Raw genomic sequence first — 57,671 nt, forward strand, 5'->3', positions numbered from 1 at the left:
TGAAGGAATTACAAGAGCAAAACAGGACAAATATTTCCCTAACGATTTCTCAAAAGTATTACCAATCGCCGTTCACGGAGATGCCGCAATTGCAGGACAAGGTTTGCTTTATGAAATCATTCAGATGGCACAATTAGACGGTTACAAAACCGGAGGTACCATCCATATTGTAATCAACAATCAGGTTGGATTTACAACAAACTATTTAGATGCCCGTTCATCAACTTATTGTACAGACGTTGCAAAAGTGACACTTTCGCCGGTATTGCACGTAAATGCTGATGATGCTGAAGCTGTTGTACACGCTGTATCTTTTGCATTAGATTACAGAATGCAATTTGGACGTGACGTATTTATCGATTTATTAGGATACAGAAAATACGGTCACAACGAAGGTGACGAACCTCGTTTTACGCAGCCGGTTTTATATAAAATCATTGCAAAACATAAAAATCCAAGAGACATTTACGCAGAAAAATTATTGTCTGAAGGCGTAATTGATGCAAGTTATGTAAATGCTTTAGAAAAACAATACAAAACAGATTTAGAAGAAAACTTAGAAGCTTCACGCAAAAAGGCGTTGACAATCATCACCCCATTCATGCAAAATGAGTGGAAAGGATTCCAGCAGGTTTCTGACGATGTAATGTTGAAAAAAGTGGATACGACTTTCCCTAAAGAAGGACTGGATTCTATTATCAATACAATTTCTACCTTACCTTCTGATAAAAAATTCATCAATAAAATCAATAAAATTGTATCTGACAGAAAGGTTGGATATGATAACAATACTTTGGACTGGGGAACAGCAGAAGCTTTGGCTTATGGTTCTCTTTTAACAGAAGGATTTGATGTGCGAATTTCGGGTCAGGATGTGGAGCGCGGAACTTTCTCTCACCGTCATGCGGTAGTTAAGGTTGAAGATTCTGAAGAAGAAGTAATCTTACTGAACAGTATCGAAAACAAAAAAGGGAACTTTGGCGTATTCAACTCACTTTTATCAGAATACGGAGTTTTAGGATTTGATTATGGTTATGCTTTGGCAAATCCAAATGCACTAACAATCTGGGAAGCACAATTTGGAGATTTCTCAAACGGAGCCCAAATTATGATTGACCAGTACATTTCTTGTGGCGAAGACAAATGGAACAACCAAAACGGTATTGTTTTATTATTACCACACGGATACGAAGGTCAGGGAGCTGAGCACTCTTCTGCAAGAATGGAGCGTTACTTACAGCTTTGCGCAAGACATAATATGTATGTTGCCGATTGTACAACGCCAGCAAACTTCTTCCACTTATTAAGAAGACAAATGAAAACGGATTTCCGTAAACCTTTAGTAGTTTTCTCTCCAAAAAGTTTATTGCGTGATCCAAGATGTGTTTCTTCAGTTGAAGAATTAGCAACAGGAAGCTTCCAGGAAACTATTGATGACAATACTGTAGATAAAAAGAAAGTTAAAACTTTAGTTTTCTGTACAGGTAAATTCTACTATGACATTGTTGCTGAAAGAGAAAACAACGGAAGAAATAACGTTGCTGTTGTTCGTATTGAGCAATTATTCCCTTTCCCGGCTGAGCAAATCAAAGAAATCATCTCCAGGTATCCAAAAGCAGATGATTACGTTTGGGCACAGGAAGAGCCTAAAAACATGGGAGCTTACAGCTTTATGTTAATGAACTTTGATCTTGTAAAATGGAGACTGGCTTCATTAAAAGCATATTCTGCTCCGGCTGCAGGAAGCTACACACGTGCAAAACGTCGTCATGCAGATGCAATCAGAATGGTATTCGATAAAAATTTATTCAGATAATTAAAAATAATTGTTTCAAGTTTAAAGTTTCAGGTTATTCCAAAACCTGAAACTTTAAACAAATTAAACTTAAAACAAAAACAAGATGATTTTAGAAATGAAAGTCCCATCACCAGGGGAATCAATAAAAGAAGTTGAAATTGCAACTTGGTTAGTAAAAGACGGAGATTATGTAGAAAAAGATCAGGCAATTGCTGAAGTTGATTCAGACAAAGCTACTCTTGAATTGCCTGCTGAAATGAGCGGTGTAATTACACTAAAAGCGGAAGAAGGTGATACAGTAGCAGTAGGTGCTGTAGTTTGTTTAATTGATACTGATGCAGCAAAACCAGCAGGTTCAGCAGCTGCACCAGCGGCAGAGGCTCCTAAGGCTGAAGCTCCAAAAGCAGAAGTAAAAGCTGAGGCTCCAAAAGCGGCTCCGGTTCAGGCTCCTGCAGCAACAAGTTATGCAGCCGGAACTCCATCTCCTGCAGCAAGAAAAATTTTAGACGAGAAAAATATTGCTCCGGCAACTGTTTCCGGAACTGGAAAAGGCGGAAGAATCACTAAAGATGATGCTGTAAATGCAGTGCCTTCTATGGGAACCCCAACTGGTGGAAGCCGTGGAACTGAGCGTACAAAATTATCAATGTTACGTCGTAAAGTAGCAGAAAGACTGGTTTCAGCTAAAAATGAAACGGCTATGCTGACTACTTTCAACGAAGTAAACATGACGCCAATCAACCAGATTCGTAACGAATACAAAGATGCCTTCAAAGCAAAACATGGTGGCCTTGGTTTAGGATTTATGTCATTCTTTACAAAAGCAGTTACAAGAGCTTTACAATTATATCCTGATGTTAACTCTATGATGGACGGTGATTACAAAATTGCTTATGATTTTGCTGACATCTCAATCGCAGTTTCAGGACCAAAAGGATTAATGGTTCCTGTTGTTCGTAATGCTGAACTTTTAACTTTCCGTGGAATCGAAGCTGAAATCAAAAGATTGGCTTTAAGAGCCCGTGACGGTCAGATTACAGTTGACGATATGACTGGAGGAACTTTTACAATTACAAACGGTGGTGTTTTCGGAAGTATGTTATCAACGCCAATCATCAACCCTCCTCAGTCAGGAATCTTAGGAATGCACAACATTATCGAGCGTCCAATCGCTGTAAACGGTAAAGTGGAGATTCACCCAATGATGTATGTAGCACTTTCTTACGACCACAGAATTATCGACGGACGTGAGTCAGTTGGTTTCTTAGTAGCGGTTAAAGAAGCTTTAGAAAACCCGGTAGAATTATTGATGAACGGAGATGCTAAAAGAGCATTAGAGCTGTAATCAATAGTCCTTTCAATTATAAAAACCCCAAACGATTTTCATCATTTGGGGTTTTCTTTTTATAACACATTTTACATTTGCGGAGGCGGGAGCTGTATCCGAAAGATGTCCTAAATCACTTAAGTCTAAAACTTTTGGGAGATATTTTAACTTGTCATTTAATTTTTCTAATGAATTCAGGAATGTTTTGAGCTGTTTAGGAAATTTATTTCCATATAAATAAATCCTTTGCTTATCTCCTATACAAATCCCTAAACATAATCGTAATCTCAAAATCAAACAATTTTTAAGTTTAATTCGTGTGGGTTTATCTTTCAGAACGACTGGATTCCGCAAATAGGGTTAACATTTTTAAAAACATCTTATTTCATTCTTATTTCATAATTATCCTCTATATTTTTTATTTCCTCTTCTGTCAAAATAGACGCTTTCTATAAAAAACGAACGCTTTTATATCTGTAATTATTTTGCGAATATTTTCTAGAAGCACAAAATCCGTTTTCAAAACACAATTAGTCCCGCTATCCATTTTATCTTTTGTGGCGAACCCCGCCACAAAAGGATATCATTTCTATCGGGGCTGGATTAGGGGTTTTTGGGCTTTTCAAGAAATAAAAAACTCCGTAATCTCTAATATTGAAATTACGGAGTTTTATCTCGCAGAAAGGAAGGGATTCGATTAAATCCTTGGTAAACCCAACTCGTCTAAAAATTTATTATGCTCATTTGTAAATTTTTCAATTTCTAAATTTATAGCTTTCAATTTTAAATTAACCTGTCGTAAATCAATTTTTTCTTCTTCCAGAGAAGTATTTACATAACGGGAAATATTTAAATTATATCCTTGCTTTTCAATTTCTTCCATCGATACCCTGCGAGAATATCGTGGGAGTTCGTTTCTGTATTTATAGGTATCAATAATTTTTTCGAAATGACTTTCACTTAATGTATTTTGTCGTTTACCTTTTTCAAAATGTTCGCTCGCATTGATAAAAAGAACATCATCTTCTTTTTTACATTTTTTAAGTATGATGATACAAACAGGAATTCCTGTCGAATAAAACAAATTAGAAGGCAAACCAATAACCGTATCGATATTGTTATCTTTTAATAATTTGGTTCTAATTCTTTCTTCTGCTCCGCCACGGAATAATACACCATGAGGCAAAATAATAGCCATCGTTCCGTTTTGGCTTAAGAAATGAAAACCATGCAATAAAAAGGCAAAATCTGCTGCTGATTTAGGTGCTAAGCCATAACTTTTAAAACGAAAATCTTCTGCCATAGCTTCGTTTGGCTCCCAACGCAAACTAAACGGCGGATTGGCCACAATCGCATCGAACTCAACCTTTTTAGCCGGATTCATTTCGTTTAACTCGTCCCATTGATTGAGCAAAGTATCGCCGTGAAATATTTCAAACTCGGTATCTTTCATGCCATGCAAAAGCATGTTCATACGAGCTAAGTTATAAGTCGTAATGTTTTTTTCCTGACCGTATATTTTGCCAACGCTTCCTCCATTTTCTTTGATACGCTTTCTGACATTAAGCAACAACGAACCCGAACCACTTGCAAAATCCAATACTTTTTCAAGTTTTGGCTTTAATCCCGTTGTTGGATCCTGACTGTCTAAAGTAACAATTTCCGAAAGTATAGAAGATATTTGTTGTGGCGTATAAAATTCTCCAGCTTTTTTACCAGAACCAGCTGCAAATTGCCCAATCAAATATTCATAAGCATCTCCCCAAAGTATCGGAGTCTGTGCTAAAATCCTTAATTTCCTCTGATATTTTCTGAATAATAACACAAAGTTTATCATTTCTATCTTTATGAGTTTTTCCTAATTTTTCAGAATTCAAATTAATTTCAGAAAACAAACCCTGAAAAGCACTTTCAAACGATTCGTTTTCAATGTATTTAAAACCTTCCTGAAGTGTTTCTAACAAATCATTATTTTGAGTGCGGGCCATTTCAGCAATACTATTCCACAGATGTTGTGGTTTGATAACATAATGCACTTTTCTTCGCATTTGTTTTTCAAAAAAATCGACATCGGTAGAATTTTCTTTGTACCAAATTTCTAAAGGTGTATTGACCTTTAATTTAGACATTACGTCTTTTGGAGTATTATCAGGATAATCTTTCCCTAATTCTTTTTGTGCAGATGCTTCATAATTAGAAGATAAATATCTAAGAAAAAGAAATGACAGCATATAATCCCGAAAATCATCGGCATTCATCGCACCTCGCAAATTATCTGCTATATCCCAAAGGGTTTTACCCAATTATTGTTGTTCTTTTTGTGTCATTATTACACGCTGAATTATAATTCTTTTGTTTGATTTTCTCTTGCTACAGCAATTGCTTTGTGTAACTTTTCGCTTAATAGCTTTTTATCAGGTAGCTGTGTAAAATACTGGGCTACTTTTATATCACTTTCTTCCAGCATTAAATATTCTATATGCTCCGTATTGCCTTCACTGCAAAGAATTAAACCTATCGGTGATTCTTCTCCTGCTTTTCTTTCGTTTTTATTCAGATAGCGCAGGTAGAGCAGCATTTGTCCTTCATGTTCGGGTTTAAACTTACCCAGCTTTAAGTCAATTGCCACCAAACGTCTTAAACCACGATGAAAAAACAATAAATCGATCCGATAATCAACTGCGTCAACTGTAATTCGCTTTTGACGGTCTAAAAATGCAAAATCGTTTCCCATCTCTTTGATGAATGACTGTAAATTCAATAAAATGGCATCTTCCAGATCTTTTTCGGAATAGGTATCAGCTAATCCCAGTACATCCAGAAAATAACTGCTCCTAAAAACTGCGTCCGGAGTTAGTGAATTGGTGGATTGTATTTGTTTTAATTCTTCTTTGATCAATTCTTCAGGCTTGCGGCTCAAAGCAGTTCGTTCATAAAACAAACTTTCTATTTTTTGGTCAAGAGTTCGGGTATCCCAATGTTCAAGGCGAACCATTTCCAGATAAAATGAGCGTTTTAACTCATCATCTATGCTCATTAGAGAGCGAAGATGCGTCCAGGTCAATTGTGTACGCACTGCGTATACAATTTGGTCTTCGGTAAAAGTGTACGCACTGCGTACACAATGTTGAAGCTTATAAAAACTCCAGCCTTTACCATATTTTTCGGTAAGCAACACAGACAAATTTTTGACTATTTCTTTGCCATATTCTGCCCGTTGATTATACAAAACATCTTCCTTAATGCGTTTGCCAATATGCCAGTTCATCCAGCATACTTCGGCATTTACAGTAGTTGCAATACGAGTGCGTGTACCGTCTATAATCTGGCAAACATCTTCATATAATACAGGAATATTTTTATCTAAATCGCTCATGTTTTTACGCTTTACTTATATAGGCATTCATCGCACCTCGCAAATTATCTGCTATCTCCCAAAGGATTTTACTCAATTTTTTTTGTTATTTTTATTTTATTTCAATTAAAATTTGAAATTATATTTAGCGATTAAACCGTCGAACACCTCATTGAATAATGTTTCTTCATTATCGTTCATTTCACTAAATTGATAACGATAAGATTGTTGATGTGACAAGGAATTTATTTCATCTGTTTTTTTATCAACATCCTCTATACCAATATCGGTTAATATTCTTCCTATTTTTTTAGATCCGACAAATGAGTTGATATTTTCAAGTACTTGTCTTAATAAAACCATATGATATTTGTAAAGCTGAATTTTTTTAGCTTCTTGTAGCGTTTGTAAAAGATGTAAATGATACAAAAAAACATCACTAGTTGTTCCTTTAAAGCTAAGTTCTCCTTCTTTATTTTTTAGTATAATCAGTTTTGTTAGATTACCAACGCCACCTTTGCTGTCATCATTTTTCAACCAGGTTGCAAGAATTGAAAACAAACCAATGTGATGAGTAGAAATTATTATTTTTTCTTTCTTTAAATAATTCTTTTTTACTAATTCTAAAATAGACCTTGTTGTAATGAATATATTATGATCATCTAAACTTGAGACAGGATCATCAATCAAAATATGTGCATTTTGTTGATCTGCCCAACCATCAACTTCAAATAAAGCTAAAAAGAAACACCACACAAAAATTCGTTCTTCTCCTCTTGAAATTTTAATCGGTGTTTCATTTTCTTCATCTACAAAAAATGTTATAGATTCAATTCCATCTTCAATATTTTTATGTTGGTTAAGTTTGAATTTGTATTAGGAAAATATGGCTCCAACTTTTCTTTAATAATTTCATCATTTTCAGTAAGATTACTATGAAATTGATTAAGATTACTTCGCATTACAGTTAATTTTAATCCAGCATTGCTATTTACAATGAAAAATGATTCATTTATAAACTTGTTATTCAAAAGTAGTTAAATATTTTTTTAACCGATAAAGATCGTCAAAGGATTAAAGCAATTATTAGAAGTAAAAAAACCCAATCTTACATTTTTAACTGTAAAATTGGGCATCAATATTTTAAAATCTTTAATGAAGATTTCTCGCAGAAAGGAAGGGATTCGAACCCTCGATACAGTTACCCATATACTAGCTTTCCAGGCTAGCTCCTTCAACCACTCGGACACCTTTCTATTTTGGTTTGCAAATAACATGAAAAAAAATGAGTTAGAAAAGTAATTTTCGAAAATCCTTTCAATACTTGCTGTTATTTATTTTGCTAAAGCGAAATTTCGCCACGCAAAGCCGTTTCAAAAATGGTTTTAAATTCATTTTGCGGAATCGTAACGATGTGACCCAATAAATACATCAATTTGGTAATAGCTGCTTCAGTCGTAATATCTTTGCCGGAAATCACGCCCAGAGATTTTAAAGCTGTACTGGTTTCATATTGCCCCATATTGACACTTCCACCTGAACATTGTGTTACATTCACGATATGCAAGCCATTTTGAATCGCTTTTTCAATCAAATTTAAAAACCAGTCTTCGGTAGGGGCATTTCCGGAGCCGTAGGTTTCCAGAACGATTCCTTTTAAATCTTTAGTTGCCAGAATCGAAGCCAGAACATTTTCACTCATTCCCGGAAACATTTTTATAATGGCTACATTATTGTTCAGGTTTTTATGTACAATCAGTTTTGCATCGGTTTTTACCGGAAGAAATAAATGCCGGTTTAGTTTAAGATGAACACCCGATTCTATCAATTCAGGATAGTTTGGTGCCGTGAAAGCCCTGAAATGCTCGGCATTTACTTTTGAAGTCCGGTTTCCGCGGTATAATTTATATTCGAAATAGAGGCAAACTTCGGTTATAACAGGTTTTCCATCTTCCTGAAGCGACGCAATCTGAATGGCTGTAATCAGGTTTTCTTTGGCATCGGTACGCAAATCTCCAATTGGCAATTGCGAGCCCGTAAACACAACCGGTTTGGCTAAATTTTCAAGCATAAAACTCAATGCCGAAGCCGAATACGACATCGTATCTGAGCCGTGAAGCACTACAAATCCGTCAAAAATATTGTAATTTTCCTCGATAATGGTCGCAATTCTCGCCCACATTTGAGGATTCATATTCGAAGAATCAATTGGATTTTCAAATGAAACGGTTTCGGTTTCACAATCCAGCTGTTTTATTTCGGGGATGTTTTTAAGCAGTTTTCCAAAATCAAAAGCTTTAAGCGCCCCTGTTTCAAAATCCTTACTCATGCCGATGGTTCCACCGGTGTAGATTAAGAGTATCTTAGATTTAGAAGGCATTCTGATATTTTAATTTATTCACCACAGGATTGGCATACATGGCTAAAAATCCTTGTCTTGCAACACCATTGTCAGTTCCTATTCTCTTTTCTAAACGACGCTCAAAAAGCTGTTTCTCGCTTTCTTTGTACAAATGAGCGTATTGACTGGTTCCGTTTAAAATATCGTAGGCGATAAAATTGGTTGGCCACAACTGGTAATTCTGTAAAATCGAATCATCAATAGTTTGCGCCAGTGCCTGAATCTGTTTGTTCGAATTATCGTTTTCGGCAACAATCTGATCTATTTCAGTATCCAGAACATCTCCTACCGAAATATGTATTCTTTTTTTTGTCCCCATGATACCGCTTAAAATGGTCATGAAATCCTCATTTTTATCTTTTACATACACCTCATTATTGGCTTCAGCCATTAATTGCGGCATTTTCAAAACATCTGTCGGATCATATTCGTATGAAATGGCGACTGGAACTATCTTTAATTTTTTGAAATAATCCATCGGGTTCGCTTCATCTGAGCCCATTGCTATCATTTTTAAAACACCCGGATTGGTTTCGTCATTTCCGTCTTTCGTACGCCCTTCTCTTTGTGCAATCCAAACCGAACGGTTTTCACGAAGCAGTAACTGCCCCATATATTCTGCCAGCAATTTCGAACTTTGCAGCATTTCTCTTGGAGTTAATCCTCTTAAAACCAAAAAATTACGGTTTAGTTTTGCGAGTGTGCTCAAAAATGCTTTTTTAACTAAATTATCACCAATTGCAGAGGCTGTCATAACCAAACCATGTTCAAAAAGACAAACATTCAGTAAAGTCGTATCCAGCAAAATATCGCGGTGATTGGATATAAATAAATAAGGAGTATTTTTTTCTAATTTTTCAAAACCCGAAGTTGTAAGTCCTTCAGAACTTTTATCGAGTACTTTTTGAATCGTCTGATATATAAAATTGCACTGAAAATCACGTATGGAGTGTGTTTTCTTCAATTGCTCTTTCCAGACTTCATCATTTAATTCCGGAAAAGTAAAATTCATCATGGTCTTCATCATCGGATGATTGGCAACTCCATGAAGTGCTTCATTTACTTCAGAATCATAAAATGGTCGAATAGCGTCAAATTTCTGCATTATAAATATCAATTTAGGTGGGCAAAAGAACAAAAAAAAAATCAAAGTATGGTAATCGGGGTATTAAATCCCGAAAACGTCTTTAGAGTTTTGCGTTGTTGCTTCTGCAATTTGTATATCTGAAAGTTCGTAAATTTCAGCCAGTTTTGCAATTACATTTTTTAAATAACTGCTTTCGTTGCGTTTACCTCTGTATGGAATGGGTGCCAGGTAAGGCGAATCGGTTTCTAAAACTATATTTTTTAAATCAATTTGGTGTAAGAATTGGTCGATTTTTCCGTTTTTAAAAGTCACTACGCCCCCGATTCCGAGTTTCATATTGTACGAAATCGCCTGAAGTGCCTGTTCGTAAGTCCCGGTAAAACAATGAAAAATTCCGAACAAATCAGGTGACTTTTCTTCTTCCAGAATTTCAAAAATCTCATCAAAAGCTTCTCGGCAATGAATTACGATGGGCAGTTTGTATTGCTTTGCAAGCTGGATTTGTCTCCTAAAAGCGATTTGCTGTTCCTTCAAGTGCGTTTTATCCCAGTACAAATCTATTCCGATTTCGCCAACTGCATAAAATTTTCTTTTTGAAAGTTCTGTTTCAACATGTTTCAGCTCGTCCAGATAATTATCTTTCACGTAAGTGGGATGCAGCCCCATCATCAGGAAAACATAGTCCGGATAATTTTGTTCCAGATCATACATAGATTGTGTTGCAGCGGCATCAATAGCTGGAATAAAAAAGCGTTTTACGCCTGCATTTATCGCTCTTTGTATCATTTCGTCACGATCCTGATCAAACTCTTCAGAATATAAATGCGTGTGGGTATCGGTGATTATTGTAGTCGAATCCAATTGTTTGTTTTTTAAAGTTGTCAAAATTACGACAATATTAAAAGAATAGCAATTGCGTGTGATTGGGACGCGGATTTGACGGGTTCACTTTCGTGGAAACGCGGATTAATGCGGGTTTTTACACAATCTTGTCATTTCGACGAAAGGAGAAATCACACTCGTAAAGCGACAAAGATTGTCAAATTTCTTTGCGGAATTTCTTGTGTGATTTCTCCTTTCGTCGAAATGACAAATAATACTACTTCCCAGTTTCAATAAAGTTAAAGCTATATGGTTTGAAGTTAGCATAATAAAAAAAAGCGAATTTAGAATTTTATATCTAAATCCGATTTATTTTTGAGAAAAAAGCGACAAATATTACAGCTGCAACAATAAAGCTTCTTAATTGTTTTAAAATTAATCCAAAGCATCCAAAAGTTCCTGAACTTCATCATAATCTTCATAATCCTGCGAAATGGTTTGCAGGATTTGTTTACTGGCTTTATAATCTTTTTGTTTTAATTTGGATAAGGCCAGATACCAGAGTGCTTTTTCCCTATAGACTGAAGTTCCTGATTTCAATTCATTAAATACAGCTTCGGATTTTGAAAACTGATTCTCTTCCAACAAGGCAATTCCGTAATAATATTGAATCTCAGGTGTTTTATTTTCTTTCAGAATAATTTCAAAAAGCGGAATAGCTGCTTTGTATTTTTTAGAATTAAATGCCTCTTCGGCTTGTTTTAATTCATCCTGAACATTTCCCCTTTCAGTCAAATAGGCGTGTTCCTGTTGATTATAATCTGCAAAATCAGGTTTTGTATTTTGATTAAAAAAGAACAATCCGAATAAAATAATTACAGATGCCGCCGCCGCATAATACCACGGACGCATTAATACCAATTTTGGTTTGTTTTTATTGAAATGTTTATCTGAAATATCAGATAGATTTGCTTTAAACGCCTCTCTTTCCTGCTCATGCCCGAATTTGTTTTCCAGTTGTTCCAGAACTTCTTTGAAGGTTTTGAAATCAGCGGCAAATTCCGGATTTTCTGAGACCTCTTTTTCAAAGCTGTTTCTTTGCTCAACACTCAGTTCACCCTGCAGATACTGATCAAATAATATATAGCGTTCTTCGTTCATGGCTAATTATTTTTAAGAGAATTAAAATTTTTTGCTTCCTGAATCCACTGTGTCAGCTGTCCAATACATAACGATTTTTTTTTACGGACATAACCGTAACTTACGTTTAGCTTTTCGGCAACCTCCTCCATCGATTTAATGGCGAAACTCAGTTTTAGCAGCTCCTGGCATTTGTCTCCTAATTTCTGGAACATCGTATCAAAAAGCTGCTGTTTTTCATCAAATTGTCCGGTTTGTTCAGCCAATTCGAGAGCAGATTCATTGATAGATGCAAAATCTTCATTAATTGTTACCCCTTTATTCGAAGTTTTTTTCAATTCGTTAAGCCATTTCCTTTTACACAACAAAAAAAAGTAGGCGTCAAAAGGGCAAGTCAGCAGTAAGGTATTGGCTTTGGCCTGATTAAAAAGCAAAATCATGATTTCCTGAACCACATCCTGCGCCTGATCCTTATCGCCGGAATTATTCATGATATAGAAAACCACTTTGGGAACGCAATTTTTATAAATCGACCGGATTATTGCCGAATCATTTGCGCCAATTCCTTCGATATATTTTTGGTCGGGATGAATTTTACTTTTTTCCATAATGAAAATTATTAGCTAAAGTAAAAAAAAGAATCTGAAAAAATTTACAGAACAAGAGGTAACAATCCTAAAAACAAATTGATATAGGGCAATAGAAGGTTATTTAGAATTAAAAATCACATCAAAATGGGAAGTTATCAATTTACAACCGAGAAAGATTTTGCCAAGTTCCAGCAAATACTGTCGAACAAAATTCGCAACGGATTTATCGTAATTGAAAAAAATGATAAACTTCCTTATGTGGTTTTATCGAGAGAAAAAAAACAAATCGATTCTACTCTTCAGCTGACTTTGGTTTTTGCCACACTCGGGCTTTGGTCAATAGTCTGGTTGTATTTAATTATTCGTCTTTCAAAGAAAAAAGAAATCCTGGTTGCACTCGATGAAGACGGAAATGTTTTTGAAGAAAAATGCCTCTCTAAATAAATTTTCAAAAAAAAATAAAAAACAGGGGTAACAATTTTCAAGGCCAGTTGATATAGTGGTATAAAACAAATGAAAAATAAATTTCAAAAACCAGGGTAACAATATCAAACCCGAATTGATATAAGGATATAAAATTTAAAATTAACAACCGAAATCTGAAAACCAACTGATAACGATCAGCTCAGATTTATAAAAATTAGAAATCATGAACACAAATTTTAGAAAAATCGGATTATTGTTTTTAGCATTCGCAACTTTTGCAAGTTGTGACAACACTGACGGAGATGATGTAAAAATTACACCTCCTTCAGCATCAGAATTTGCAGCCGTAAGAGAGGATGCTCTGGCAGGAAGAACACAGCATTTTACAGCAACTGCAGGTACAGGCAATATTGTGCTAACCTCAGCAAAAGGAGTAAAGATCAACCTGAATGGCGATTGTCTTAAAAAAGCAGGAGTGGCCGTAACCGGAACAATTGACATCGAATACGTAGAGCTTTTTGACAAAGGAGATATGCTGGTAACAAACAAGCCAACCATGGGTTTAATGCCTGACGGAAAGAAAAATTTATTAATTTCAGGGGGTGAATTTTATATCAAAGCCACACAAAACGGACAGGATTTAACTACTTCATGCGGCATGTATCTTATTGTACCAACAGGTCTGACAGGTGGTTTTGATAATCAGATGACTTTATGGTTTGGAAATATCGACGAAGAAGATAATTTAGTTTGGAGAGAAGCTAAAGACGGTGCTGGAGGAAAAGGCGGCGTTCAGGGCGAAGCAAACAGCTATTACGTTACTTTTGGAAATTTTGGATGGGCAAATGTCGATCGTTTTTACAGTGATACAAGACCTAAAACTACGATATTAGTTGATGCACCTGAAGGTTTCGACAACACCAATTCTGCCGTATATCTTTCTTATGATGGAGAAGGAACAAATGCGCTTGCACAATTAGACACTTACACAGCAGCAGGTCTATTCAGCGAACACTACGGTCAGATTCCGGTTGGTTTAGCTTGCCACATTATTTTCGCCACAGAAGAAAATGGTCAATGGCGTTATGCTATAAAAGGAGTAACAACGACAGCAAATGCAGTTTACAGCTTTACACTTGCCGAAACAAAAGTAGGTTCTGAAGCGCAATTGGTAGCAGCGATCAATGCTATTCAATAACTTACAAAAATACTTTTTAAGAAAAAGTGGTGATTTGCTCATCACTTTTTTTTACATTTAAACCTGTTTTAAACTAATTTCTGATGATTTTCAGAAGCTATTCCTGCTGTACGCTGTATCTTTTATGCCGAACCCCGGCACAAAAGGATGCCGCTCCTATCAGGGCTAAAAACCTCCTCGACCATGAAAAAACTTTTATGCTGTTTCATTTTTCTTTCATCAGCAATGGTGTTTGCGCAGACCAAAGTAAAAGACACCATCACCCGAAGAGCAAATATCAGCTACATCCAGAAAGGCAATTCGGTCACTTTTAAACCCGAAACGCCGCCGTTAATTCCAATTGCGGGTGCTCCAAAACCCAGCTACTCCTACTTATGGGAGCTTGGTGACGGACATTACAGCAAACAGGCAGAACCAAAACATACCTATAAAAACAAAGGCACTTATACCGCACGACTTGCTGTAACCAACAATTACGACAACGGAAAACCTCCTGCGACACGACCAAAAAAAGTGGCGGTTAACGAAATAGGAGACGACCCGTATCAGGACATCGCCTCCATTGCCGATCAAAACGGATTTACAATCATAAAAAACTGTGACCCAATTCCGGAACAGGAAATGGTAGTCGTAGTAAGTTATCAAAATCTGGAAAATTATGTTGCCAATGGCAAGCTCTATCTTTTTTATAACGAAAAGCAATTCAAAAACAATAATTTCGAATTGTCCGATTTCAGGACCTATGCCGGCGAACGTGAAGTAAAAGAAAATACAGTGGCTTCAGTTGACGATTTGGATGATACAAAAAACTATCTGGCCTCCACAGAAAACACTATAAAATTCAAAAAATATAAAAATACGACAACCGAAGAAGATTTAGACGCAAGTTTAAAAGAAGCACATACGATCTATCATAATGTTTCGATTCTGGAATTTGACGATGCCAATCCAAATGAAACGCGAAATGTTTTTTACACTTTCAAAACCACTCCCGAAATGATCAAGGATACCAGCGCAACGGTTACCATGCGCGGGATTTTTGTACCCAACCGCAGTTTTAAAAACCATAAAGTAAAAAACCTCGAAATGGAAATCGTAACCTCTCACGACCCCAACAAAATGGGTTCGAACGGGAGTTTTATGAATTACAGACTCGTTCGGTTTAAAAGAGTGAAATTCAAAACCCGTTTTCAAAACAACGGCGAAGGCCCGGCAAGAAAAATTCGCTTAGAAACCGATATCCCGGATATGTTCGACAAAAAAACGTTCCAGATTGAAGGCATGTATCCCGAATGCCCTATTTGTCCGAAAGACGAAGAACCAACCGTAAGCTGTCTCGATACCATCATTACAAAAAAACAAATCATTTTTACGTTTAAAAACATTTACCTTCCGGGAACCGAACAAAAAAACGTTAAGGAAAAAGACAGCACCAAAGGTTTTGTACGTTATTCGATGAAGTTTGGTGAAGACTTTCATAAAGTGAAAACCAAAAGCCGTACGTCTATTATTTTTGATAAAAACGAACCTATCATAACCAACTACGCCACTACACGATTTTTACCGGGAATTTCGATTGGCGCAAAAGCCGGATATAATTTTTATCCGGATCTTGACAGATCGACGAGTTATTTTGTCGGCGCTACTATTTCGCCTTTTAAAGCCTATCGTTTTTACTGGCAGGCAGAATGGGTAAACGCTTTAAACCAATACAACAGCGCAGTCAATGTTACAACCCAATTTGGCACCAATGCAAACGGAACCCGACAGTTAATACGGACCACAACAACAGCCGAAAACAAGAATGTCAATTGGGAAATCCCGGTTTTGATTCGGTACAACATTAATAATTATATAGGTGTCGGAGCCGGAATTCAGGCCAATATCAATGTTGCATCAGAACAGAGTCAGGATATTAAAACAGAAACTTTTGAAGGCGACAAAGAAAATATTTTAATAGATACAAAAACGACAAACAATACGGTTAAAAACTCATTTACGGATTTAAAAACCGGTCTTTTATTTGACTTAACAGCAGGTTTCGCCAGAATCGGACCGAGTTTAGGAGCGCGTTATGTGATCAACTTTGAACAGGATTTTAATTATTTTCAGGTGTATGGGATTTGGAGGTTTTAAATTATTTTCATCATATAAGTGATATAAGTAAATTTAAGTTTTAAAATTCAAGTGTCATCCTGAGCGGAGTCGAAGGCTCGAAACAAAAAAAGTCTTCGACTCCGCTCAGACGGACACTTTAAAATACTATCCAGCAAAATGAACTTATATCACTTATATGGTTTAATCTTTCTTTTTGTTAACCTGAATGTTCTGGGGCAAAACTCCGAAGACAAAATTTACAATGCAATCGATACTTTTGTTGCGAACCCTTCCGCGAAAGCGTTACAAAATTTAACCAATACTGAAACAGCTTTCTGGAAAAACTCAAAACCAAAAACCAAAGACGAGTTATTAGCTGTTGTGGTTTTAAACTGCAACAAGGCCTATTATCAGAATCAGTTTGGACAGACACACAATGCGGTTTTGGGTTATGAAAAAGCCTGGCAATTGTACCAAAAACACAAACTCAATAATTACGATATTATTGAATACTGCCTGAAACCTCTCGGCAATTTATACACCGTTTTGGGAGATTATGACAGCGCCGAAAATACCATCAAACAGTATTATTTTATTGCAGAAACAGAGAAAAACCAATCCCAAAAAATAGCGGCAATTCTGAATTTATCGAATGTTTATCAGAGTTCAGGAAAGATTTCGCTGGCAATTGAACTTTTGGAAAATACTTTAAAAACAGAAAAATTATCGAATTCACAAAAAGGGATTTTGCTGAATAATTTAGGAAACAATTACTGGCTGGGTTCAAAACAACTATTATCGATTAAAAATTCGAATGACAAAGCCGAAAAATCCTTTCAATCTTCTGTAAAGTATCTTAAAAACGAAAAGGAGCAATCAGAAACTTTATCGAATTCTTATCGAAATCTGGCTTCAATGAACAGGCAACGGCAACGATTTGATGTTGCTGATTTTTATATGCAAAAGGCTGAAAAGCTATTTTTAGAATCCAAAAACCAGCAGCCCCGAAAATTGGCAAAATTATATTATGAAAAAGCTTTGCTGCTTTTTGATGAAAGAAGATATGAGGAAAGTTCAAAGCAGATTTCGGCTGTTTTTAAAGTTTTAATTCCGAATTATAATTCCAAAAACCTGCTGCCCAATCAAAACCAATTATATGCAGAAACAGTTTTGATAGATGCAATCGATCTGGAGGCAGAAATTTTACAGCTGAACCATCCCAAAAAAGCATTAAAAGCTTTTGAACTTTCCTTTTACATCGAAGATTTATTGATGAATTCATTGATTTACGAAAACTCAAAAATCATATCACAATTACGATCCCGAAACCGAACTGAAAAGTGTCTTTCGATTTATAAAAGCCTTCATGAAAAGGAGGGAAAAACTGAATATCTCAATGCAGCTTTTCAGTTGTCTGAAAGAACTAAATCGGGAATTTTAAAAAATTATCGTTCGAAAATTAAAAACGCTTCCGCAGAAGAAAAACAGCTTTTGCAGGATTTTCAAAACTTTAATAACACTATTTTGAAAGAACAGCAAAAGGGAGATGCTGCAGATATTTCGAAAATCAATAATCTTATCAAAAAGCAAAATGAACTGACGCTTTCACTAAAAAAAATCCAGGCTGAAAATCCAGATTATATTCCGGAAAATTGTGATTTAAAAGCATTGTTTAAGAAGCTGGAGAATGACAAAGCCGTGATGGTGTATTATTTCATCGGCGCTGAAAAATTGTATTATTTCACTTTGCAAGAGAACAAAATTGAACTAAATTATATCTGGGTCGATCATTTGGCAATTCCTAAAATTATACAGTTTGTAGATTATTTTAACGACGCAAATTCTATTACAAATGATATTTCAGGTTATAACAAATATGGAAAAGTTGTTTATGATTTACTGAAACTTCCAAACAATTCAGTGTATCAAAACCTCATCATTGTACCTGATGGTATTTTAAATTTTCTTCCGTTTGAAGCATTGATTACACAAGAATCTAAAACATCCAATTTTGCCAAAATGCATTATTTACTAAATGATTTCAGGATTGCGTATAATAGTTCTGCGAATTTTTATCTGAATTCCAAACCGGTTTCTAATTCAGAAAAAAACGTTTTAGGCGTGTTTCCGGTTTTCGAAAAAACAGCTTTTGAACTGAGTTATTCGAAGAAAGAATTAGAATTTATCCGCACTAATTTTAAAGGGAAATATTTAGAAAATGCCGATGCGAATTTTTCTAATTTTAAAAATAACGTTTCCAACTATTCTGTCCTGCATTTAAGTACACACGCTGCTGCAGGTGATATTGAAACACCCGCAAGCATCAAATTTTATGATCAGGAAATTTTATATTCTGAATTGTATAATCTGAACATCAATCCGGATTTAGTGGTTTTAAGCGCATGTGAAACCGGAATCGGAAAACTCTACAAAGCTGAGGGAGCCATGAGTGTGGCAAGAGGTTTTCAGTTTGCCGGAGCGCAAAATCTGTTGTTTTCTTTATGGAAAGTAAACGATTATACAACATCGGTCTTTATGACTGATTTTTATAAAAACATTCAAAATAACCAAACGTATTTTGAAGCCAATACCAATGCAAAACTTCATTTTTTAAACGACAAATCGATTCCAAATGCTAAAAAATCTCCCTATTACTGGAGCTCGTTTGTGTATTACGGCGCAATTTCTACCGAAACAAATTCGACCAATTATATCTTTTATATCATTAGTTTATTGACTGTAATTGGTTTATTTTTGGTTTTCAATCATTATCGAAAATGGAAAATCTGCACGAGGTTCTCAAAAAAGAGAAATACAAAAAAATAAAATTCAAGGTTACCAAAACACAGCATTTATCTATTAAGGCAAAAATCAATGGCGTTTCCGGAAGTTTTATTTTAGACACGGGCGCATCAAATTCCTGCGTGGGTTTTGAAAGCATCGAAAAATTCGAATTAAGCACAAAAAATTCTAAAACCAAAGCGGCAGGTGCCGGCGGTACCGGAATGAAAACACAAATCTCCAAACAAAATTTACTTCAGCTTGGTTCCTGGAAAAATACTGATTTTAGCCTGGTTATTTTTGATCTTTCACACGTTAATGAAGCATTACGGCAATACAAAGCAAAACCCGTTCATGGCATTATTGGCGCTGATGTTCTGTTGGAAGGAAAAGCGATTATTGATTATTTTAATCATTATTTATATCTTAAACAGTAAATTCCAAATCTGAAAATTCCAAATTACACAACTTATTGGCAGCTATCTCTCTTTATTTTTCGAATGTTTCTTTTTGGAATTTTCACCCAACGCCCATAAAATTCCGCCCTCAAGATGCTGAATATATACAGGATCTGAATAATCTTTACTATCATGTCCCAAAGCGGTGTAAAACACTCTGGCTCCTTCAAATTCATGAAACCAGGCTAATGGAAAGTAATCGCCAAAAATGCGTCCGGGATAAACTCCTTTTTCACTGTCGTTCACCGTTCGCAAATCGGCTGCTAAGACTACCTGAATATTAGGATTGAGTTCATCCATATAGTAACACTCATCTTCCTTTTTCCATGTTTCAGGAAGTTTTGAAGTGGCAGGATGGTTTTTATCAATCACTTTTATATCGAAAGACTGAAAAGCAGGGTGTTTTTTAAATTTTCCTCCTATCATTTTAGTATACCAGGGCCAGGAGCGTTCTGAATCAGAGGCACTATGAATTCCTACAAATGCGCCTCCCCGCTGGATATAATCTACAAATGCCTGCTTTTGTTTTTCTGTATCAAAGATATCATTACACGTATTTGAAAAAATAACACAGCTGTACTTTGCTAAATTTTCATGAGTCATTACCGAAGTATCATCTGAAACATCAACAATTAAATTGTTTGCTTCTCCAATTTTTTTTAAAGCCTCTACACTGGCTGCAATATTTTTATGCACATAACCCTTTCCGTTCTTTGTATAAACTAATATACGTTTTTTGGCTGGTGGATTTGCAAAAATAAAATTCAGACTCAATACAATTGCTGGGATTATTAGTTTTATTTTCATTTTCAGATGTTTATTTTCCGAAATTCTTTTTTTGCTAAATCAATCAAGATATCGAAAAGACAGCCTTCTTGTCTTCAGCAAAAGCCTGTAGTTCCAAAAATGCTTGTGTTTTTCTAAAAGCTTGAACTGGACTACAGGCTCCATAATCTTTTGTTCTGGAGATTTTTCCTTTTGAAGGGATTTGGTTCTCGTAATCAAAGTTACCAAAATTTGTTAACCATAGAACAACTGTTTTTCTATACTGAATGCCATACTTTTTAGCTGCCCGGCAAATTGTAATTTTCCTTGTTCTATTTCTTGAAGAATTTCTGATATATAGGCATACAGTAGTCTTTTTTTGGAATACTTCCATAGGATAGTTTTTTGTGTCTCATCATACTAGACTTTCTTTAAATTGAAAAACCTCTAATCCAGCCCCGATAGAAATGATATCCTTTTGTGGCGGGGTTCGCCGCAAAAGATAAAATGGATAGCGGGACAAGGGGTGTTTTGAAAACCAATTTTTTGCTGCCATAAAATTCAAAAAGATCAATTACATAGCCGTACTTCGTGAATTGAGTACTGATTTTTCAAATATAATTTTCACATTATTTTATTAGATAAATTATTATATATTTGGCGCCTGAGTTATATAAATAATTGAATGGATTTACCTCCTTATTCGCCGGGACTGCATAAACTGCTTACTTTACATGTCGATAAAACAGAGAAACTTACAGCCAGTAATGATTTTGTTGTGGTAACAAATTCTATTTTAGATAAGTACGGTTTGGAGAAGGTTGGAGTAGTGGTGCATGATTTTGAAAACAACAGTTTTACCATTTCGTTCTGCCTGAAAGAATCACATATTTGTATCCACACCTGGCCAGAATACAATCAGTTGACATTGGATGTTTATTTGTGTAATTATCTTCAGGATAACTCGCATAAGGTGCGCAGTGTCGTGGCCGATTATATTACTTATTTTGAAGCGAAAATTATTAAGGATTTTGAAATTAACCGATAAAGCATGAAAATTCCTTGTTACGATTGTAATACAGAAACCGAATTGGAGGTTGGTTTTGAAGCACTCAATTTTGTCTGCCCGAAATGTCAGAGCTTATATGCTCGTGATGATGAGGGTCAGTTTCGCAGAAAATCTAAATATAAAGCTTTGGAAAATGATTTTCCATTATCTATTGGAGATATTGGTTTTTTGAAGGGAAGTGCATATAAGGTGACTGGTATTTTGGTTAAAAATGTGCATCCAAATTACAGATGGACAGAGTTTATTCTGCAAAATGAAGCAAAAGAATTTCTTTATTTGTCGCTTTCAAACGGGCATTGGATTTTACTGACCGAAATGGAAGAAACATTTGGTGTAAAATTACATCCGTTAGTACTCGAACATGAAAATGAAGATTACGATATTTATGAATATTCAGATGCCGAAATTATAAATGCGCAGGGATTTTTTGATTTTGAGCTTCCGCTGAACCAGCTGATTCATTTGGTAGAATATATAAAACCGCCTTTCATGATTTCTGTCGAAAGAATGAATAAGGTAGAAACGGCTTTTTATGGAGAATATGTCAGAAAGAGCGAAATAAAGAAAGCTTTTCCGGGAATCACCCTGCCGTATCAGTCAGGAGTGAGTATGATTCAGCCGTACCGTTTTGATCTTAGAAATACAGCTATTATTTTTTGCCTATTTGCTTTGCTGATTATTACCGCAAACTGGTATAATTATAAAGATCAGGTGGAGCAGAATGTTTTTAACAGCACAATTAAATTCAGCGAATTTGATAATAAAGAAGTAACCAGTCCGTCATTTGTACTCAATGGTTCTTCGGCTCCTTTGACGATTAAGGTTTCAACGGGTGTCAATAATTCATGGGCAAACTTAAATGTTGCATTAGTAAATGAAGATACCAACGACGAAATTTACGCCAATAAAGACATCGAATATTATTATGGTTATTCGGATGGGGAATCCTGGACAGAAGGAAGCCAGTCTGAAAAATTTAATATTTGTGGTGTAAAAGGAGGAAAATACCACCTTTTGATCACACCAATGAAAGCGCCGGAAGATCTTTCTAACAGCGAAATGCAGGTGAATGTAGTCTGGAGCGAACCTTCGAACCGAAATGCCTGGATCGTGTTTATCGGTATGATTGTAATTTTCTTCATCATACGGTTTTTTAAAAATCAATTTGAAAAAGAGAGATGGGCAGACAGCTCGTACTCTACATACGAATAAGTTACTATGAAAAGAATTTCTGATTTACTGATTAACAACTGGGCTCCATTGGCAATTGGATTTTTTTGCTTTGGGGTTTATATCTATTTTGCCGTCGCGGGAAACCGTATTTGCGACTGCGAATCTACTGAAACGTACAAATCAACGGGAAGCCGTACATCTTATAACCGTTTTTATCACAAATAAAATTTTAACAATATGGAATATATTCACGCACAGCCAATAGTTAATTCAATTATTTATTCTTTTTTAGGAATAGTCATTTTATTGATCGGATATTTTATCATCGAAAGACTTACTCCTGAGAAAACCTGGAAAGAAGTTGTAGAAAAAAATAATGTTGCTGTAGCGATTGTTCTGGCAGCTTTTATCATTGGGATTTCAATGATTATTAGTGCCGCAATTCATGGGTAAAAAGTTTCTCAGGTTTGAATTTCTTTTACTCTTTGCTGTATTTATAATCGCTACCTGCGGACTCATTTACGAATTGGTTGCCGGGACACTGGCGAGTTATTTATTGGGCGATTCGGTAAAACAATTTTCATTTATTATTGGAGTTTACCTGTTTTCGATGGGTATCGGCTCCTTTTTTTCAAAGTTTTTCCATAAAAATCTGCTCAACACTTTTGTTGAGATCGAAATATTGGTTGGACTGATTGGCGGATTGAGTTCGGTAGTTTTATTTTTACTATTCGAAAGCGTTGCATCCTTTCAGTTTATCTTGTATTTATTTGTTTTTGTAACCGGTTTTCTGGTTGGATTGGAGATTCCGCTTTTAATGAATATTTTAAAAGACCGGGTCGAATTCAAAGACCTGGTTTCGAATGTTTTTACGTTTGATTACATTGGGGCTTTGCTGGCGTCAATATTGTTTCCGTTGGTTTTAGTGCCGAAATTAGGCATCATGGGGACATCGCTTTTCTTCGGAATGATCAATGTGAGTATTGCCATTGTTTTATGTTTTCTTTTGAAAAACGATTTAAAAAAGCCTTATTTCTTAAGGGTAAAAGCCATCTTTTCATTTCTGCTTTTGCTGAGCGTTTTTGTTTTTTCAGATTCGATTCTGGCTTATTCGGAAGGGAAATTGTATGGAGAAAATATTATTTATACCAATATAACTCCGTATCAGCGAATTGTTTTAACACACAATAAAAGCGATTACCGATTATATCTGAATAACAATCTCCAGTTTAGTTCTGCCGATGAATATCGTTATCACGAAGCTTTGGTACATCCCGCCATGTCAATGGCGAAAAATGTAAAAAAGGTTTTGGTTTTGGGCGGTGGAGATGGCCTGGCGGTTCGTGAAGTATTGAAATACAAAGACGTTCAAAAAGTAACTCTGGTCGATCTGGACGAAGGAATGACAAAACTTTTTAAAACCAATACTGTTTTGAAGGGATTCAATAAAAATTCTTTGAATAATCAGAAAGTTACTGTCATCAATGCTGATGCTTACATTTGGGCAAAAAGCTGTACAGAAAAGTTTGATGTTGTTATTATCGATTTTCCTGATCCTTCCAATTACAGTTTAGGAAAATTGTATTCGCTGAATTTTTACCAAACCATAAAAACTATTTTACAGCCGGATGCTGCGGTTGTCATTCAGACGACTTCGCCTTATTTTGCCCCGAAATCATTTTGGTGTATCAATAAAACGGTCATGCAGGTTTTTCCGCAGGTTGATGCGTATCATGCCTATGTTCCTTCTTTTGGAGAATGGGGCTATACGATTGCAATAAACGGTTTCGGAACCACTTTTAACGATGTAAAAAGACAAGTTTTAGGTTTGAAATTCTATAATTATCAGTTCGACCGGTTCAATTATTTTACCAATGATATGATTTCAAATCAAATAGAAATCAATCGTTTGGATAACCAGATTTTAGTGCGCTATTTTGATGAAGAGTGGGGAAAATTGCAATAAGGGAAGACGAAATTTCATAAAAGGAATCGGAGCTTCACTGCTTTTGGTTCCGTTTCTGCAGTTTTGTTCCGATAAAATAGCCGTTTTAATGATTCGGTTGTCCGGAACAAATCATCTTTTAGGACATCGTTTATGGATTAAGGATTTCCCGAAGCCGACAGAGCAGATTCAGATCCCGTATTTGATTGTTGGAGGCGGTATTTCGGGTTTGAGTGCGGCGCGCCAGTTTCATAAAAAAGGGATTTCAGATTTTTTGTTGCTTGAAATGGCAGATCATTTGGGCGGAAACTCTTCAAATGGTCAAAATAAATATTCAAAATATCCCTTGGGAGCGCATTATCTGCCCCTTCCCAACTTTGAAGATAAAAAGCTTCTGAACTTTTTGGAAGAAGAAAAAATCATAATAGGTTATAATGAAAAGGAACTCCCGATTTTTGATGAACTGCATTTAACTTTTGAGCCAGATGAAAGATTGTTTTACAAAAATAACTGGCAGGAAGGCGTCGTTCCCAAAGAAGGAAATTCTCCGGAAGATGATAAGGAATTTATACGATTCTTCAAGGAAATGGATGCACTCAGAACGGCGAAAGGAGCAGATAAAAAATACTTATTTGATATTCCGATTTATCTTTCTTCAGAAGATCAAAATGCACGAAATCTGGATAAAATTACGATGCAAAAATGGTTAGAAAACAATAATTTCAAATCGAAACCTTTATTCAATTATATCGATTATTGCTGCAAAGATGACTTTGGATTAGGAATTGAATTCGTTTCTGCCTGGGCCGGAATCCATTATTTCGCTGGAAGAAAACAGGACTCATTTACCGATAAAAATGACAGCGTTTTAACATGGCCGGAAGGTAATGCCAGATTAGCCAGTCATCTTAAAAAATATACTGAGAATAAAACCCTGAAAAACCATTTGGTTTATGAGGTAAAAGTCGAAAATAATAAAGTGGTCGCCAAAGCATTTGATGATGTTAAAAAAGTTTCTGTTGAAATCATTGCAGACAAGGTTATTATGGCAACACCTCAGTTTGTTAATCAGTATTTGATAAAAAACCGTAAAGAATTTACAAAGGCGTTTCATTATACACCCTGGCTTTTGGCAACCTTAACGGTAAATGATTTGTCGGATAATTTTAGTTTTCCGCTTTCGTGGGATAATGTGATTTATGATGCCAAAGGTTTGGGTTATGTGTATGCACAGCACCAGACACTAAATCAGTTTCAGGAGAAAAAAGTAATTACATATTATTATAGTTTTTCATCAGGCAATTTAAAGAAAACACGAAAAGAAATCTATAAAAAAGACAAAGAATACTGGAAACAGGTCGTTTTTGATGACCTGAAAATTGCGCATCCGGATATTGAAGAATACACTGAAGAAATGGAAGTTTTTATATTAGGGCACGGAATGATTTCGCCTGTACCGGATTTTATTTTTGGCAAAGCCAAAGAGATTGCGGCAAAAAATATCGAAAACCGAATTTATTTTGCCCACACCGACTTATCCGGAATTTCGATTTTTGAAGAAGCTTTTCATCAGGGAATTAATACTGTAAACCAAATTTTAAATGATGCAACCCTGGATTCATAGAGACAAAACAGACTTACTGTTTATCATTGGACCGTCATTTTTTGTGCTGTCGATCATTTTTATGTTTCAGGATTACATAACTGAAATCGAAAATGATTATTCTTTTTATACCTGGCTTTTTTTAATTGTTTTTATAGACGTAGCTCACGTTTATGCGACTTTGTTTAAAACGTATTTTGTTGCACATGAATTTCAGAAAAAGAAGAAATTACTAATTCTCCTGCCAATTATTTGTTTTGTGGTAAGCATGATTTTGTTTTCTTTTGGGAGCTTGGTTTTTTGGTCTTTTCTGGCTTATATAGCGGTTTTCCATTTTATCAGGCAGCAATATGGTTTTATGCGTTTGTATGCCCGTAACGAAGCAAAAACAAAGGTTTCAGTCATAATCGATAATCTGGCAATTTATGCAGCGACTGTTTACCCGATGTTATTTTGGTTTTTGTCTCCCGACAGAAAATTCAACTGGTTTGTTGAAAATGAATTTTTTCATTTTGAGAATCAGGTTTTATTAGAAATTCTGTTTTGGATTTACATTGGAATTTTGGTAATTTATACAGTTCGTACGGCTTTTATTTCGTTTAAAAATCGCTTTTTTAACGTGCCCAAAAACAGTATTATTTTAGGGACAGCCTTATCATGGTATTTCGGAATTGTCTATTTTAATGATGATCTTGTTTTTACTTTGCTTAATGTAGTCTCACACGGAATTCCATATATGGCATTGGTTTATTTTAGAGAAGTTGAAAGCAAAGTTGATAACGGTTCTGGGATTTTTGGTTTTTTGAAAAGTTACAATGCCGTATTTCTTTATGGACTGATTTTATTGGTAATTGCTTTTTCTGAAGAGTTTCTTTGGGAGTTTTTTGTGTGGAATGAAAATATTTCCGTCAGTAATTTTGATTTCTCGGGCTGGCAGTTTGTTTTAGTTCCGCTTTTGAGTGTACCTCAGTTTACGCATTATTTGCTCGATGGTTTTATTTGGAAATCTAAGAAAGTATAGATTTTTAAGTTCTCTAAAAACCAAAACCTCTAATCCAGCCCCGATAGAAATGATATCCTTTTGTGGCGGGGTTCGCCGCAAAAGATAAAATGGATAGCGGGACAAGGGGTGTTTTGAAAACCAATTTTTTGCTGTCTGAAAATTATTAAATGTCTAATTCTGCAATGCTATTTTGACTTTGGGCAAAAGACGCTCAACAAATAAAGCATAAGCAGACTCTGAAGGGTGCAGCCCATCTGAAGCAACCAGATTTGGATTGCTTAGTCCTTGTCTTGTGATGTCAGTGATATTTACAAAAACGATTTGGTTTGTTTTACAGTAATTCTCGGCAAAGGCATTGTACTGATTGATTTCTGTAGTGATTTTTGTTTTTTGGCTATCACTTAAATTTTTGGCATAAGGCGTGTAAAAATAATCAGGAATCGAAACTACAATTACGTTTTTTTTATCGTCTTTTGCCAATGCAATTGCTTTGGTTACTAGTTCAGGGAATTCTCTTTCATAAACAGAAAAATCTTTGCCCTGATACTGATTGTTTACACCAATTAACAGCGTGACCAAATCATAATTGGATTCGGGTTTTTGCTGGTTGATGGCCGAAATTAAATTGGTAGTTGTCCATCCGGTTGTGGCGATAACTTTTAACGAAAAGTTAGTATCTGTATAAAACATTTTTAAGCTCGTTTTGAGCTGTTCCGGAAACCGGCAGGTTTCACAGACACTTTGCCCAATCGTATAACTGTCTCCTAAGGCTAAATAGTTTATTGATTTAGCAATGGGTGCGGTTGGCACTTCCGGATTGGTGACTGTTGGAGGTGTAACAGGTTCGGGAGTAACAGCAGTTTCTGAAGGGCTTTCTTCAGTACTGCAGCTCAAAAGGAATATAGAAAGTAAAACAATAACTATTTGTTTGAACTGTGGTTTCATAATTTGGATAAATTAGATTCTGCATCATTTCTAAACAAATAGTTACGTTAAAAAAGTAATTATGGTTTTAAACCATTTCAGCTTTCATCGAAATTTCTTCTTCAATGGCATTCCAGAGTCCGATTCGTTTTTCTATGGCAAGAATTGAAATTTCTTCTACATCAGACCATTTTTCAGCATCATCTCCACATAAATCCGTAATCATTTTCATGGCCATTGGTCCGTGTTCATCTGCATCAAGTTCGATATGTCTTTCGAAGTAATACAATAGTTTGCTTAAATCAGTATCAGGAAGGTTTTTTTGAAAGTTCTTTAAGATCTCGGTAAACATTCCCGGAATCAAATCTTCTCTTCCAAAAGTAAAAGCAGCGGCGATTTCATGAGGTTTTCCCTGTTCAATCACTCTAAACGTAAAATCTAAAAATGATTTTATGTCCGGATGCAATGAACTTTGCTTAATGGCAACAAAAATATTATGAAGCGAATTGACTTCGGATAAAAATTTGTCGATGGCTGTTGTGTCGGCACCACAAGCTTCCATGGCCTCAAAATACATTTCATAATGACTTTGTCTTCTTCCGTCAATACTCAGATCCGTTTCTTCGGCAAGAACAATTTCGTTGATTAAATATCTGGTTTCAGGATTTTTTGTTGGAAACCAGGGTGTTGTTGTACAGGTAAGTTTAGCCTGTAAAGCCTTCAATAATGACATAAAGTCCCAAACTGCAAAAACATGACTTTCTAAAAAACAGTGTAAGTCTTCAATGCTTTGAATTTTATTGTATAAAGAATGCTGCAAAAGCACATCCTTTTGAGGCTGAATGCGATTGTTGATGGTCTCAATATTCATAAAATGTGGTATTTTTGGTAAATATAAAAAAGCTTCCCGATTAGAAGAAGCTTTTTGCATTGATTTTCAATATATTTTGATAGAGCGTCATTATTTGAATGCAGAAAATCCGGTAACATCCATTCCGGTTATCAATAAATGAATGTCGTGTGTGCCTTCGTATGTAATGACACTTTCGAGATTCATCATGTGACGCATAATCGAATATTCGCCTGTAATTCCCATTCCGCCTAACATTTGTCTGGCTTCACGTGCAATATGAATGGCCATGTCAACGTTGTTTCGTTTTGCCATTGAAATCTGGGCAGTAGTAGCTTTTCCTTCGTTTCTTAAAACGCCTAAACGCCAGGTTAAAAGCTGAGCTTTTGTAATTTCGGTAATCATTTCGGCTAGTTTTTTCTGCTGTAATTGCGTTCCTCCAATAGGTTTTCCAAACTGGATTCTTTCTTTTGCATAACGTAAAGCCGTATCGTAACAATCCATTGCAGCTCCGATTGCTCCCCATGCAATTCCGTAACGAGCCGAATCTAAACAGCCCAGCGGAGCACCCAATCCCGATTTATTAGGTAATAAATTTTCTTTAGGAACTTTTACATTATCAAAAATTAATTCGCCTGTAGAAGATGCACGAAGTGACCATTTATTATGTGTTTCAGGTGTTGTAAAGCCTTCCATACCGCGTTCTACGATTAATCCGTTAATACGTCCTTCTTCATTTTTTGCCCAAACAATGGCGATATCTGCAAACGGCGCATTCGAAATCCACATTTTGGCACCATTCAAAAGATAATGGTCTCCCATATCTTTAAAATTTGTAATCATACTTCCCGGATCAGAACCGTGGTCTGGTTCGGTTAAACCAAAACAGCCCATCCATTCTCCTGTGGCCAGCTTTGGTAAATATTTGAGGCGTTGTTCTTCGTTTCCGTATTTCCAGATTGGGTACATAACTAAAGAGGACTGTACAGATGAGGTAGATCGTACCCCGGAATCTCCGCGTTCAATTTCCTGCATAATCAGACCGTATGAAATCTGGTCTAAACCTGCACCGCCATATTCGACAGGAATATAAGGGCCGAAACCGCCAATTTCTCCAAGACCTTTTATGATTTGCTTTGGAAATTCGGCTCTTTGGGCATATTCTTCAATAATAGGAGAAACTTCTCTCTTTACCCATGCACGAGCCGACTCGCGAACCAATTTGTGTTCTTCTGACAATAGATCGTCTAAGTTATAATAATCGGGGGCTTGAAATAAATCAGGTTTCATGGTGCGATAGTTTTATAATTACAAATCTACACAAAGAAATGTAACAAAACTAATCGTTATTGTTGGAAAACAATGTTTTTTAGCAAATGCCAATTTTGAATAACTATTGTTTTAATTTAACACCAATTACATTTTCAAATAAAAATCCTTAGTGAGCTGAATGTACTCTGGCGTATAATTGTGTCTGGAAGTTTCGATGATTAATTCATCGATTTCAGTTGTAGGGTTTTCGTTTCTGCTAAAAGCTAATAAACTGCGTTTAATTTCTGAAGTCGGAGTTCCTTTTACGCGTGTAATTTTGGCTGGATATAATTCGGCTTCCTTTGCCAGTGTTATAAAGTTTTCTTCTTCTTTGAATGGAAGGATTACAGCAAATATTCCGTTTTCTGAAAGTAATAAACCGGCAGCTTCAACAAGCTCTTCAAAAGGCATTGCATCCTGAAAACGCGCTAAATCGCGTTGTTCGTTTTCTGTTTTATAATCTTCGGAGTAAAAAGGCGGGTTTGAAATAATCAAATCATATTCGTCTTCCGGCTCTTCAATAAATTCGTCCAATCCGGCATGAAAGCAAAAAAGACGATCTCCCCATGGTGAGTTTTCAAAATTTTCTACAGCTTGCTCGTAGGCATCCTCATCAATTTCAAGAGCATCAATTTGTTCAGCATTTGTTCGCTGAGCCTGCATCAAAGCAATAATTCCGGTTCCTGCACCAATATCCAAAATGCTAAACGGATTGTGATTGATTGGAGCCCAGGCACCCAATAAAACCCCATCTGTTCCGACTTTCATGGCACAGCGATCTTGATTAACAGCAAATTGTTTGAACTGAAACATATAATAAAATTCCAAATTTTTAAATTCCAAATTCCAATCTTGGGAGAGAAATTCCAAAAGTGAAAATTCCAAATTCCAATTGGAGCGGATACTTTTTTGAGATGTAAAAGTAAGGTTAAAAATGGAATTTATTACTTAGAAGTTTTGGTAATTATGACAGAAAGGATTTTCTTAATTCTTCGATTTCAAATAAAAAAGATTCTGAAAGTGTTTTTTGATCAGGATTTAAGTCATTTAATAATTGAAGCCAAAATTTAGATTCTTTAGCTTCTTTTCGGGCAATCTTTAATCTGAAAATTAAATCTTTATCGCCTAATTTTTCATTTGCTTCAATATAATTTGCTCCAATGGATCCTGAGGATCTTATTAATTGTTTTCCGTCTTCAATATTTGATAGTTTTAGATAAAGTTCTAACATATATTCGACATTCTTTTGCAAACAAGAAAGTCCTTTCTTCTAAATCATAAGGTTTATTCATGGTATAAATCCCAAAATTTTAAAATCCCAAATTCTAATAATTGGGCTTAAAAATAATGGAATTAATTAAAAAATAAGTTTTCTCTTTCAAATTTATTTTGAAAGAATTTTTATATTGGAATTTTCCTTTTCAGGATTGGAATTTGGAATTTAAAAAAAATTGGAATTTAATTTTTAAAGGTACATCTCAATAAGTCCTTCAGGCAGATTCACAATGACTTTTTTGTTTTCCCGGTCAATTTTTACTAGAAAGTGGTCAATCATTGGAACTAAAATTTCTACATTACCATTCAAAACTTCAAAAAGAGGTTGTGCAGAAGAATCATTAATTGAAGTAATTTTTCCGAAAACACCTAAACGCTGGTCTTCGATTTCAAAACCAATAACTTCGTGGAAGTAAAATTTGTTGCCAGTAAGCTTTGGCAACATTGTCAAAGGAAGATAAATAGCACTGCCTACTAAAGCATCTGCATCTTGTTCTGTATTTACATCTTCAAAACGAACTCTTAAGAAGTCGCCTTTATGTAAAGAACTGGTTTCAATAAAAAAAGGAATCAGATGTTTGTTTTGTTCAACAAACACTGATTCCAGATTTTCGTATAACTCAGGTTCGTCTGTGTCTAAATAGATCAGGACTTCACCTTTGAAACTAAATTTTTTAGCGATTTTACCTAAATAAAAACAATCTTCTTTACGCATTACCGCCAAGTAAAAATTATGCTTCAGTTGTTTCGTTATTCTCTTCAGCAGCAGCCTCTTCAGTAGATGCTTCAACTTCAGTAACTTCTTCAGTAGCTTCTGGAGCCTCTGCAGCAGTTGCGGCAGCGATAGCATCAGCTTCAGCCTGAGCTGCAGCAGCTAAACGCTTAGCGTTAACTTCTTGTTCTGCTTTTAGAGCTTTTGCTTTAACATCAGCTTGCGCTTTAGATAAACCATCTTTTTTAGCATCAACTTTTCCAGCTTTTGCCTCTAACCAGGCTGCTAATTTAGCGTCTGCCTGCTCCTGAGATAAAGCACCTTTACGAACTCCTCCATCAAGGTGGTGTTTCAATAAAGCACCTTTGTAAGAAAGGATAGCTCTGGCAGTATCAGTTGGCTGTGCACCATTGTGTAGCCATTTAACTGCGCTGTCAAGGTTTAACTCAACAGTTGCCGGGTTAGTGTTTGGATTGTAAGTACCGATTTTCTCTAAGTATCTACCATCTCTTTTTGAGCGTGCATCTGCAGCTACTACCCAGTAAAAAGGTTTTCCTTTTTTACCGTGTCTTTGTAATCTAATTTTTACTGACATAATCTAATGATTAAATTTTGAGGTACTCGACCTCTGTTAATTAAGGGCGCAAAGATATAATTTTTTTCTGAAATGTTTGTTTAAAAACGGATTAAATATAAACGGATTAAAATTCAGGTGTTTTTTGTTGTTTTTCTCTGATTCCAGATTTAAAAATCAAAATAAAAACATAAATAAACTAATATATAGTAAATTAGAGAAAAATAAGACTACATTTGTTACATTATTATAAATAAGTACATATGAACATTTTTGTGGGAAGCCTTCCATTCAGTATTGAGGAAGCAGATTTAAGAGAGTCTTTCGAGGCTTACGGACCAGTAGATTCAGTTAAGATTATTACTGATAAATTTACCGGAAGAAGCAAAGGATTTGGTTTTGTTGAGATGCCAAACGACAGCGAAGCTCAAAAAGCAATTGATGAATTGAACGGAGCAACTGTTCAGGGTCGTGCAATTGTAGTTAATAAATCTGAGCCAAAGCCTGAAGGTGAAAGAAGAAGCTTCAATAACAACCGTGGAGGTGATTCTCGCGGAGGTTACGGAAACAGCCGTGGTGGAAATGACCGTGGTGGTAGAGGAGGATATTAATATTTTTTTCTAAATATATAAAAGGGATCAACCAAAGTTGATCCCTTTTTTTATGTTGTTTTTGTTTCAGTTTCCAAGTTTCAGGTTTTTCCAACTTGAAACTTGAAACGAATAAAACCTGACCCGAGGCTTTAGCCGAACGGACGAAGCAAACAAAATTATATGTTGGCAGCTAACCAGTCTCCAACTTCTTTGGTACCGTATGCTTTGCCTCCGTTCGCTAGATCTTCAGTAACAACTCCTGCTTCTAAAGCTTTATTTACAGCATCTCTCATTGCTTTTCCTTCTTCCATCAATCCGAAGTTTTCGAACATCATAGCAGCAGATAAAACTGTAGCCATTGGGTTTGCAATGTTTAATCCTGTCGCTTGTGGGTAAGAACCGTGAATAGGTTCAAACAATGATACTTCAGCTCCCATAGAGGCAGAAGGCATTAATCCCATTGAACCGGAAATGACAGAAGCTTCATCCGTTAAGATATCTCCAAATAAGTTCTCCGTAATTAATACATCATAAGAGTTTGGCCATTGTACCAAACGCATGGCAACAGCATCCACAAATTCGTAGCTTACTTCAACTTCTGGATAGTCTTTTTCCATAGCCTGAACTGTTTCTCTCCATAAACGTGAAGTTTCCAAAACATTTGCTTTGTCAACGCAGCATAATTTTTTAGAACGGGTCATGGCTAATTCGAAACCTTTTTTAGCTAAACGCTGTACTTCAGCTCTGGTGTAAACACAGTTGTCAAAAGCAGTATCGCCATTGTCTTTTCTTCCTTTTTCACCAAAGTAAATCCCGCCTGTTAATTCTCTTAAGAAAACTAAGTCGGTTCCTTCAATTCTTTCTCTTTTTAATGGAGATTTATCCAATAAAGAAGGGAATGTAAAAGTTGGTCTTACGTTTGCAAACAAACCTAAGGCCTTACGCATTTTTAACAAACCCTGCTCAGGTCTTACCGGTGCAGAAGGATCGTTATCGTATTTAGGGTGGCCAATCGCTCCAAAAAGAACTGCATCAGCATTTTTACAAATTTCGTGTGTTGCATCAGGATAAGGCTCACCTACTGCGTCAATTGCAGCAGCACCGGTCAAAGCTGGTTTCCATGTAATTTCATGTCCAAATTTTTTTGCAACAGCATCTGATACTTTTACTGCCTGATCAATTACTTCTGGTCCGATTCCGTCTCCGGCTAAAAGGGCTATGTTAAATTTCATTTTATTGATATTATGGGTTTATTTACTATTTCGATTATTTTTTTACTTGGTAATTACATTCAGCATTTTTTGAGTTGCAATAATTGCAGCAACTGTCTGATCCGAATCTAATCCGCGGGTTTTGAATTCTTTTCCGTTATTTACCCAGGTGATGATAGTTTCGCATAAAGCGTCAGAACTACTTCCGGGAGGGATTCTTACCGCATAGTCAATCAATTTCGGAAGTGTTAGTTTTTTACTTTTGTAAATTTTGGTTAAAGCATTCATGAACGCATCAAACTGACCGTCTCCCTGAGCATTTTCTTCAATGATTTCACCATCAATTTTTAAGCACAAAGTAGTCGAAGGGCGCATCCCTTTAGAATGAACCAATATATAGGATTCGATTGTGATTTTTTCTTCGTAAGTATGACTGTCCAGAACATCTGAAATGATGTATGGTAAATCTTCCTTTGTTACGGTTTCTTTTTTGTCACCCAATTCGATAATTCTCTGGGTAACCAATTTCAAATCTTCGTTGTTTAGTTTTAAACCTAATTCCTGAAGATTTTTTTCGATATTGGCTTTACCAGAAGTTTTTCCAAGGGCGTATTTTCTTTTTCTTCCAAAGCGCTCCGGAAGCAAATCATTAAAATATAAATTGTTTTTGTTGTCACCATCGGCGTGTATTCCGGCAGTTTGTGTAAAAACATTATCACCTACAATTGGTTTGTTGGCAGGAATTCTGTAGCCGGTGAAAGTCTCAACCAATTTGCTGACAGTATATAAAGATGTCTCTTTGATATTAATGCTAACTTCCGGCAGGTAATCATTGATTACGGCAACAGTGCTTTCAAGAGGTGCATTTCCGGCACGTTCTCCCATTCCGTTTACGGTTACGTGAAGCCCGTTGATACCGGCTTTTATCGCTTCCATTACATTGGCAACACTTAAATCGTAATCGTTATGGGCATGGAAATCAAAATGTATCTGTGGATATTTTACTTTTATTTTAGAAATAAATTCAAATGCCAGAGAAGGAATCAATACACCTAAAGTATCAGGAAGCAATACTCTTTTAACTGGCTGTGTCGCTAAGAAATCTAAAAACTGAAAAACATATTCAGGAGAATTTCGCATTCCGTTGCTCCAGTCTTCCAGATAAACATTGGTTTCAATATTGTTTTCTTTGGCTAAAGCAATAATTTGGGCAATTTCAGAAAAATGCTGTTCCGGAGTTTTCTTCAGTTGATGCGTTAAGTGATTCATAGAACCTTTGGTCAATAAATTCTGCACTTTGGCACCGGCTTTTTTCATCCAGTCGATTGAAACACCTCCGTCAACAAACGTCAGGACTTCGATGCTGTCGATATATCCTTTTTCTTCAGCCCATGAAGTAATGCCTTTTACAGCCTGAAATTCGCCTTCACTAACGCGTGCAGAAGCTATTTCGATTCTGTCAATATTTAATTCTTCCAACAATAATTGTGCAATGGTCAGCTTTTCTGCAGCAGAAAAAGATACTCCTGAGGTTTGTTCACCATCACGGAGCGTAGTATCCATTATTTCAATTTTTCTTTTTTCCATTAAATATAAGATGACTTTTGTATGATTTGATAATTATCGAATCGATTTGGTAAAATTGTAAAAAGCAGTTACGAAGTCCAACTGTAGAGTTGAAACTTGCGTAACTGCGTTTGAGTTGGTTGTGTTTAGTAAGGAAGCTTGTCAGCAAAAGCCTTAATGTCTTCCTTAATATTTTGTAAATAATCAATATCGTCAAAACCATTCATCAGGTTATTTTTTTTGTAACCGTTGATGGCGAATGATTCCTGCTCACCTGTTGACAATAAAGTAATAGTCTGAGCCGGAAGATTGATTTCTAATTCTGTTTTTGGATCAGCTTCAATTGCTTTGAAAATATTTTCCAGGAACTCAGGGCTGATTTGTACGGGTAAAACACCAATATTCAAACAGTTTCCTTTGAATATATCCGCAAAGAAAGAAGAAACTACAGCACGGAATCCGTAATCGTAAACCGCCCAAGCAGCGTGCTCTCTTGAAGATCCTGAACCGAAGTTTTTTCCTCCAACAAGGATCTTTCCGCTGTAAGTTGAATCGTTTAAAACGAAATCTGCTTTTGGAGTATCATCTCCATTATATCTCCAGTCTCTGAAAAGGTTGTCTCCAAAACCTTCACGTTTTGTAGCTTTTAAGAAACGGGCCGGGATAATCTGATCTGTATCTACGTTCTCGATTGGCAGTGGCACTGCACTGCTCGTAAGTATATTAAATTTATCGTATGCCATTTTAATTTTAGATTTTTTAATTTTAGATTTTAGATTTTCTGAAAAAGAGAATCTATTTTAAATCCAAAAGCAATTTTATTGAATTTTTGAAATTGTTATTGCACTGTCATTTACTAGAACAGCTCTCTTGGATCTGTTAGTTTTCCTGTAACTGCTGCTGCTGCTGCCATAATTGGGCTTGCTAACAAAGTTCTTGAACCAGGACCCTGACGACCTTCAAAGTTTCTGTTTGATGTACTTACAGCGTATTTTCCAGCAGGAACTTTATCATCGTTCATTGCTAAACACGCTGAACATCCAGGCTGACGTAATACGAAACCAGCTTCTGTCAAAATATCCAATAAACCTTCTTCTTTAATCTGAGCTTCAACAACGTGAGAACCAGGAACTAACCAGGCAGTAACATTATCTGCTTTTTTTCTTCCTTTTACAATTTCAGCAAAAGCCCTAAAATCTTCAATACGTCCGTTTGTACAGCTTCCTAAGAAAACATAATCAATTGGTTTTCCAATCATTACATCATCTTCATTGAAGCCCATGTAAGCTAAAGATTTTTTGTAAGTTTCCTCACCGCCTTCAACTTCTTTGGCATTCGGGATATGTTTTGTAATACCAATTCCCATTCCTGGGTTAGTACCGTAAGTAATCATTGGTTCGATGTCAGCAGCGTTGATGTTTAATTCAGCATCAAAAACCGCATCAGCATCTGTTTTAAGTGTTTTCCAGTATTCAACAGCTTTAGTCCAGGCCTCTCCTTTTGGAGCGTAAAGTCTTCCTTCTAAGAAATCGAAAGTAGTCTGGTCAGGAGCAATCATTCCCCCACGGGCACCCATTTCGATACTTAAGTTACAAACTGTCATACGGCCTTCCATAGTCATGTTTTCGAAAACATCACCAGCATACTCAACAAAATAACCTGTTCCTCCGGAAGTAGTTAATTGCGCAATAATATAAAGTGCAACGTCTTTTGGTCCAACACCTTTACTTAGCTGACCATTTACGTTGATACGCATTTTCTTTGGTTTTGGCTGCATAATACATTGGGTAGAAAGTACCATTTCAACCTCAGATGTTCCGATACCAAAAGCAATCGCTCCAAAAGCACCGTGAGTAGACGTATGCGAATCCCCGCATACAATAGTAGCACCCGGCAAAGTAATTCCGTTTTCAGGGCCTACTACGTGTACAATTCCATTTTTTTGGTGACCTAATCCCCAGTGCGAAATTCCGTATTCATTCGCATTGTCTTCAAGCGCTTTCAGCTGGTTTGCTGATAAAGCATCCGCTACCGGCAGATGTTGGTTTATGGTTGGGGTATTGTGGTCGGCAGTTGCAAAAGTACGCTCGGGATACAATACATTAACGCCTCTTGACTTTAATCCTAAAAAAGCAACAGGACTAGTAACTTCATGAATGAAATGGCGATCAATAAAAAACACATCTGGTCCATCTTCAATTTTACGCACAACATGTGAATCCCATACTTTGTCAAATAATGTCTTACTCATTTTTTATTTTTTTTAATTGTAATTTATATAATCACAGCAATTCCTGTTCATATAATAGCAAAACAAAAGTAAAAAAAGATACAAAGTCGTCAATTTCAATATTTCATTATATACGATACCCAAACTAAAAATACAAATTGCTGACAGGCTTTTATGCGTTCAGTTTTGATGGAAGTATGAAAAGAAATGCGATTTTAAATTCCTTTTTCTGCTTAAATTTTAACCCACTCGTTTTAATTTTAATAGTTTGCAAATTTATTTCAAAAACACAACAAAATAGTGTGTTTAATTTGAAAAAATGTAACAAAACGAATAAAAATAGTAATAATTGGTAGTTTTAATTTCTTTTCAGCAGGCCTTGATTTTTAATTTTAGGAAGTTTTTTGACTTGTTTTTTTGTTGTTATTTAGATTCATTAAAGCATTGAAATACTACGACATCCAAGAAGTGTATTTTTATGAATTTTTATGAATTTTAAGAGAAAAACTGATGAATAAATAAGAATGTGTTTTCGAAAAACTTATCTGTTTCTAGAGATAGATATAATGCATTCCATAATCCATTCGGTAAACTTTAATTTCAATCTTGTTTCCGTGATATTCAACTTGATAAACTCTTTTGTTTTCTTGGTCAAAAAAGCAGTTTGTATCTAAATAAGCTTGCCACTGACGCTTCATTAATTCATAATTTTTACGAAGCCTTACCTTCGCTGAATCGATATTTTCATCAGGAATATCATAACTTCCTCTCAAAATTTTATAAATCATTACACTATCTTTTTCACTAATATTTTTACTGCTTAATGCAGCATTTAATGTCTCATAGATTAGTATTGATCTTTTAAATGATTTTCTTCGGTCGCTGTTCTTGATTAACGAGTCTATCGCAATATTAAATTCCTTAGAAAAGGTCGTACTGATTTTTGGAACTTTTGGTATTGGTTTATCAAAAGGAAATTGCCAATAATCTCTATATTTATTATTAAAAAGAGGTAATGCATATACTTCTTTTTTATTGTTGATAAAAACCAAAATATGGTTTCTGTTTTTATACCCTTCTTCTTGGGAGTATAACCGGATCTCAAAATTGAATTTCCCTTCTCGAACGCTTCGATTAAATTTAAATTCGCGACCTTTATCTGATTTTTTATCAGCGGTAAGCTGAGGATATTTTTCGATTAAATCTTGAATCGAATTGTTGATTTTAGTATCGATACTTTGATTGCAACTAACGCCAACAAAAAGGATTATAAAAAATAAAAAAGGATATCGCAGTCTAGTGTCTTTTGCATTTTTTTTCAGCATCTTTTGAATTGATTTTATTTACGGAATGAAACCTTAAATTTTATTTATTTGATTTATATTTTTCAGGATTGTAAAGTCTTTTTTCTTCATAATCGTTCGGGTATTGTTTAAAATCACTTTCTTTTTCTTTTATTAAAAACAGATAATTCTGATAGGGCTTTTCTTTCGTTGAATAAGTAAGTACAATTGCTTTGTCGTTGTAACTTACAACATCATAAGCAAAGCCACCCCAAGTCATAATGCTATCTTCAGAAACCGACCATTTGAGAGGTTCGTTTGGGTAATATGGATCTTCAGGCCTATTATTAAATTTTCCGTCTTCATCAATAGTAAAAATGTAAGACAATTGATCATCTTCAAACTTATAATAACCAAAACGGGTCTCGTTTTCATAATTATAATAATAGCGCCAATATTCATCTGATCTTGTTCCCAGTGCTTTTTCAATAGGATTTTTTCTGGAACAACCACTCAAAAGCAGTATGAGGAAAAAGAAAAAATAAGTTTTCATAGCATTTTGATTAAAATTTAGGTTCTGAATTCAAGCAAGTCCTTTTGTATTTAACTTGAAATTATTTTTTCATACAATTTAGACTATTAAAACCTTTAAATTTAATACTATTTTGTCAAAAACGATTTGTTTTTGTTAACAACTTTGGTTTCGTTATTTCTCCAAAAAAAGCGTAAATTTGAATTCTTTCCATTTTTCATTTCGTATTTTGTTATGTTTCATGTTGTCAACGTTTTGCAATATGAATACTTTGGAATTTGGGATTCTAAAACTTGACTTTTCTATAAAAATATATGTATTTAATATTCGATACCGAAACCACCGGATTACCAAAACGCTGGGATGCCCCGATAACCGATTCTGACAACTGGCCGCGCTGTATTCAGATTGCGTGGCAGCTTCATGACGAAATGGGACAGCTTATTGAGCATCAGGATTATTTGGTAAAACCAGAAGGATTTAATATTCCGTATGATGCCGAACGTATTCACGGTATTTCGACTGAACTGGCTGAAGCCGATGGAATCACGCTGGCCGAAGTTTTGGAGAAATTCAATATTGCTTTAAGCAAAACCAAATTCATCGTTGGTCAGAATTTAGGTTTCGATGTTAATATTATGGGAGCCGAATTCCACAGAATGGGGGTTGATTCACCTATGGCTTCGATTCCGGTTCTGGATACCTGTACCGAAGTAACGGCTTCATTGTTAAAGCTTCCCGGAGGGCGTGGAGGAAAATTCAAACTTCCTACTTTGACCGAATTACACGAATATCTATTCAGCGTTCCTTTCGCGGAAGCACACAACGCAACTGCCGACGTTGAGGCAACTACGCGTTGTTTTCTGGAACTGGTTAGAAGAGAGGTTTTCACCAAAGAAGAACTGGATGTTCCAAAAGAGTATTTCAAAGAATTCCAGGAAAAAAACCCGCAGGAATTTCCTTTAATTGGTTTAAAACACATCAATTTAAAAGCAGCTTCTGAAAAAGTCAGGGAGCAGATCAAAGCTTTACAGGTGGATGAAACGCCAACTGTAGTTTCTGAATCTGATAAAGCTGATTTCAAAGCAGCAAAATTTGCGCATTTACACAATCACACACAGTTTTCGGTACTTCAATCGACTATCGGAATTGGAAATATTGTTTCGGCTACAGCCAAAAACGGAATGCCGGCCGTTGCCATGACCGATACCGGAAACATGATGGGCGCTTTTCATTTTGTGAGCGCTGTTATGAATCATAATAAAGGAGCTTCTGCAAAAAATAAAGCTCTGACTGAAGCAGGAGAAGAACCGACAGAAACCGAAATTAAACCCATCGTTGGTTGTGAATTTAATATTTGTGAAAACCATTTAGATAAAACCAAAAAAGACAACGGTTATCAGGTTGTTTTACTAGCCAAAAATAAAGCCGGTTATCACAATCTGGCCAAAATGGCTTCAATAGCTTATACCGACGGATTTTATTATGTTCCCAGGATTGACCGCGCGATTGTAGAACAATACAAAAGCGATATTATGGTTTTGTCCGGAAATTTATACGGAGAGATTCCGAGTAAAATCCTGAATATTGGCGAAAACCAGGCAGAAGAAGCTTTGATTTGGTGGAAGGAACAATTTGGCGAAGATTTCTATCTTGAAGTAATGCGCCACAATCAGGAAGATGAAAATCGTGTCAACAAAACCCTGATTGAATTTTCGCAAAAATACAATGTTAAATTAATTGCGACCAACAATACCTATTATTTAAATAAAGAGGATGCCAATGCGCACGACATTTTATTGTGTGTAAAAGACGGTGAAAAGCAGGCAACGCCAATTGGTCGTGGTCGTGGTTACCGTTACGGACTTCCAAATCAGGAATACTACTTCAAGTCGCAGGAAGAGATGAAAAAGCTCTTTGCTGATTTGCCGGAAGCGATTATCAACATTCAGGAAATCATTGATAAGGTCGAAGGATATTCGCTTTATCGTGATGTATTGCTTCCGAAATTCGAAATTCCGGAAGAATTTATGGTGCCTGAAGATGAAGAAGATAATGGTGTTCGTGGAGAAAATAAATACTTGCGCCATCTTACCATGGAAGGCGCGAAAAGAAGATATGGCGAAATTACCGAGTCGATTCAGGAACGTCTTGATTTTGAGTTGATGACGATTTCGAATTCAGGATATCCGGGTTATTTCCTGATCGTGCAGGATTTCATCGCCGAAGCCAGAAAAATGGACGTTTCGGTAGGACCTGGGCGTGGTTCTGCAGCGGGTTCGGCCGTTGCGTACTGTCTCGGAATTACCAATATCGACCCTATTAAATACGACTTGCTTTTTGAGCGTTTCCTAAATCCTGACCGTGTATCGATGCCCGATATTGATATCGACTTTGATGACGAGGGTCGTGGACGTGTAATGGATTACGTAATCAACAAATACGGTCAAAAGCAGGTAGCGCAGATTATCACGTATGGTAAAATGGCAACCAAATCGGCGATTCGTGATACGGCTCGTGTACTGGATTTACCATTATTTGAAGCCGACAGAATTGCGAAACTGATCCCGGGAATGATGCCTTCAAAATGGAATCTGGCGCGTTTTATTTCCGAGAGTGAAGAAGAAGTTAAAAAAGCCCTTCGTTCTGACGAATTTGATAATGTAAAAGAATTAATTGCCATTGCCAATGAAGGTGATTTGGCGGGAGAAACCATTCAACAGGCAAAAATCCTTGAGGGGTCGATGCGTAACACCGGAATTCACGCCTGTGGGGTAATCATTACGCCGTCTGATATTACGAATTACGTTCCGGTAACCACAGCAAAAGATTCGGATTTATATGTAACACAGTTCGATAACTCGGTTGCAGAAAGTGCCGGGCTGCTGAAAATGGACTTCCTGGGTCTGAAGACCCTAACGCTGATAAAAGATACCGTAAAACTGGTAAAATACAGAACAGGAGTTGATCTGGATCCGGATACTTTTCCGATTGATGATCCTGAAACATACGCGCTTTTTCAAAGAGGAGAAACAGTTGGAATTTTCCAGTACGAATCGCCCGGTATGCAGAAATACATGAAAGACCTGAAACCAACTGTATTTGGGGATTTAATTGCCATGAACGCCCTGTATCGTCCGGGGCCTCTGGAGTATATTCCGTCTTTCGTTAGAAGAAAAAATGGTGACGAAGAAATCAAATACGATTTAGATGCCTGTGCAGAGTATCTTTCTGAAACCTATGGAATTACAGTTTATCAGGAGCAGGTAATGCTTTTGTCTCAGTCTTTGGCAGGATTTACAAAGGGTGAGGCCGACGTATTACGTAAAGCGATGGGTAAGAAACAAAAGGACGTACTGGATAAAATGAAGCCAAAGTTTGTTGAGCAGGCTTCTGCAAAAGGCCACGATGCAAAAGTTCTGGAGAAAATCTGGAAAGACTGGGAAGCCTTTGCTAGTTACGCCTTCAATAAATCGCACTCGACTTGTTATGCCTGGATTGCCTATCAAACCGCGTATTTGAAAGCACATTATCCTGCAGAATATATGGCAGCAGTACTTTCAAATAACATGAACGATATCAAACAGGTTTCGTTCTTTATGGAAGAATGTAAACGTATGGGCTTGCAGGTTTTAGGGCCTTGTGTTAATGAGTCGTACTATAAATTTACAGTGAATGATGATTATGCGGTACGTTTCGGAATGGGAGCGATTAAAGGAGTGGGACAAGGTGCTGTAGAAACTATTGTAGAAAGGAGAAAAGACGGAAGGTATAAATCGATTTTTGACCTGGCAAAACGAATAGATTTGCGTGCCGCTAACAAAAAAGCGATAGAGAATTTAGCACTGGCCGGAGGTTTTGATTCGTTTGAAGGAACAACCAGAGCACAGTATTTCCACGACGATGGAGACGGAATCACATTCTACGAAAAAGCAATGCGCTACGGATCGAAGTTTCAGGAAAACGAAAACTCATCTCAGGTAAGTTTGTTTGGTGAAACCAGTGAAGTACAGATTGCGGAACCTGTTGTACCGCCATGCGAAGACTGGAGTACAATGGAAAAGCTGGCCAAAGAAAAAGAGGTTGTCGGAATCTATATTTCCGGACATCCGCTGGATGATTTTAGGTTTGAGATGAAATATTTCTGCAACGCCCGACTGGAAGCTCTAAAAAACATGAATGATTATGTTGGCAAGAACCTGACTGTTGCCGGAATTATCAATAACGTCCAGCACCGTGTGGCTAAAAATGGAAAAGGCTGGGCGGCATTCAATTTAGAAGGCTATGATGAAAGTTATGAGTTTAAGATTTTTGGGGAAGAGTATCTGAAATTCCGTCACTTTCTGATTCAGAACAATTTTGCATTTATCAAAATTTTAATTAAGGAGGGATGGGTTAATCATGATACCGGTAAAAAAACAGATCCAAGAATGCAGTTTGTTGAAGTGCGTCAATTACAGGATATTCTGGAATCTTTTGCCAAAAAACTGATTTTGCTGCTGAATATTAAAGATCTTCAGGCTGAGTTTATCCACAGATTGAGTCAGTTGTTTAATGCTTATAAAGGAGAGAATTCTGTGACTTTTGAAATCATGGAATTAGAAAACATAAAGCGTCTGGTTGAGGTTGAAACTACAAACGATTTTGATGATACTGAAGATGCTGTATTTGATGATGATAATGATGATAATGAAACAGTTTCCGGTGGAGCTAAAATGCAGGAAGTAAAAGAAGTCGAAGAAATAAAAGTAGTAACCAAGTTAACAATGCCAAGCAGACGACTTAAAGTCAAAATTTCGACAGAATTACTACAGGAATTAGAAAAAATGCAGATAAATTTCAAACTCAACTAAAATATAATAGTTAAAATTTAATTGATAATGAGTTTTTTTGGTTAAAATTATGCATGCATAATAAATTCTTTCTTGATTAATTTTCAAATCGATAATTATGATAAGTAGTATGGGAATACTGTAAAAAAAGAAATGTAATTTATTATATGTTTGTAGCAAAAATTAACAAAGAAAATTATGAAAAAGCATTTATTTTTAATCGGATTGATGATCTGCTCTATGACCACAATAGCGCAGACAGAAAGTGCAGATAAACTGGAAAGCTGGTATTTTAAATTAGGAGGTTCTTATTTCATTCAGACAGCTGCTACTGAGTTTCCAATTGTAAATGGTCAATTGCCAAATACTGATGTTTATGGACCTAACGGAACTACTTTGATTTCAAGAGAAACCAATCACGGTTCATTTGGAGAAGGTTTTCGTTCAGGATTAACAGCTGGTTACCGTTTTTCAACGCGTTTAGGGGTTGAAATGGGGATTAATTATTATTCTAGTGCTGATAAATTGATGGTTGAGACAACAAATCGTTTAGTTGCTACTTCGCCAGCAAACATTTTTGTAACAGGAGATGCAGTAGGGAAAATCAGAGCATGGGATTTATCGCCTTCATTAGTTTTATTTTTAGGAGAAACTAAAGGTTTTGAACCTTATACAAAAGTAGGGGTTATTGTTCCCATCCATGGCGATTTAACTATTGAAACGAATCGTGAGTATTATACAGTTGCACCAACAAGAACAACAGTAGCAAAAACATATTCGGAAGATGTTGTAAAGCCTAATCCAACTCTTGGCTTTATGGCAGCAATAGGAAGTTCTTATAAAATAGGTAAAAAATTAGCTTTATTTGCTGAAATTGAATACAGAAACTTTACTGTTCACGGTAAAACAAAAGAAACTACAGTGTTTACTGAAAACGGAGTAGATAAATTGCATACACCATCTACTTTTAGACAAGATGCTTCGTACTCTGCGATTCACACTAATTATGTAGATAAATTAACTACCAATTCTAATAGTAAAGTAACTAATGCAGCTGGTTTTGATGATACAAAAGCAACTGACGATATTAGTTCTTATGTTGGGATTTCCGGTGTAGGTTTAACTTTTGGACTACGATACAGCCTATAATTTTATTCCGTTATATAGTTTAAGAAAGAGGATATTCGAAAGAGTATCCTTTTTTTGTGCTTTGCAGAATTCAGCTTTGACAAAGTTTGAGTTTGAATTGCCTCCAGCTTTAGTTGGAGGTTGATAGGATTGAATTTAAAAAGGCTTTAGCTAAAAAACGTTTATTTGGCTAAAGCCTGAATATGTTTTAACTTTTATGCTCCAGTTAAAGCTGGAGGCAATTGAAATATTAAGATTTCGAACTTCTAAACTCCCTCAAAACTTCATCAATAACCCAGGTCGTTCTGGCTCCCGAAGTTCCTTTTGAAGGAGAAGCACCTTTATTTCCTAATAATTCAGCAATAACAGTTACAATAAAAGGCTGCTGGATATGAAGCGGATTTTCGATTGTGATACTTTCTTTTTCACCATTTGCATATTGAATATGAAGAGGATCTTCCCCAAAAGTAGAAAACGATATTTTGCCTTTATCACCTACAATTTCGGTATTGTCGTAACGCTCAAAACTGGCGAAATTCCATAAACCGGAACCATGAATTCCGTTTTCGAATAAAAAAGACATTGAAACAGCATCTTCAGCAGGATAGGCTAGTAGCTGAGAAGTTGCATGCCCGCGAATGGATTTTATCGGACCTAAAACAAAATCTAAAAAGTCTAAAGTATGACACGCCAGATCGACAAATATTCCGCCTCCTGAAATATGCGGTAAAACGGTCCACGGCAAATTGATTTCGTCGTCATAACGTTCTTCAAAAGGATGGTACAAAACACAATTTACGTGTCTAATAGTCCCTAATTTTCCTTCGTCTATTATTTCTTTGATTTTTAAAAATCGTGGCAAAGCTCTTCTGTAATATGCCACAAACAAAGGAACGTTGTGTTCTTTACATGCGCTGATCATTTCGTTGCATTCTTCAAATGTAAGTGCCATAGGTTTTTCAACATAAACCGGTTTCCCGGCTTTGGCGCACAAAATCGTATATTCTTTATGAGATGATGGAGGAGTAGCAATATAAACGGCGTCAACTTCGGGATCATTGATTAAATCTTCGGCATTTGAATACCATTTTGGGACATTGTGGCGTTTGGCGTAATCTTCAGCAAGTTCTGCGTCACGGCGCATTACGGCAACCAAAGCGGAGTTTGGTGCTTTCTGAAATGCCGGACCGCTTTTAACTTCGGTTACGTTTCCACAGCCGATAATTCCCCATTTTATAATTTTCATCGTTTGTTTTTTTAAGTTCTTTCAAATTTAAGAGAAAAGAATCGTTTTAAAAATATTTGCCACCAATTACAGGAATTTCCATAAATTATTTTCCCGCAGATTTAGCAGATTTAACAGATATTTTTTCGTACAGATTCGCCGAATCTGCTAAATCTGCGAGAAAAAAATAGCCACGACTCGAGCGGTAGCGAATAGGCGAAGCAATTCACGATTTTTATTTTAAGCTATGTGATTTAAAATACTGTGACAAATTGCACGAATTTATTTCACGCAGATTAAAAAAAGATTTAAGCAGATACACGCAGATTTTTTAAAATTAGATCAATTTAGATCTGCCTAAATCTGCGTGAAACAACGCACACAAAGATTTTAATTTAATCTGCTTAATCTGCAAAATCTGCGGGAAAAAAATAGCCACGAATTACACATTTCCAAAAATTTAAATTCGTGGAAATTAGTGTAATTCGTGGCTAAAAAAAATCTTAGATTAAAATTTTACTTTTTAGGCAATGATTTAAAACCCATATTGTAAAGCGTAAATGCCTGAATGTCTACATTTTCCTGAATCGTAGCCGCAACAGATTTTCCTGCTCCGTGACCGGCTTTTACATCAATTCTAATCAAAACCGGATTCTCTCCAGTTTGTTTTTCCTGTAATTCAGAAGCAAATTTGAAACTGTGGGCAGGAACCACTCGGTCGTCGTGATCTCCTGTCGTTACCATTGTTGCAGGGTAATGCGTTCCTTTTTTAACGTTGTGAACAGGAGAATATCCTTTTAAATATTCGAACATTTCTTTGTTGTCCTGAGCAGTTCCGTAATCGTAAGCCCATCCTGCACCTGCTGTGAACGCATTGTAACGAAGCATATCCATGACTCCAACGGCAGGCAATGCTACTTTAAATAAATCCGGACGCTGTGTCATAGCGGCTCCCACTAACAATCCTCCGTTTGAACCTCCTCGAATCGCTAAGAAATCTGATGAGGTATATTTTTGAGCGATTAGATATTCGGCTGCAGCGATAAAATCATCAAATACATTTTGCTTTTGAAGTTTTGTCCCGGCATCATGCCATTTTTTTCCGTATTCACCGCCTCCTCTTAAATTGGCAACAGCATAAACGCCCCCGTTTTCTAACCAAACCGCATTGGCAATACTGAAACTTGGAGTCAGGCTGATATTGAATCCGCCATAACCATAAAGAATTGTTGGGTTCTTGCCGTCTAGTTTTGTTCCTTTTTTATAGGTAATAATCAGCGGGATCTTGGTTCCGTCTTTTGAAGTGTAAAATACCTGTTTTGATTCGTAATCTTCGCTTTTGAAATCTACTTTTGGTTTCTGATACACTTCAGATTTTCCGGATTTTGCCTCAAAAGAATAAATACTTCCCGGAGTTGTGTAATTGGTAAAACTGTAGTACAGAATCCTTTCGTCTTTTTTACCGCCAAATCCGCCTGCAGATCCTACAGCAGGAAGTTTGATTTCGCGAACTAATTTTCCGTTATAATCGTATTGCTGTACAAAAGAAACCGCATCTTTGGTATAGTTAGCAAAGAAATAACCGGCACCGGTTGAAGGGGATAAAATATCTTTGGTTTCTTTAATGAAATCTTTCCAGTTTTCAGGTTTTGGATTGGCAACATCAACCGTTACGACACGTTTGTTAGGCGCATTAAAATCGGTTTCGATGAATAATTTATTTCCTTCGTTTTCTATGATATTGTTATCACTGTTAAAATTGTCCACAATCGTAACAATTGGGCTGTCTGGTTTGGTAAGGTCTTTAATGTACAATTCGTTTCCGTAAGTCGAATTGGCTGCTGTAATTACTAAATAATTATTGTCTTCTGTGACAGATCCACCAACATATCTTCTCTTTTGATCGCCTCCAAAAATCACTTTATCGTCTTTTTGAGAAGTTCCTAATTTGTGGAAATATAATTTATGCTGATCTGTTTTGGCAGATAATTCGCTTCCTTTTGGTTTGTCATAACTGGAGTAATAAAAACCTTCATTTTTATACCATGAAATACCGCTGAATTTTACATCAACTAAAGTGTCTTCCAGGACTTTTTTCGAAAGGGCATCAATTATTATTACCTTTCTCCAGTCGCTTCCTCCTTCAGAAATGGCATAAGCCGCTTTGGAACCGTCTTTCGAAAAATCCAGTCCGCCAAGCGAAGTGGTTCCGTCTTTAGAAAAGGTGTTCGGATCTAAAAAAACTTCTTCTTTTCCGCTTTTGTCTTTTCTGTAAACAACCGACTGGTTCTGAAGCCCGTTGTTTTTAAAATAATAGGTAAAGTTTCCTTCTGTAAACGGAGCGCCTATTTTTTCATAATTCCACAATTTTTCCATTCGTGCTTTTAACGCATCACGAAACGGAATCTGATTTAAATACCCGTATGTAACCTCGTTTTGAGCCTTTACCCAAGCACCCGTTTCATCAGATTTATCGTCTTCCAGCCAGCGGTAAGGGTCGCTTATCTGGGTGTTAAAATATACATCAACAGTTTCGCCTTTTTTAGTTTGTGGATACTGAATTTTATTTTGCGCAAATGATAATCCTGCTGTTGTGAGTGCCATTAATAAAAATGTTTTTTTCATAGTTTATTTTGTGTTTGTAACAAAAATAGTGTTTTTTGTGTGATTACTGAATTTTTAACCGTAAAGCACGCAAAGTTTTTATTTCTGCTACACATAAAAACGCATAATCCGCAAAAGCTTTAGTATTAATTTTAATCTTTGCGAACTTTGCGAAAAATCCTCGCGTTCTCTGCGGTTAAATAAAAATCTTATAAATTAAAATTAACTCCCAAAACAATATTTCTTCCAATATTTGGAATACCGTCTGTTTTTAAGCGCGAAAGGTGTGCGATGTACTTTTTATCGAATAAATTGTTTCCGTTAAGATTTACATCAAAAGCAGTTTTTCCCAGTTTTACTGTTCCTCCAAAACCTAAATTGACCAAAGTATATCCTTTTGAAGCCGTTTCAAAACCACTCACATTCTCCTGATCAAAAGTCGAAGAGACATTTATGGACGCATACCCTTCTCTTAGCCAGTTTTTGATACTGAATTCGGTTCTAAGGGTGTTGTTCCAGTTGTTGGCCGGAATTAAAGGCAGATAATCATCGTTGTCTTTTTTGCCGGTTACGGTTTCAAAACTGGTTTCAAAATGCAGCCAGTCTAAAGGATGCGGGTGAAAATGCAGCCCGGCTTCTCCTCCAAACAATTTTGCATTATCCTGAACGTAAGCAAAAACATCATTGTCGTCTAAAACGTCTCCGGTTGGCGAAGTATAAATGTAATTGTTGACGTGGTTGTAAAATCCGTTTACAAAGAATTCAAAATGCGAATTTTTATATTCGAGGTTCAAATCGGTCTGAACGTTTTGTTCGGTTTTCAAATTGCTGTTCCCAATTTCGTAACGATTGGTTCCTTCGTGAACACCGTTTGAAGTCAGCTCGGCTAAATTTGGCGCACGAAATCCGGAAGCTACATTTAATCGAAGCGTTAATGGTTCTGCTAATTTTGTTTTGTATCCTAATGAAGCATTAAAACTGTCAAAAGATCGGTCTAAAGCTTCGAAAGAACCTTCTTCACCTGTAATTCCGTATGATTCAGAAGTAATATTTCGGTTGTCAAAACGCAAACCGGCCTGTAAAACGCTGTTATTCCATTCGTAATTGGCAGTTCCGAAAACACCAAAATCATTCGTAGTTGCATTCGGAATCAAATATTCTTCACCTGAATTTTTATTCGTCTGATGCATTCCCTGAACACCCAAAATAGCTTCAATTTTACCGAATTTTGGGAAATGGTATTTCGCATTGTAATTAAAAGTATTCAGTTTCATTCTCAGAGCGGCGTCGTTGCTGTCTTCGAATTCGCTTCTGTCATTTGAAATATAACCCAAATCAACGTCCAGTTTTGAGTTTTCAAAAAAGATCACATTATTTAAACTGAACAAATGATTAAAAATGCCCTGTCTTGGAAATTGTGTGTCTTTGCCTGAAGATTGTTCTGCAATTCCGTCTTCCGGAATTCCGATATCCAGTTTGTTGTAGTTGTATCGTAAAACGCTTGAAAAAGTCGAGTTACTGTAGCCAATTCCGGTTTTAAAATCAGTTTCGTTGTAACGTGAATTGGTTACACGGTCGCCATCAGCAATTTTATAATCAGAATGGGTGTTGAAACTTCCGCGGGCAAGAAATTTCCAGTTCTCTGTAGAAGTTTTTAATCCGATAGAAGAATTGCTTCCCTGTGTATTGGTAAAATATTTTTGGCTGAAATTAGCTTTAAAATCGCCTGCATCAGCAAATTTTTCAGGATTGAAATACAAAACACCTCCCAAAGCATCAGAGCCGTACAATAAAGAAGCCGGTCCTTTGATTACTTCGACGCTTTCGATTCCGGCATCATTTAAACCCAGACCATGTTCGTCTCCAAACTGCTGATTTTCGATACGAACGCCTTGTGAATACACCAAAACACGATTTCCGCTTAATCCACGGATTACCGGTTTTCCAATAGAAGTTCCTGTAGAAATCTGAGCAACTCCCGGAATTGTAGCCAGTCCTTCAATTAAGGTTGAAGTTCCTTTTTGCTGTAATGTTTTGATGCTTTCGTGATCAATTTTCATTACGTTTTGCGATTGCAGTTTTTTAAAAGGCGTAGAAACCACCACTTCATCCATCTCTAAAATGGATTCTAAAAGTATAATATCTAATGTGTTTTCTTTTACCAATTTAACAATGGTTTTGTTTTGATTGGCATATCCAACATAAGAAAAAGAAAGACGCAGGTTTCCGTTTGGAAGATTCTTTAATTCATATTTTCCGTTCTCGTCTGTCGTAGTTCCTTTGTGTAATTCAGATGCGTAAACCGAAACGCCCGGTAAGGGCTGATTTTGATTGTCGGTAACAATTCCTGTAACCGAATTCTGGGCAGAAAGCATGCCCGAAAACCCTAAAATAAGGGCGATTATTATTTTTTTCATTTGAAAATGACTGCTATAGTTAATGGATTTTTCTTTTAAACAAATCATAAAACCGTGAAGTCTGCTGAATTTCCATAAATGAAAATCAGCACCTAACTGAGTTCTGAATTCAGTTAAAAGTGTTTGTTTCGGATAAATGAAACTTTATGAAGCTATTGCTGAAGGAGGACCGCGAAGTGTGTACAGACTTCCCGAAAAGGAAATAAAACTTTGAGTTAATCCAAAGCAATAAGGTATTTCCTGATGATTGCTGAAAAACTGAAATTCAAATTTTTCAGGAGCTATGTTGCTTCCAAAAGCAAAATGACAAATAAAACACATATCATCGTTATGATGCTGATGTGTGATTTCACCATTTGCATCATTATAATTATGATGACATTTTTTTTCAGAAAGCTGTTGTGAGATATGCCCATAACTGTGGATGGACTGAAACAGTATTGAGAACAATACCATCAATCCCAAAGAAAAACCGGTTATGAGCTGTCTTCTTTTCATTTCTGCGCAAAGGTATAAAAGGGAAATATAAAAATGTTTGATTTTAATGCTTTTTATTGAAAATAGTGCAACAGACTATTTTTATATGGCGTGAAAACAGAATAATTATCATTGGAACTGTTTCATAAACAATCATTATATTATATTTGTCATTCAAATAAAATATTCCCTAAAACGTTTATTTGAAATCTTCTTAACTCAAACACACTATGCGATTATTTTTTAGTTGTTTATTTCTGCTATCGTTTTATACTATTTTTTCCCAGGAAGAAAAACCTGAGATCAAACCTGTGGTTAAAATTGATTCTTTGTACAGGGAAGACCAGTTTTATGTTTCGATTACCTATAATCTTTTATCAGATATGCCAGAAGGTCTTAAACGTGATAAGTTTTCTGCCGGGCTTTCTGCGGGGTTTTTACGGGATATGCCAATTAATAAAAAAAGGACAAAGGCTATTGCTGCCGGTTTGGGATTAAGTTATCAGAATTATTTTCAGAATCTGACTATTTCAGAAGGACCAGAAGGTGGATTAATTTATGGCGTTAACGATTATAACGAATTTGTTTCAAACCGGTTCAGGCAATATTTAGTCGATCTTCCTATTGAATTCAGATGGAGAAATTCGACTTACGAAAGCTATAAGTTTTGGAGGATTTACACCGGTTTAAAATTCAGCTATGTACTTTCCAGCAGATCTGTTTTGGATGATGGAGAAAACACTTATAAAATCAACAATAATCCGGATCTCAACAGGTTTCAGTATGGAGCGTATATTGCTGCGGGCTACAATACCTGGAATATTTATTTTTATTATGGCATGAATCCTTTATTTAAAGATGTTAAAACGCTGTCCGGAGAAGAGGTAAAAATGAAAACCATGAATCTTGGTCTCATTTTTTATATTTTATAGCCACAAATACAAAAACAAAATCTGAGGAATAATTCCAACGAAAAAGCCTATTATCAATTCCTTAGCGGTATGTGCATTCATTTCAAGTCGTGATGAAGCTACAATTCCGGTGAGTAAAATCAAAAGCGCAGGCCAGTACGGATTGTGCATTTGCAAATGCATATTCAGTCCGATGATAAAAACGGTTAAACCGCTGATGGCCATCATGTGCAGGCTGACTTTTATCTTGAAAATTGCATAAATTAAAGCAAAAATTGTACTGAATAATCCGCCAAGGAAAAAGAAATGAAGTTCAGGATAACGACTTATCACGATGCTTCTTTTGACCAGTAAAATCAATAAAAAACTAAGCAGTGTTAACGGAATGATGCGCTGTGATGTATCGGGAATCATTATCGATTTTACTTTCCCTGTTGATTTCAGCAATAAAAAAAACAATATCGGAACAACAAAAGTGATAATCAGGACCTGAAACAGAACAAAATATTTTTCCTGAATTGTAAATGCATCTTCTTTGTAGAAAAGATAGAATAATGCAGCATAAGCCGGTATAAATATCGGATGTAAAATATAAGAAAATATCGGAAGTATTTTTTTCAAAACGCAGTAATTTGAGGTCTTCAACAAATATAACTGAAATATAAACAGGTTTTTGTTAACCCTTTATTTTTTAAGAAAATCACAACTCTTTTCAGGCTTAATGTTTAAATTTGGGAAAAAGAATTTTCTAATGAGCGTAAATTTAAAAAGCCTTGTTTCTGTTCTTCATGCAAATTGGACAGGCTCAGATGCAGCTGTTTTTATAGACCATATTTCGATAGACAGCCGTTCACTTCAAAATGGTCCTCAGACTTTGTTTTTTGCATTGTCGGGCGTGAACAATGACGCCCATTCGTATGTTGCGGAGCTAATCGAAAAAGGAGTGCAGAATTTTGTTGTCGAATATATTCCTGAAAATTGCGGTAATAAGGCCAATTTTTTAGTTGTAAAATCGACCTTGGAGGCACTCCAGAAATTTGCTGCCTATTATCGAAACCTCTTTGATTTTCCTGTTATTGGCTTAACGGGAAGCAACGGCAAAACCATCGTAAAAGAATGGCTTAATTTTTTACTTAGCCCGGATTACAATATCATCCGGAGTCCGAAAAGTTATAATTCGCAGGTTGGTGTGCCGCTTTCGGTAATTGCGATTAACGAAAAGCATAATTTAGGCATTTTTGAAGCCGGAATTTCGACCGTTAATGAAATGGACAAACTGGAAGAAATCATTAAGCCAACTATAGGAATACTAACCAATATTGGTACTGCGCACGATGAAGGTTTCTTAAATTTAGTAGAAAAAATTGATGAGAAACTGCTTTTGTTTAAAGACTGTCCGGTAATTATTTATCAGAAAAATGAAACTGTAGATTCCTGTCTTTCTCAATTCGCTGCCGAATATATGCTGCATCCGCGAAAACTTTTTTCATGGAGCTACACAGATAAATCGGCAGATGTTTTTATTTCGAAAAAAGTAAGTAAAAACGAAACAACAGTCCTTCAATATCAGTATAAAAATGAAAAGCATGGTTTGAAAATCCCTTTTAGCGATTCAGCTTCTGTAGAAAACGCGGTTTCGAGTTTGTCAACGCTGCTTTATTTTGATTATGATCCTGAAACGATTCAAAACCGTATGCAGGGCTTGTATCCGGTAGAAATGCGTCTGGAAGTCAAAAACGGAATCCACAATTGCAGTATTATTGATGATAGTTACAGCTCCGATTTTCAGTCCCTTAAAATAGCTTTGGATTTTCTGGAAAGTCAAAAAAAGAACGCTTCAAAAACCGTTATTTTATCGGATATTTTTCAAAGCGGATTTTCGAATGAAGAATTATATTCTAAAGTTTCTCAGCTAATTGCAGATAACAAAGTCAATCGCGTTATTGGAATTGGTTCAACCATTTCGTCATTTAAGTACAAATTTTCAAATTGTATCACATATCAAAATACTGCAGGGTTCATTGCTGATTTTGAAAATCTGAATTTTGCAAATGAAACCATTTTAATAAAAGGGGCAAGGTCGTTTCAGTTTGAAGAAATTGTGTCTTTGCTGGAAGAGAAAACCCATGAAACCATTCTCGAAATCAATCTGAATTCTATAAGTCATAATTTGAATTTCTTTAAATCCAAGTTGGCAGATGATGTCAAAGTTATGGTTATGGTAAAAGCTTTTGGCTATGGAAACGGAGGACTCGAAATAGCAAAATTGCTGGAACATCATAAAGTGGATTATTTAGGTGTGGCTTTCGCCGATGAAGGAATTTCACTGAAAAATGGCGGAATAAAATTACCCATTATGGTTTTAAATCCTGAATCGACCAGTTTTGCAACAATTATCCAGAATCAGTTAGAGCCTGAAATTTATAGTTTGAAAGGCTTAAATGCATTTTTGAAAATTGCCCGTGAAAAGAATTTAAAAGATTTTCCGATTCACATTAAACTCGATACCGGAATGCATCGCCTGGGTTTTGAAGAAAATACAATTGAGGAATTGATTGCTGCTTTAAAAGGAAATTCAACCGTTCGTATCCAGAGTATTTTATCGCACATGGCGACGAGTGATGATATGAGGCATTATGATTTTGCAATGTCACAGATCCGGTTATTCGAAAAATTGTCTTCCAAATTAATGAATGAATTAGGTGTGAAACCCATCCGTCATATTTTAAACACTTCCGGAATCAGTAATTTTCCGCATGCGCAATATGATATGGTGCGTTTGGGAATTGGTCTTTACGGCGTTTCAAATGATGCTTCAGAACAAAAATACCTGGAAAATGTGGGGACTTTAAAATCGATTATCTCGCAGGTTAGAACCATTCCCGCGGGCGACAGCGTAGGTTATGGCAGAAGGTTTATGGCCGAAAAAGAAACCAAAATTGCCACAATTCCAATTGGTTATGCCGACGGAATTTCCAGATTATGGGGCAATGAAACAGGCTATGTAACAATTAAAAATCAAAAAGCTTCAATTGTCGGAAGCGTTTGTATGGATATGCTGATGGTAAATGTAAGCGAAATTGATTGCAGGGAAGGCGATTCGGTAATAATCTTTGGAGAATCACCAACGGTAACTGAGATTGCAGAAGCCCTGAGAACCATTCCTTATGAAATTCTGACGAGCATTTCGCAGCGCGTAAAAAGGGTATTTTTTAGATAGAATTAAGGAATTTTGAAGAAAATTACGTATTTTCGATATTCATTTATTTAAAACTAAACAAAACAGATATGGGATTTTTTTCAGAATTTAAGGCATTTGCAGTGAAAGGCAATGTAGTTGACCTTGCTGTCGCTGTAATTATTGGAGCTGCTTTTGGTAAGATTGTAAGTTCATTTATCGAAGACGTAATTACACCTTTAGTATTAAAACCAGCTTTAGAAGCGGCACATTTAGAAAAAATTCAGGATCTTACGGCTTTTGGTGGCGTAAAGTACGGAATGTTTCTTTCGGCGGTGATTAATTTTATAATTGTGGCATTTGTTTTATTCCTGATTATTAAAGGATTGAATAATCTTAAAAAGAAAGAAGAGCCAGCACCCAATCAGCCAGCCGCGCCTACTCAGGAAGAACTGCTTACGGAAATCAGAGATCTTTTGAAAAATAAACAATAATACAATATACCGCTACACTAAGTCTAATTTAACCGTTTCTTAATTGGAGCGGTTTTTTTTAATTTTGTTTAATTTGTAACAATTTGTTATTTTTTGTGAATCGGATTGTAATCGTTTATATTATCCTTACTTTTGCAGTCTAAATTAGAAATTCATAATAAAAAATATAAAAATGAGAATAGCGGTTGTAGGCGCCACCGGTATGGTAGGCGAGATAATGTTAAAAGTTTTAGCAGAAAGAAATTTTCCGGTTACAGAATTAATTCCTGTTGCTTCAGAGAAATCTGTTGGTAAAGAAATCGAATA

At 36.0% G+C, this 57,671-nt stretch carries 51 protein-coding genes and 1 tRNA gene (2 of these 52 cut by a window edge); 21 read left to right on the plus strand and 31 right to left on the minus strand.

Features of this window, described 5'->3' with window-relative positions:
* Both GXM17_RS13620 and odhB read left to right on the plus strand, forming a co-directional pair.
* Positions 1–1,816: the 3' portion of a 2-oxoglutarate dehydrogenase E1 component gene (locus GXM17_RS13620; RefSeq protein ID WP_163399875.1), read on the plus strand. The gene continues 962 nt to the left of window position 1, outside the view; only the last 1,816 of its 2,778 coding nucleotides appear in the window; its start codon lies beyond the left edge, outside the window; the stop codon is at positions 1,814–1,816.
* 85 nt (positions 1,817–1,901) lie between these two features.
* The gene (gene odhB, locus GXM17_RS13625; protein WP_163399876.1) at positions 1,902–3,143 is read left to right on the plus strand and encodes a 2-oxoglutarate dehydrogenase complex dihydrolipoyllysine-residue succinyltransferase; all 1,242 of its coding nucleotides are present in this window, start codon (positions 1,902–1,904) and stop codon (positions 3,141–3,143) included.
* A gap of 12 nt (positions 3,144–3,155) precedes the next feature.
* Here odhB and GXM17_RS13630 read toward each other — a convergent pair whose 3' ends face one another.
* The 11 genes from GXM17_RS13630 to GXM17_RS13675 form a co-directional block, all read right to left on the minus strand.
* Positions 3,156–3,416: a hypothetical protein gene (locus GXM17_RS13630; protein WP_163399877.1), complete on the minus strand. Its 261-nt coding sequence runs from the start codon at positions 3,414–3,416 to the stop codon at positions 3,156–3,158.
* Between the two features lie 406 nt (positions 3,417–3,822).
* Positions 3,823–4,962, minus strand: a complete 1,140-nt coding sequence (locus GXM17_RS13635; protein WP_244307400.1) for a type I restriction-modification system subunit M — start codon at positions 4,960–4,962, stop codon at positions 3,823–3,825.
* On the minus strand, positions 4,874–5,428 hold the full coding sequence (locus tag GXM17_RS21805; protein WP_244307401.1) for a type I restriction-modification system subunit M N-terminal domain-containing protein: 555 nt from the start codon (positions 5,426–5,428) through the stop codon (positions 4,874–4,876). The genes GXM17_RS13635 and GXM17_RS21805 overlap by 89 nt, the downstream gene beginning before the upstream one ends.
* Positions 5,429–5,466: 38 nt before the next feature.
* Positions 5,467–6,501 carry a PDDEXK nuclease domain-containing protein gene (locus GXM17_RS13640; protein ID WP_163399878.1) on the minus strand — a complete coding sequence of 345 codons (1,035 nt, stop codon included), beginning with the start codon at positions 6,499–6,501 and terminating at the stop codon, positions 5,467–5,469.
* A gap of 105 nt (positions 6,502–6,606) precedes the next feature.
* Positions 6,607–7,236, minus strand: a complete 630-nt coding sequence (locus GXM17_RS13645) for an AAA family ATPase (RefSeq protein ID WP_244307402.1) — start codon at positions 7,234–7,236, stop codon at positions 6,607–6,609.
* 413 nt (positions 7,237–7,649) lie between these two features.
* A tRNA-Ser gene (locus tag GXM17_RS13650) sits at positions 7,650–7,736 on the minus strand.
* An 86-nt stretch (positions 7,737–7,822) separates the two neighbouring features.
* Positions 7,823–8,860 carry an asparaginase gene (locus tag GXM17_RS13655; protein WP_163399879.1) on the minus strand — a complete coding sequence of 346 codons (1,038 nt, stop codon included), beginning with the start codon at positions 8,858–8,860 and terminating at the stop codon, positions 7,823–7,825.
* The gene (locus GXM17_RS13660; protein WP_163399880.1) at positions 8,850–9,986 is read right to left on the minus strand and encodes a 1-acyl-sn-glycerol-3-phosphate acyltransferase; all 1,137 of its coding nucleotides are present in this window, start codon (positions 9,984–9,986) and stop codon (positions 8,850–8,852) included. The genes GXM17_RS13655 and GXM17_RS13660 overlap by 11 nt, the downstream gene beginning before the upstream one ends.
* Positions 9,987–10,049: 63 nt before the next feature.
* The gene (locus GXM17_RS13665; protein WP_425280019.1) at positions 10,050–10,853 is read right to left on the minus strand and encodes a TatD family hydrolase; all 804 of its coding nucleotides are present in this window, start codon (positions 10,851–10,853) and stop codon (positions 10,050–10,052) included.
* Between the two features lie 372 nt (positions 10,854–11,225).
* Positions 11,226–11,951, minus strand: a complete 726-nt coding sequence (locus tag GXM17_RS13670; protein WP_163399881.1) for a tetratricopeptide repeat protein — start codon at positions 11,949–11,951, stop codon at positions 11,226–11,228.
* A 2-nt stretch (positions 11,952–11,953) separates the two neighbouring features.
* Entirely contained in the window at positions 11,954–12,538 is a 585-nt protein-coding gene (locus tag GXM17_RS13675) for an RNA polymerase sigma factor (protein ID WP_163399882.1), read from the minus strand.
* A gap of 126 nt (positions 12,539–12,664) precedes the next feature.
* On the opposite strand from GXM17_RS13675, the gene GXM17_RS13680 reads away from it, so the two are divergent.
* The 5 genes from GXM17_RS13680 (at position 12,665) to GXM17_RS13700 (ending at position 19,459) form a co-directional block, all read left to right on the plus strand.
* The gene (locus GXM17_RS13680) at positions 12,665–12,964 is read left to right on the plus strand and encodes a hypothetical protein (RefSeq protein ID WP_163399883.1); all 300 of its coding nucleotides are present in this window, start codon (positions 12,665–12,667) and stop codon (positions 12,962–12,964) included.
* A gap of 205 nt (positions 12,965–13,169) precedes the next feature.
* Positions 13,170–14,144, plus strand: a complete 975-nt coding sequence (locus tag GXM17_RS13685) for a hypothetical protein (protein ID WP_163399884.1) — start codon at positions 13,170–13,172, stop codon at positions 14,142–14,144.
* Between the two features lie 183 nt (positions 14,145–14,327).
* A complete protein-coding gene (locus tag GXM17_RS13690; protein WP_163399885.1) occupies positions 14,328–16,280 on the plus strand; it encodes a PKD domain-containing protein in 1,953 nt (650 codons plus the stop codon).
* Between the two features lie 138 nt (positions 16,281–16,418).
* Entirely contained in the window at positions 16,419–19,067 is a 2,649-nt protein-coding gene (locus GXM17_RS13695; protein WP_163399886.1) for a CHAT domain-containing protein, read from the plus strand.
* Positions 19,019–19,459: a retropepsin-like aspartic protease gene (locus GXM17_RS13700; RefSeq protein ID WP_163399887.1), complete on the plus strand. Its 441-nt coding sequence runs from the start codon at positions 19,019–19,021 to the stop codon at positions 19,457–19,459. The genes GXM17_RS13695 and GXM17_RS13700 overlap by 49 nt, the downstream gene beginning before the upstream one ends.
* A 42-nt stretch (positions 19,460–19,501) precedes the next feature.
* Here GXM17_RS13700 and GXM17_RS13705 read toward each other — a convergent pair whose 3' ends face one another.
* Positions 19,502–20,287, minus strand: coding sequence for a ThuA domain-containing protein (locus GXM17_RS13705; RefSeq protein ID WP_163399888.1), 786 nt, complete (start codon positions 20,285–20,287; stop codon positions 19,502–19,504).
* Positions 20,288–20,330: 43 nt separating this feature from the next.
* Complete coding sequence (locus GXM17_RS13710) at positions 20,331–20,639, minus strand: hypothetical protein (protein WP_163399889.1); 309 nt, start codon at positions 20,637–20,639, stop codon at positions 20,331–20,333.
* Positions 20,640–20,930: 291 nt separating this feature from the next.
* Between GXM17_RS13710 and GXM17_RS13715 the strand changes: the two genes are divergently transcribed.
* The 7 genes from GXM17_RS13715 to GXM17_RS13745 are packed head-to-tail and all read left to right on the plus strand — an operon-like array spanning position 20,931 to position 27,056.
* Positions 20,931–21,293: an S-adenosylmethionine decarboxylase family protein gene (locus GXM17_RS13715; protein ID WP_163399890.1), complete on the plus strand. Its 363-nt coding sequence runs from the start codon at positions 20,931–20,933 to the stop codon at positions 21,291–21,293.
* 3 nt (positions 21,294–21,296) lie between these two features.
* On the plus strand, positions 21,297–22,526 hold the full coding sequence (locus tag GXM17_RS13720; protein WP_163399891.1) for a DUF4178 domain-containing protein: 1,230 nt from the start codon (positions 21,297–21,299) through the stop codon (positions 22,524–22,526).
* A gap of 6 nt (positions 22,527–22,532) precedes the next feature.
* A complete protein-coding gene (locus GXM17_RS13725; protein ID WP_163399892.1) occupies positions 22,533–22,712 on the plus strand; it encodes a hypothetical protein in 180 nt (59 codons plus the stop codon).
* Positions 22,713–22,724: 12 nt separating this feature from the next.
* Entirely contained in the window at positions 22,725–22,940 is a 216-nt protein-coding gene (locus GXM17_RS13730) for a DUF350 domain-containing protein (RefSeq protein ID WP_163399893.1), read from the plus strand.
* Complete coding sequence (locus tag GXM17_RS13735) at positions 22,933–24,453, plus strand: polyamine aminopropyltransferase (RefSeq protein ID WP_163399894.1); 1,521 nt, start codon at positions 22,933–22,935, stop codon at positions 24,451–24,453. Before GXM17_RS13730 ends, GXM17_RS13735 begins: the two co-directional genes overlap by 8 nt.
* Positions 24,428–26,056: an NAD(P)/FAD-dependent oxidoreductase gene (locus GXM17_RS13740; RefSeq protein ID WP_163399895.1), complete on the plus strand. Its 1,629-nt coding sequence runs from the start codon at positions 24,428–24,430 to the stop codon at positions 26,054–26,056. Before GXM17_RS13735 ends, GXM17_RS13740 begins: the two co-directional genes overlap by 26 nt.
* Positions 26,034–27,056 (plus strand): hypothetical protein, encoded by a 1,023-nt coding sequence (locus GXM17_RS13745; protein ID WP_163399896.1) that lies wholly within the window; start codon positions 26,034–26,036, stop codon positions 27,054–27,056. The genes GXM17_RS13740 and GXM17_RS13745 overlap by 23 nt, the downstream gene beginning before the upstream one ends.
* Before the next feature lie 153 nt (positions 27,057–27,209).
* Here GXM17_RS13745 and GXM17_RS13750 read toward each other — a convergent pair whose 3' ends face one another.
* The 7 genes from GXM17_RS13750 to GXM17_RS13780 form a co-directional block, all read right to left on the minus strand.
* The gene (locus GXM17_RS13750) at positions 27,210–27,983 is read right to left on the minus strand and encodes an SGNH/GDSL hydrolase family protein (RefSeq protein WP_163399897.1); all 774 of its coding nucleotides are present in this window, start codon (positions 27,981–27,983) and stop codon (positions 27,210–27,212) included.
* 67 nt (positions 27,984–28,050) lie between these two features.
* A complete protein-coding gene (locus GXM17_RS13755) occupies positions 28,051–28,833 on the minus strand; it encodes a DUF3050 domain-containing protein (RefSeq protein WP_163399898.1) in 783 nt (260 codons plus the stop codon).
* Positions 28,834–28,923: 90 nt separating this feature from the next.
* A complete protein-coding gene (locus GXM17_RS13760) occupies positions 28,924–30,102 on the minus strand; it encodes an acyl-CoA dehydrogenase family protein (RefSeq protein WP_163399899.1) in 1,179 nt (392 codons plus the stop codon).
* Positions 30,103–30,228: 126 nt separating this feature from the next.
* Positions 30,229–30,936, minus strand: coding sequence for a tRNA1(Val) (adenine(37)-N6)-methyltransferase (locus GXM17_RS13765; RefSeq protein WP_163399900.1), 708 nt, complete (start codon positions 30,934–30,936; stop codon positions 30,229–30,231).
* 151 nt (positions 30,937–31,087) lie between these two features.
* Entirely contained in the window at positions 31,088–31,354 is a 267-nt protein-coding gene (locus tag GXM17_RS13770) for a four helix bundle protein (RefSeq protein ID WP_244307403.1), read from the minus strand.
* 234 nt (positions 31,355–31,588) lie between these two features.
* Positions 31,589–32,113: a ribosome maturation factor RimM gene (rimM, locus tag GXM17_RS13775; RefSeq protein WP_163399901.1), complete on the minus strand. Its 525-nt coding sequence runs from the start codon at positions 32,111–32,113 to the stop codon at positions 31,589–31,591.
* A 16-nt stretch (positions 32,114–32,129) separates the two neighbouring features.
* Positions 32,130–32,705: a 30S ribosomal protein S16 gene (locus GXM17_RS13780; RefSeq protein WP_163399902.1), complete on the minus strand. Its 576-nt coding sequence runs from the start codon at positions 32,703–32,705 to the stop codon at positions 32,130–32,132.
* Positions 32,706–32,947: 242 nt separating this feature from the next.
* Between GXM17_RS13780 and GXM17_RS13785 the strand changes: the two genes are divergently transcribed.
* The gene (locus GXM17_RS13785) at positions 32,948–33,295 is read left to right on the plus strand and encodes an RNA recognition motif domain-containing protein (protein ID WP_163399903.1); all 348 of its coding nucleotides are present in this window, start codon (positions 32,948–32,950) and stop codon (positions 33,293–33,295) included.
* Positions 33,296–33,453: 158 nt separating this feature from the next.
* Here GXM17_RS13785 and leuB read toward each other — a convergent pair whose 3' ends face one another.
* The 6 genes from leuB to GXM17_RS13815 form a co-directional block, all read right to left on the minus strand.
* A complete protein-coding gene (gene leuB, locus GXM17_RS13790) occupies positions 33,454–34,509 on the minus strand; it encodes a 3-isopropylmalate dehydrogenase (RefSeq protein ID WP_163399904.1) in 1,056 nt (351 codons plus the stop codon).
* Between the two features lie 42 nt (positions 34,510–34,551).
* Positions 34,552–36,075, minus strand: a complete 1,524-nt coding sequence (locus GXM17_RS13795) for an alpha-isopropylmalate synthase regulatory domain-containing protein (RefSeq protein WP_163399905.1) — start codon at positions 36,073–36,075, stop codon at positions 34,552–34,554.
* Positions 36,076–36,200: 125 nt separating this feature from the next.
* Complete coding sequence (gene leuD, locus GXM17_RS13800) at positions 36,201–36,797, minus strand: 3-isopropylmalate dehydratase small subunit (RefSeq protein WP_163399906.1); 597 nt, start codon at positions 36,795–36,797, stop codon at positions 36,201–36,203.
* A gap of 113 nt (positions 36,798–36,910) precedes the next feature.
* On the minus strand, positions 36,911–38,305 hold the full coding sequence (leuC, locus tag GXM17_RS13805; protein ID WP_163399907.1) for a 3-isopropylmalate dehydratase large subunit: 1,395 nt from the start codon (positions 38,303–38,305) through the stop codon (positions 36,911–36,913).
* Positions 38,306–38,835: 530 nt separating this feature from the next.
* Positions 38,836–39,609, minus strand: a complete 774-nt coding sequence (locus tag GXM17_RS13810; protein WP_163399908.1) for a hypothetical protein — start codon at positions 39,607–39,609, stop codon at positions 38,836–38,838.
* Positions 39,610–39,649: 40 nt separating this feature from the next.
* Positions 39,650–40,120 carry a hypothetical protein gene (locus GXM17_RS13815; protein WP_163399909.1) on the minus strand — a complete coding sequence of 157 codons (471 nt, stop codon included), beginning with the start codon at positions 40,118–40,120 and terminating at the stop codon, positions 39,650–39,652.
* 293 nt (positions 40,121–40,413) lie between these two features.
* On the opposite strand from GXM17_RS13815, the gene dnaE reads away from it, so the two are divergent.
* Both dnaE and GXM17_RS13825 read left to right on the plus strand, forming a co-directional pair.
* A complete protein-coding gene (dnaE, locus tag GXM17_RS13820) occupies positions 40,414–44,952 on the plus strand; it encodes a DNA polymerase III subunit alpha (protein ID WP_163399910.1) in 4,539 nt (1,512 codons plus the stop codon).
* Between the two features lie 177 nt (positions 44,953–45,129).
* Positions 45,130–46,080 carry an outer membrane beta-barrel protein gene (locus GXM17_RS13825; RefSeq protein ID WP_163399911.1) on the plus strand — a complete coding sequence of 317 codons (951 nt, stop codon included), beginning with the start codon at positions 45,130–45,132 and terminating at the stop codon, positions 46,078–46,080.
* Positions 46,081–46,309: 229 nt separating this feature from the next.
* Here the strand turns inward: GXM17_RS13825 and GXM17_RS13830 are convergent, their stop codons facing one another.
* From GXM17_RS13830 to GXM17_RS13845, 4 genes are all read right to left on the minus strand, one after another.
* Positions 46,310–47,305 carry a Gfo/Idh/MocA family protein gene (locus tag GXM17_RS13830; RefSeq protein WP_163399912.1) on the minus strand — a complete coding sequence of 332 codons (996 nt, stop codon included), beginning with the start codon at positions 47,303–47,305 and terminating at the stop codon, positions 46,310–46,312.
* Positions 47,306–47,800: 495 nt separating this feature from the next.
* Positions 47,801–49,909, minus strand: coding sequence for a prolyl oligopeptidase family serine peptidase (locus GXM17_RS13835; protein WP_163399913.1), 2,109 nt, complete (start codon positions 49,907–49,909; stop codon positions 47,801–47,803).
* 188 nt (positions 49,910–50,097) lie between these two features.
* Complete coding sequence (locus tag GXM17_RS13840) at positions 50,098–52,305, minus strand: TonB-dependent receptor (protein WP_163399914.1); 2,208 nt, start codon at positions 52,303–52,305, stop codon at positions 50,098–50,100.
* Positions 52,306–52,449: 144 nt separating this feature from the next.
* Positions 52,450–52,803, minus strand: a complete 354-nt coding sequence (locus GXM17_RS13845) for a hypothetical protein (protein ID WP_163399915.1) — start codon at positions 52,801–52,803, stop codon at positions 52,450–52,452.
* A gap of 209 nt (positions 52,804–53,012) precedes the next feature.
* Between GXM17_RS13845 and GXM17_RS13850 the strand changes: the two genes are divergently transcribed.
* Positions 53,013–53,714: a porin family protein gene (locus GXM17_RS13850; protein ID WP_163399916.1), complete on the plus strand. Its 702-nt coding sequence runs from the start codon at positions 53,013–53,015 to the stop codon at positions 53,712–53,714.
* Here GXM17_RS13850 and GXM17_RS13855 read toward each other — a convergent pair.
* Positions 53,709–54,314, minus strand: a complete 606-nt coding sequence (locus tag GXM17_RS13855) for a hypothetical protein (protein WP_244307404.1) — start codon at positions 54,312–54,314, stop codon at positions 53,709–53,711. The genes GXM17_RS13850 and GXM17_RS13855 overlap by 6 nt on opposite strands.
* A 130-nt stretch (positions 54,315–54,444) precedes the next feature.
* Between GXM17_RS13855 and GXM17_RS13860 the strand changes: the two genes are divergently transcribed.
* The 3 genes from GXM17_RS13860 to GXM17_RS13870 form a co-directional block, all read left to right on the plus strand.
* A complete protein-coding gene (locus GXM17_RS13860; protein ID WP_163399917.1) occupies positions 54,445–56,913 on the plus strand; it encodes a bifunctional UDP-N-acetylmuramoyl-tripeptide:D-alanyl-D-alanine ligase/alanine racemase in 2,469 nt (822 codons plus the stop codon).
* A gap of 68 nt (positions 56,914–56,981) precedes the next feature.
* Positions 56,982–57,365: a large conductance mechanosensitive channel protein MscL gene (gene mscL / locus GXM17_RS13865; RefSeq protein ID WP_163399918.1), complete on the plus strand. Its 384-nt coding sequence runs from the start codon at positions 56,982–56,984 to the stop codon at positions 57,363–57,365.
* Between the two features lie 172 nt (positions 57,366–57,537).
* Positions 57,538–57,671, plus strand: the 5' end (the start) of a protein-coding gene (locus GXM17_RS13870) for an aspartate-semialdehyde dehydrogenase (protein ID WP_163399919.1). The gene runs 856 nt beyond the window's last position; only the first 134 of its 990 coding nucleotides appear in the window; it begins with the start codon at positions 57,538–57,540; the stop codon falls past the right edge of the window.

The sequence above is a fragment of the Flavobacterium fluviatile genome (assembly GCF_010645065.1).
In the GTDB taxonomy this organism is placed as follows: Bacteria; Bacteroidota; Bacteroidia; order Flavobacteriales; family Flavobacteriaceae; genus Flavobacterium; species Flavobacterium fluviatile.

What these genes read in the sequence shown, in the direction of transcription:
- odhB (WP_163399876.1), top strand. Translation starts at nt 1,902, where the DNA reads ATGATTTTAGAAATGAAAGTCCCATCACCAGGGGAATCAATAAAAGAA.
- GXM17_RS13635 (WP_244307400.1), bottom strand. Translation starts at nt 4,962, where the DNA reads ATGATAAACTTTGTGTTATTATTCAGAAAATATCAGAGGAAATTAAGG.
- GXM17_RS13640 (WP_163399878.1), bottom strand. Translation starts at nt 6,501, where the DNA reads ATGAGCGATTTAGATAAAAATATTCCTGTATTATATGAAGATGTTTGC.
- GXM17_RS13655 (WP_163399879.1), bottom strand. Translation starts at nt 8,860, where the DNA reads ATGCCTTCTAAATCTAAGATACTCTTAATCTACACCGGTGGAACCATC.
- GXM17_RS13660 (WP_163399880.1), bottom strand. Translation starts at nt 9,986, where the DNA reads ATGCAGAAATTTGACGCTATTCGACCATTTTATGATTCTGAAGTAAAT.
- GXM17_RS13670 (WP_163399881.1), bottom strand. Translation starts at nt 11,951, where the DNA reads ATGAACGAAGAACGCTATATATTATTTGATCAGTATCTGCAGGGTGAA.
- GXM17_RS13675 (WP_163399882.1), bottom strand. Translation starts at nt 12,538, where the DNA reads ATGGAAAAAAGTAAAATTCATCCCGACCAAAAATATATCGAAGGAATT.
- GXM17_RS13680 (WP_163399883.1), top strand. Translation starts at nt 12,665, where the DNA reads ATGGGAAGTTATCAATTTACAACCGAGAAAGATTTTGCCAAGTTCCAG.
- GXM17_RS13685 (WP_163399884.1), top strand. Translation starts at nt 13,170, where the DNA reads ATGAACACAAATTTTAGAAAAATCGGATTATTGTTTTTAGCATTCGCA.
- GXM17_RS13690 (WP_163399885.1), top strand. Translation starts at nt 14,328, where the DNA reads ATGAAAAAACTTTTATGCTGTTTCATTTTTCTTTCATCAGCAATGGTG.
- GXM17_RS13695 (WP_163399886.1), top strand. Translation starts at nt 16,419, where the DNA reads ATGAACTTATATCACTTATATGGTTTAATCTTTCTTTTTGTTAACCTG.
- GXM17_RS13700 (WP_163399887.1), top strand. Translation starts at nt 19,019, where the DNA reads ATGGAAAATCTGCACGAGGTTCTCAAAAAAGAGAAATACAAAAAAATA.
- GXM17_RS13705 (WP_163399888.1), bottom strand. Translation starts at nt 20,287, where the DNA reads ATGAAAATAAAACTAATAATCCCAGCAATTGTATTGAGTCTGAATTTT.
- GXM17_RS13710 (WP_163399889.1), bottom strand. Translation starts at nt 20,639, where the DNA reads ATGGAAGTATTCCAAAAAAAGACTACTGTATGCCTATATATCAGAAAT.
- GXM17_RS13715 (WP_163399890.1), top strand. Translation starts at nt 20,931, where the DNA reads ATGGATTTACCTCCTTATTCGCCGGGACTGCATAAACTGCTTACTTTA.
- GXM17_RS13720 (WP_163399891.1), top strand. Translation starts at nt 21,297, where the DNA reads ATGAAAATTCCTTGTTACGATTGTAATACAGAAACCGAATTGGAGGTT.
- GXM17_RS13725 (WP_163399892.1), top strand. Translation starts at nt 22,533, where the DNA reads ATGAAAAGAATTTCTGATTTACTGATTAACAACTGGGCTCCATTGGCA.
- GXM17_RS13730 (WP_163399893.1), top strand. Translation starts at nt 22,725, where the DNA reads ATGGAATATATTCACGCACAGCCAATAGTTAATTCAATTATTTATTCT.
- GXM17_RS13735 (WP_163399894.1), top strand. Translation starts at nt 22,933, where the DNA reads ATGGGTAAAAAGTTTCTCAGGTTTGAATTTCTTTTACTCTTTGCTGTA.
- GXM17_RS13740 (WP_163399895.1), top strand. Translation starts at nt 24,428, where the DNA reads ATGAAGAGTGGGGAAAATTGCAATAAGGGAAGACGAAATTTCATAAAA.
- GXM17_RS13745 (WP_163399896.1), top strand. Translation starts at nt 26,034, where the DNA reads ATGATGCAACCCTGGATTCATAGAGACAAAACAGACTTACTGTTTATC.
- GXM17_RS13750 (WP_163399897.1), bottom strand. Translation starts at nt 27,983, where the DNA reads ATGAAACCACAGTTCAAACAAATAGTTATTGTTTTACTTTCTATATTC.
- GXM17_RS13755 (WP_163399898.1), bottom strand. Translation starts at nt 28,833, where the DNA reads ATGAATATTGAGACCATCAACAATCGCATTCAGCCTCAAAAGGATGTG.
- GXM17_RS13760 (WP_163399899.1), bottom strand. Translation starts at nt 30,102, where the DNA reads ATGAAACCTGATTTATTTCAAGCCCCCGATTATTATAACTTAGACGAT.
- GXM17_RS13765 (WP_163399900.1), bottom strand. Translation starts at nt 30,936, where the DNA reads ATGTTTCAGTTCAAACAATTTGCTGTTAATCAAGATCGCTGTGCCATG.
- GXM17_RS13770 (WP_244307403.1), bottom strand. Translation starts at nt 31,354, where the DNA reads ATGTTAGAACTTTATCTAAAACTATCAAATATTGAAGACGGAAAACAA.
- rimM (WP_163399901.1), bottom strand. Translation starts at nt 32,113, where the DNA reads ATGCGTAAAGAAGATTGTTTTTATTTAGGTAAAATCGCTAAAAAATTT.
- GXM17_RS13780 (WP_163399902.1), bottom strand. Translation starts at nt 32,705, where the DNA reads ATGTCAGTAAAAATTAGATTACAAAGACACGGTAAAAAAGGAAAACCT.
- GXM17_RS13785 (WP_163399903.1), top strand. Translation starts at nt 32,948, where the DNA reads ATGAACATTTTTGTGGGAAGCCTTCCATTCAGTATTGAGGAAGCAGAT.
- leuB (WP_163399904.1), bottom strand. Translation starts at nt 34,509, where the DNA reads ATGAAATTTAACATAGCCCTTTTAGCCGGAGACGGAATCGGACCAGAA.
- GXM17_RS13795 (WP_163399905.1), bottom strand. Translation starts at nt 36,075, where the DNA reads ATGGAAAAAAGAAAAATTGAAATAATGGATACTACGCTCCGTGATGGT.
- leuD (WP_163399906.1), bottom strand. Translation starts at nt 36,797, where the DNA reads ATGGCATACGATAAATTTAATATACTTACGAGCAGTGCAGTGCCACTG.
- leuC (WP_163399907.1), bottom strand. Translation starts at nt 38,305, where the DNA reads ATGAGTAAGACATTATTTGACAAAGTATGGGATTCACATGTTGTGCGT.
- GXM17_RS13810 (WP_163399908.1), bottom strand. Translation starts at nt 39,609, where the DNA reads ATGCTGAAAAAAAATGCAAAAGACACTAGACTGCGATATCCTTTTTTA.
- GXM17_RS13815 (WP_163399909.1), bottom strand. Translation starts at nt 40,120, where the DNA reads ATGAAAACTTATTTTTTCTTTTTCCTCATACTGCTTTTGAGTGGTTGT.
- dnaE (WP_163399910.1), top strand. Translation starts at nt 40,414, where the DNA reads ATGTATTTAATATTCGATACCGAAACCACCGGATTACCAAAACGCTGG.
- GXM17_RS13825 (WP_163399911.1), top strand. Translation starts at nt 45,130, where the DNA reads ATGAAAAAGCATTTATTTTTAATCGGATTGATGATCTGCTCTATGACC.
- GXM17_RS13830 (WP_163399912.1), bottom strand. Translation starts at nt 47,305, where the DNA reads ATGAAAATTATAAAATGGGGAATTATCGGCTGTGGAAACGTAACCGAA.
- GXM17_RS13835 (WP_163399913.1), bottom strand. Translation starts at nt 49,909, where the DNA reads ATGAAAAAAACATTTTTATTAATGGCACTCACAACAGCAGGATTATCA.
- GXM17_RS13840 (WP_163399914.1), bottom strand. Translation starts at nt 52,305, where the DNA reads ATGAAAAAAATAATAATCGCCCTTATTTTAGGGTTTTCGGGCATGCTT.
- GXM17_RS13845 (WP_163399915.1), bottom strand. Translation starts at nt 52,803, where the DNA reads ATGAAAAGAAGACAGCTCATAACCGGTTTTTCTTTGGGATTGATGGTA.
- GXM17_RS13850 (WP_163399916.1), top strand. Translation starts at nt 53,013, where the DNA reads ATGCGATTATTTTTTAGTTGTTTATTTCTGCTATCGTTTTATACTATT.
- GXM17_RS13860 (WP_163399917.1), top strand. Translation starts at nt 54,445, where the DNA reads ATGAGCGTAAATTTAAAAAGCCTTGTTTCTGTTCTTCATGCAAATTGG.
- mscL (WP_163399918.1), top strand. Translation starts at nt 56,982, where the DNA reads ATGGGATTTTTTTCAGAATTTAAGGCATTTGCAGTGAAAGGCAATGTA.